The organism is Actinobaculum sp. 352 (genome assembly GCF_003957265.1).
In the GTDB taxonomy this organism is placed as follows: domain Bacteria; phylum Actinomycetota; class Actinomycetes; order Actinomycetales; family Actinomycetaceae; genus Asp313.
The window spans coordinates 1-57,671 of record NZ_RQSN01000010.1; the positions used below are offsets into that span (position 1 = coordinate 1).

General features: G+C 60.5%; 51 protein-coding genes, 1 tRNA gene, 2 pseudogenes and 1 riboswitch (1 of these 55 running past the window's edge). Of the genes and pseudogenes, 22 read left to right on the plus strand and 32 right to left on the minus strand.

Features of this window, described 5'->3' with window-relative positions:
• Both EKN07_RS10175 and EKN07_RS10180 read right to left on the minus strand, forming a co-directional pair.
• A pseudogene (locus EKN07_RS10175) lies at positions 1–491 on the minus strand (hypothetical protein); the annotation flags it as partial.
• Between the two features lie 95 nt (positions 492–586).
• A tRNA-Gly gene (locus EKN07_RS10180) sits at positions 587–657 on the minus strand.
• 84 nt (positions 658–741) lie between these two features.
• Here EKN07_RS10180 and dcd point away from each other — a divergent pair.
• The 3 genes from dcd (at position 742) to EKN07_RS10195 (ending at position 2,346) form a co-directional block, all read left to right on the plus strand.
• Positions 742–1,335, plus strand: coding sequence for a dCTP deaminase (dcd, locus tag EKN07_RS10185; RefSeq protein ID WP_126146326.1), 594 nt, complete (start codon positions 742–744; stop codon positions 1,333–1,335).
• Between the two features lie 216 nt (positions 1,336–1,551).
• Positions 1,552–1,848: a hypothetical protein gene (locus EKN07_RS10190; protein WP_125482525.1), complete on the plus strand. Its 297-nt coding sequence runs from the start codon at positions 1,552–1,554 to the stop codon at positions 1,846–1,848.
• A 213-nt stretch (positions 1,849–2,061) separates the two neighbouring features.
• Positions 2,062–2,346 carry a DUF4235 domain-containing protein gene (locus EKN07_RS10195; protein ID WP_108716412.1) on the plus strand — a complete coding sequence of 95 codons (285 nt, stop codon included), beginning with the start codon at positions 2,062–2,064 and terminating at the stop codon, positions 2,344–2,346.
• Between the two features lie 30 nt (positions 2,347–2,376).
• On the opposite strand, the gene EKN07_RS12885 is transcribed toward EKN07_RS10195, so the two are convergent.
• Positions 2,377–2,604 carry a hypothetical protein gene (locus tag EKN07_RS12885; RefSeq protein WP_206435715.1) on the minus strand — a complete coding sequence of 76 codons (228 nt, stop codon included), beginning with the start codon at positions 2,602–2,604 and terminating at the stop codon, positions 2,377–2,379.
• Between the two features lie 141 nt (positions 2,605–2,745).
• A riboswitch (TPP riboswitch) is annotated at positions 2,746–2,909 on the plus strand.
• Positions 2,910–2,953: 44 nt separating this feature from the next.
• Between EKN07_RS12885 and EKN07_RS10200 the strand changes: the two genes are divergently transcribed.
• The 4 genes from EKN07_RS10200 (at position 2,954) to EKN07_RS10215 (ending at position 7,988) form a co-directional block, all read left to right on the plus strand.
• Positions 2,954–4,006: a thiamine ABC transporter substrate-binding protein gene (locus EKN07_RS10200; protein ID WP_126146327.1), complete on the plus strand. Its 1,053-nt coding sequence runs from the start codon at positions 2,954–2,956 to the stop codon at positions 4,004–4,006.
• Between the two features lie 232 nt (positions 4,007–4,238).
• A complete protein-coding gene (locus EKN07_RS10205; protein WP_126146328.1) occupies positions 4,239–5,903 on the plus strand; it encodes an iron ABC transporter permease in 1,665 nt (554 codons plus the stop codon).
• A complete protein-coding gene (locus EKN07_RS10210; protein WP_108716409.1) occupies positions 5,893–6,759 on the plus strand; it encodes an ABC transporter ATP-binding protein in 867 nt (288 codons plus the stop codon). The genes EKN07_RS10205 and EKN07_RS10210 overlap by 11 nt, the downstream gene beginning before the upstream one ends.
• 263 nt (positions 6,760–7,022) lie before the next feature.
• The gene (locus EKN07_RS10215; protein WP_126146329.1) at positions 7,023–7,988 is read left to right on the plus strand and encodes a GNAT family N-acetyltransferase; all 966 of its coding nucleotides are present in this window, start codon (positions 7,023–7,025) and stop codon (positions 7,986–7,988) included.
• A 15-nt stretch (positions 7,989–8,003) separates the two neighbouring features.
• Here EKN07_RS10215 and EKN07_RS10220 read toward each other — a convergent pair whose 3' ends face one another.
• A complete protein-coding gene (locus EKN07_RS10220; protein ID WP_126146330.1) occupies positions 8,004–8,876 on the minus strand; it encodes a patatin family protein in 873 nt (290 codons plus the stop codon).
• A 107-nt stretch (positions 8,877–8,983) separates the two neighbouring features.
• Here EKN07_RS10220 and EKN07_RS12625 point away from each other — a divergent pair, with 107 nt between their 5' ends.
• The 5 genes from EKN07_RS12625 to EKN07_RS10245 all read left to right on the plus strand — a co-directional run bounded on the left by EKN07_RS12625 (position 8,984) and on the right by EKN07_RS10245 (position 14,257).
• Entirely contained in the window at positions 8,984–9,955 is a 972-nt protein-coding gene (locus tag EKN07_RS12625; RefSeq protein WP_108716407.1) for a formate dehydrogenase accessory sulfurtransferase FdhD, read from the plus strand.
• 323 nt (positions 9,956–10,278) lie between these two features.
• Positions 10,279–11,343 (plus strand): hypothetical protein, encoded by a 1,065-nt coding sequence (locus tag EKN07_RS10230; RefSeq protein ID WP_126146331.1) that lies wholly within the window; start codon positions 10,279–10,281, stop codon positions 11,341–11,343.
• A gap of 173 nt (positions 11,344–11,516) precedes the next feature.
• Positions 11,517–12,290 carry an ATP-binding cassette domain-containing protein gene (locus tag EKN07_RS10235; RefSeq protein ID WP_126146332.1) on the plus strand — a complete coding sequence of 258 codons (774 nt, stop codon included), beginning with the start codon at positions 11,517–11,519 and terminating at the stop codon, positions 12,288–12,290.
• The gene (locus EKN07_RS10240) at positions 12,287–13,549 is read left to right on the plus strand and encodes a hypothetical protein (protein ID WP_126146333.1); all 1,263 of its coding nucleotides are present in this window, start codon (positions 12,287–12,289) and stop codon (positions 13,547–13,549) included. The genes EKN07_RS10235 and EKN07_RS10240 overlap by 4 nt, the downstream gene beginning before the upstream one ends.
• Before the next feature lie 48 nt (positions 13,550–13,597).
• Entirely contained in the window at positions 13,598–14,257 is a 660-nt protein-coding gene (locus EKN07_RS10245; RefSeq protein ID WP_125482524.1) for a hypothetical protein, read from the plus strand.
• A 166-nt stretch (positions 14,258–14,423) separates the two neighbouring features.
• On the opposite strand, the gene EKN07_RS10250 is transcribed toward EKN07_RS10245, so the two are convergent.
• From EKN07_RS10250 to EKN07_RS10265, 4 genes are all read right to left on the minus strand, one after another.
• Entirely contained in the window at positions 14,424–14,987 is a 564-nt protein-coding gene (locus EKN07_RS10250) for an SMR family transporter (RefSeq protein ID WP_241228175.1), read from the minus strand.
• Positions 14,984–15,298: an SMR family transporter gene (locus EKN07_RS10255; RefSeq protein WP_126146334.1), complete on the minus strand. Its 315-nt coding sequence runs from the start codon at positions 15,296–15,298 to the stop codon at positions 14,984–14,986. Before EKN07_RS10255 ends, EKN07_RS10250 begins: the two co-directional genes overlap by 4 nt.
• 426 nt (positions 15,299–15,724) lie before the next feature.
• The gene (locus EKN07_RS10260) at positions 15,725–17,053 is read right to left on the minus strand and encodes a DUF4921 family protein (protein WP_126146335.1); all 1,329 of its coding nucleotides are present in this window, start codon (positions 17,051–17,053) and stop codon (positions 15,725–15,727) included.
• A 57-nt stretch (positions 17,054–17,110) separates the two neighbouring features.
• On the minus strand, positions 17,111–17,845 hold the full coding sequence (locus EKN07_RS10265; protein WP_206435717.1) for a general stress protein: 735 nt from the start codon (positions 17,843–17,845) through the stop codon (positions 17,111–17,113).
• 315 nt (positions 17,846–18,160) lie between these two features.
• Here EKN07_RS10265 and EKN07_RS10270 point away from each other — a divergent pair, with 315 nt between their 5' ends.
• A complete protein-coding gene (locus tag EKN07_RS10270; RefSeq protein WP_206435718.1) occupies positions 18,161–19,330 on the plus strand; it encodes an MFS transporter in 1,170 nt (389 codons plus the stop codon).
• A 140-nt stretch (positions 19,331–19,470) separates the two neighbouring features.
• On the opposite strand, the gene EKN07_RS10275 is transcribed toward EKN07_RS10270, so the two are convergent.
• From EKN07_RS10275 to EKN07_RS10310, 8 genes are all read right to left on the minus strand, one after another.
• Entirely contained in the window at positions 19,471–21,675 is a 2,205-nt protein-coding gene (locus tag EKN07_RS10275) for an LPXTG cell wall anchor domain-containing protein (RefSeq protein ID WP_164546656.1), read from the minus strand.
• Between the two features lie 234 nt (positions 21,676–21,909).
• Positions 21,910–22,848, minus strand: coding sequence for an ROK family glucokinase (locus EKN07_RS10280; protein ID WP_108716745.1), 939 nt, complete (start codon positions 22,846–22,848; stop codon positions 21,910–21,912).
• Between the two features lie 176 nt (positions 22,849–23,024).
• Entirely contained in the window at positions 23,025–23,408 is a 384-nt protein-coding gene (locus tag EKN07_RS10285; RefSeq protein ID WP_108716397.1) for a DUF2218 domain-containing protein, read from the minus strand.
• 156 nt (positions 23,409–23,564) lie between these two features.
• On the minus strand, positions 23,565–25,025 hold the full coding sequence (locus EKN07_RS10290) for an FAD-dependent oxidoreductase (protein WP_164505528.1): 1,461 nt from the start codon (positions 25,023–25,025) through the stop codon (positions 23,565–23,567).
• A gap of 561 nt (positions 25,026–25,586) precedes the next feature.
• Positions 25,587–25,970, minus strand: coding sequence for a hypothetical protein (locus tag EKN07_RS10295; RefSeq protein WP_126146337.1), 384 nt, complete (start codon positions 25,968–25,970; stop codon positions 25,587–25,589).
• Between the two features lie 114 nt (positions 25,971–26,084).
• Positions 26,085–26,987, minus strand: coding sequence for a hypothetical protein (locus EKN07_RS10300; protein WP_126146338.1), 903 nt, complete (start codon positions 26,985–26,987; stop codon positions 26,085–26,087).
• Positions 26,988–27,137: 150 nt separating this feature from the next.
• Complete coding sequence (locus tag EKN07_RS10305; protein ID WP_108716393.1) at positions 27,138–27,965, minus strand: hypothetical protein; 828 nt, start codon at positions 27,963–27,965, stop codon at positions 27,138–27,140.
• A gap of 125 nt (positions 27,966–28,090) precedes the next feature.
• Complete coding sequence (locus EKN07_RS10310) at positions 28,091–28,969, minus strand: DUF6612 family protein (RefSeq protein ID WP_108716392.1); 879 nt, start codon at positions 28,967–28,969, stop codon at positions 28,091–28,093.
• Positions 28,970–29,419: 450 nt separating this feature from the next.
• Here EKN07_RS10310 and dnaK point away from each other — a divergent pair, with 450 nt between their 5' ends.
• The 5 genes from dnaK (at position 29,420) to EKN07_RS10335 (ending at position 34,086) form a co-directional block, all read left to right on the plus strand.
• On the plus strand, positions 29,420–31,297 hold the full coding sequence (gene dnaK, locus EKN07_RS10315; protein ID WP_108716391.1) for a molecular chaperone DnaK: 1,878 nt from the start codon (positions 29,420–29,422) through the stop codon (positions 31,295–31,297).
• Entirely contained in the window at positions 31,294–31,953 is a 660-nt protein-coding gene (locus tag EKN07_RS10320; RefSeq protein WP_126146339.1) for a nucleotide exchange factor GrpE, read from the plus strand. Before dnaK ends, EKN07_RS10320 begins: the two co-directional genes overlap by 4 nt.
• A gap of 103 nt (positions 31,954–32,056) precedes the next feature.
• A complete protein-coding gene (locus EKN07_RS10325; protein WP_126146340.1) occupies positions 32,057–33,076 on the plus strand; it encodes a J domain-containing protein in 1,020 nt (339 codons plus the stop codon).
• 6 nt (positions 33,077–33,082) lie between these two features.
• Complete coding sequence (locus EKN07_RS10330) at positions 33,083–33,580, plus strand: MerR family transcriptional regulator (protein WP_126146341.1); 498 nt, start codon at positions 33,083–33,085, stop codon at positions 33,578–33,580.
• Between the two features lie 104 nt (positions 33,581–33,684).
• Complete coding sequence (locus EKN07_RS10335; protein WP_108716387.1) at positions 33,685–34,086, plus strand: hypothetical protein; 402 nt, start codon at positions 33,685–33,687, stop codon at positions 34,084–34,086.
• A 113-nt stretch (positions 34,087–34,199) separates the two neighbouring features.
• On the opposite strand, the gene EKN07_RS10340 is transcribed toward EKN07_RS10335, so the two are convergent.
• The 8 genes from EKN07_RS10340 to EKN07_RS10375 form a co-directional block, all read right to left on the minus strand.
• Positions 34,200–34,874 (minus strand): response regulator transcription factor, encoded by a 675-nt coding sequence (locus tag EKN07_RS10340; RefSeq protein WP_126146342.1) that lies wholly within the window; start codon positions 34,872–34,874, stop codon positions 34,200–34,202.
• A gap of 11 nt (positions 34,875–34,885) precedes the next feature.
• The gene (locus EKN07_RS10345; protein WP_241228176.1) at positions 34,886–36,250 is read right to left on the minus strand and encodes a HAMP domain-containing sensor histidine kinase; all 1,365 of its coding nucleotides are present in this window, start codon (positions 36,248–36,250) and stop codon (positions 34,886–34,888) included.
• Positions 36,251–36,411: 161 nt separating this feature from the next.
• A complete protein-coding gene (locus tag EKN07_RS10350) occupies positions 36,412–37,485 on the minus strand; it encodes a phosphotransferase (RefSeq protein WP_126146344.1) in 1,074 nt (357 codons plus the stop codon).
• A complete protein-coding gene (locus tag EKN07_RS10355) occupies positions 37,482–38,654 on the minus strand; it encodes an aminoglycoside phosphotransferase family protein (RefSeq protein ID WP_126146345.1) in 1,173 nt (390 codons plus the stop codon). The genes EKN07_RS10350 and EKN07_RS10355 overlap by 4 nt, the downstream gene beginning before the upstream one ends.
• 2 nt (positions 38,655–38,656) lie before the next feature.
• The gene (locus tag EKN07_RS10360; protein ID WP_126146346.1) at positions 38,657–40,456 is read right to left on the minus strand and encodes an ABC transporter ATP-binding protein; all 1,800 of its coding nucleotides are present in this window, start codon (positions 40,454–40,456) and stop codon (positions 38,657–38,659) included.
• A complete protein-coding gene (locus tag EKN07_RS10365; RefSeq protein ID WP_240611269.1) occupies positions 40,456–41,859 on the minus strand; it encodes a glycosyltransferase family 4 protein in 1,404 nt (467 codons plus the stop codon). The genes EKN07_RS10360 and EKN07_RS10365 overlap by 1 nt, the downstream gene beginning before the upstream one ends.
• Positions 41,859–43,319 carry a glycosyltransferase family 4 protein gene (locus tag EKN07_RS10370; RefSeq protein ID WP_108716381.1) on the minus strand — a complete coding sequence of 487 codons (1,461 nt, stop codon included), beginning with the start codon at positions 43,317–43,319 and terminating at the stop codon, positions 41,859–41,861. The genes EKN07_RS10365 and EKN07_RS10370 overlap by 1 nt, the downstream gene beginning before the upstream one ends.
• Positions 43,316–44,497 carry a glycosyltransferase gene (locus EKN07_RS10375; protein WP_108716380.1) on the minus strand — a complete coding sequence of 394 codons (1,182 nt, stop codon included), beginning with the start codon at positions 44,495–44,497 and terminating at the stop codon, positions 43,316–43,318. Before EKN07_RS10375 ends, EKN07_RS10370 begins: the two co-directional genes overlap by 4 nt.
• Positions 44,498–45,141: 644 nt before the next feature.
• Here EKN07_RS10375 and aqpZ point away from each other — a divergent pair.
• A pseudogene (gene aqpZ, locus EKN07_RS10380) lies at positions 45,142–45,840 on the plus strand (aquaporin Z); the annotation flags it as partial.
• A 254-nt stretch (positions 45,841–46,094) separates the two neighbouring features.
• On the opposite strand, the gene EKN07_RS10385 reads toward aqpZ, so the two are convergent.
• The 3 genes from EKN07_RS10385 to EKN07_RS10395 form a co-directional block, all read right to left on the minus strand.
• A complete protein-coding gene (locus EKN07_RS10385; protein ID WP_108716379.1) occupies positions 46,095–47,156 on the minus strand; it encodes an NAD(P)-dependent alcohol dehydrogenase in 1,062 nt (353 codons plus the stop codon).
• Between the two features lie 978 nt (positions 47,157–48,134).
• A complete protein-coding gene (locus EKN07_RS10390; RefSeq protein WP_126146347.1) occupies positions 48,135–49,166 on the minus strand; it encodes a S66 peptidase family protein in 1,032 nt (343 codons plus the stop codon).
• 448 nt (positions 49,167–49,614) lie between these two features.
• Positions 49,615–50,685 carry a methyltransferase domain-containing protein gene (locus EKN07_RS10395; RefSeq protein ID WP_206435719.1) on the minus strand — a complete coding sequence of 357 codons (1,071 nt, stop codon included), beginning with the start codon at positions 50,683–50,685 and terminating at the stop codon, positions 49,615–49,617.
• A 331-nt stretch (positions 50,686–51,016) separates the two neighbouring features.
• On the opposite strand from EKN07_RS10395, the gene EKN07_RS10400 reads away from it, so the two are divergent.
• Genes EKN07_RS10400 through EKN07_RS10410 form a run of 3 tightly spaced genes read left to right on the plus strand, consistent with a single transcriptional unit; the run spans position 51,017 to position 53,654 of the window.
• A complete protein-coding gene (locus EKN07_RS10400) occupies positions 51,017–52,063 on the plus strand; it encodes an ADP-ribosylglycohydrolase family protein (protein ID WP_126146349.1) in 1,047 nt (348 codons plus the stop codon).
• The gene (locus EKN07_RS10405) at positions 52,060–52,692 is read left to right on the plus strand and encodes a DJ-1/PfpI family protein (protein WP_205647246.1); all 633 of its coding nucleotides are present in this window, start codon (positions 52,060–52,062) and stop codon (positions 52,690–52,692) included. The genes EKN07_RS10400 and EKN07_RS10405 overlap by 4 nt, the downstream gene beginning before the upstream one ends.
• Complete coding sequence (locus EKN07_RS10410; protein ID WP_126146350.1) at positions 52,680–53,654, plus strand: PfkB family carbohydrate kinase; 975 nt, start codon at positions 52,680–52,682, stop codon at positions 53,652–53,654. Before EKN07_RS10405 ends, EKN07_RS10410 begins: the two co-directional genes overlap by 13 nt.
• 76 nt (positions 53,655–53,730) lie before the next feature.
• On the opposite strand, the gene EKN07_RS10415 is transcribed toward EKN07_RS10410, so the two are convergent.
• The 5 genes from EKN07_RS10415 to EKN07_RS10435 all read right to left on the minus strand — a co-directional run.
• Positions 53,731–54,969 carry an alpha-amylase family protein gene (locus tag EKN07_RS10415; RefSeq protein ID WP_126146351.1) on the minus strand — a complete coding sequence of 413 codons (1,239 nt, stop codon included), beginning with the start codon at positions 54,967–54,969 and terminating at the stop codon, positions 53,731–53,733.
• 211 nt (positions 54,970–55,180) lie between these two features.
• Positions 55,181–55,510, minus strand: coding sequence for a hypothetical protein (locus tag EKN07_RS10420; RefSeq protein WP_126146352.1), 330 nt, complete (start codon positions 55,508–55,510; stop codon positions 55,181–55,183).
• Positions 55,511–55,775: 265 nt separating this feature from the next.
• Positions 55,776–56,360, minus strand: coding sequence for a hypothetical protein (locus EKN07_RS10425; protein ID WP_125482520.1), 585 nt, complete (start codon positions 56,358–56,360; stop codon positions 55,776–55,778).
• Between the two features lie 37 nt (positions 56,361–56,397).
• Positions 56,398–56,730, minus strand: a complete 333-nt coding sequence (locus EKN07_RS10430; protein ID WP_108716371.1) for a hypothetical protein — start codon at positions 56,728–56,730, stop codon at positions 56,398–56,400.
• On the minus strand, positions 56,727–57,671 hold the 3' portion of the coding sequence (locus tag EKN07_RS10435) for a hypothetical protein (protein WP_108716370.1). The gene runs 375 nt beyond the window's last position; only the last 945 of its 1,320 coding nucleotides appear in the window; the start codon falls outside the window, past its right edge; the stop codon is at positions 56,727–56,729. The genes EKN07_RS10430 and EKN07_RS10435 overlap by 4 nt, the downstream gene beginning before the upstream one ends.

The window sequence follows — 57,671 nt, forward strand, 5'->3', positions numbered from 1 at the left end:
TTTGCTGGGATGACGCCCTGTTGCACCTGCCAGTCAAGCACGGAGGACAGGAGTCCGTGCGCGTTCCGGATTGTCTTCGTCGCGTACGGCTTCCCGTTCCTGCTGGTTTGGTGGCGTTGCCACGCGACCCATTCTTCGACGTGTCGGCGGGTGAGGGCTTGGATGGGGAAGAAGCCGAGCCGGGGAAGCCAGTAGCGTTCCGCGACTCTCCGGTATTCCCAGCCGGTGCCATGGGCTGCGTGCGACTCTATGTGGGTGATGTAGTCATCAAGGGCTGCCTCCAGGGTGATGATCTGGGGTGTTGTGGTGGTGACCTCTCGGATTCGTCTGGCGTCGGCGCCGCCGACACGGTCAACTAGGTCAGCGAACTGGTAGGCGTCTTCGATGCTTTCGAATGATTCGTTGACGGGGTTGCTGTTGGGGCGGAGTCTGAAGCGGACCCGGAAGACGGGGGTGCCGTCGGATCGTATATGAGTGTGTATGTGCGCCATCGTCACCTCACTATGCCAAACCCAACTGTGTCACGGGCTGTGTCACGCAGCTAAAAGCCTACCACAGAAACGTTGCTATGACGCGGCAAAGTCAGAGCGGGCGACGGGAGTCGAACCCGCCTCTGAAGCTTGGGAAGCTTCCATTCTACCGATGAACTACGCCCGCAGAATGCTCTACTGATGGTACCGGTTGACCGGCCCGGGAGCAAAGCGGGCTGCAAAATGGCGCGCGTCGTGCCACAATCGGAACGTGCTTCTCTCTGATCGCGACATTCGCAGTTATGTAGATGCCGGCCGTATCTCGGTCGAGCCGTGGGACCCTGAGATGATCCAGCCGTCCTCGGTGGACATTCACCTCGACCGCTTTTTCAGACTTTTTGATAACCACAAGTATCCGGTTATCGACCCTGCCGCCGACCAGTCCGGTTTGACTCGTCTCATTGATGTCGATGCCGATGGAGAGTTTGTTCTGCATCCGGGTGAGTTTGTCCTCGGCTCCACTTTCGAAGTGGTGACCTTAGGCGACGACGTCGCCGCCCGGCTGGAGGGTAAGTCCTCCTTAGGTCGCCTTGGGTTGCTCACCCACTCCACCGCAGGGTTCATCGATCCGGGTTTCTCCGGCCATGTGACCTTGGAACTCTCGAATACGGCGACCATGCCCATCAAGCTTTATCCGGGTATGAAGGTCGGTCAGCTGTGCTTCTTCCGTCTTTCTTTCCCTGCGGAGAGCCCGTATGGGCACGGGGCATTGGGGTCCCGTTATCAGGGCCAGCGCGGGCCGACGGCGTCGCGCTCGCACCTCGGTTTCCATCGGGTCGACGTGGGAAACCGGCCGCTGGATTGAGAGACGGGCACCGAGGTGGGTGCCTTTCAGGCGTCGGTCCCCGGTCGGGCGCTGGTGTTGGGCCTGCATTTCCATTCCGGGCGGCCGACCTTGTTGGGTCGGTGTCAAAATCCCGTCCAAACGAAAGTCGGCCCATCGAGTCGACCTGCGAAATCCGCGAGATTCCGCCATTCTTTAAATTGAGAGATTCCACATTGTCATCGTTTGGACGGGATTTTGACACATGACAGTCAGAACCGCTATGTGGTTGACGGGTGCCAGGTGGCGGGTCTGTCTGGCGTGTGGGATGTGAGCGGCGAAGAGTTGGACGCCCGGCTCGCCGTATGGTCCACGCGGATACAACAACAAGAAGTGGGCACGTGGGCCGGGGTGCGGCGAGTTGGCATGTGGGCCGGGGTTCGGCACGACGAGGTTCACGGGGTGCACTCGCAGTTGGAGATGACGATCTGCCGGGTACGCGGTTTCGACGCCGAGGAAATGACAGCTGGGAGGGTCCTGATTCACGGCCGCTAGGCATCGATTCAGCGCTGCCCGAGCGTCGATTTAGTGCCGCCCGAGCGTCGATGCCGGAGGCGCTGCAGCTAGTGGGCCGGTGAAGAAGGTTCGTTCCCGGACGCAGTTCCACTAGACTCCTTCTAGGAAGTGAACGGCAGACCAGATCAAGGATGTCAACTTCTAGGATGTCAACGGCAGGCCAGCCACCTGGCTCGCCGAGAGAGGACCAAAATGGACATCGGGTGGAAAGTAGTCAGCGCCGGTGCGGGTATCGTTTCCGGCCTCGTCGCCAACAAGGCCGTTGATGTGCTGTGGAAGGGTGTCACTGGCAAACAAAGCCCGCGAGAAGACGACAATCTCATCGACCCGCTGCGAGACGTGCTGATCTTCTCCGTCATCTCGGCAGCGGTGGGCGCGGCGATCAACCAAGTCGTTATCCGCCGCACGGCGAAGTGGTATGGCATGGACCGCGCGTTGGCGGCCATAGGTAAAGGTGTGGCACAAGCGGAAGGCTGATGCCGTCACCCGAGCGGGGCGGGTCTGAGTTCACCCGGTCCATCCGCGATCAATACGGACTCGACCGTACTCACAGCAAGCCGCTGTTGATATCCCGTCTGCCCGTCGTTGACGTCCGATCTTGGCAAAGTTGATACCCGACCCGCCGTCGTTGATATCCGGCCTCGGCACGTTCGATATCCGACTTCGCTGTCGTCGGCATCCGAGTTCGGCATCGTCGATACCCAACTTGCCGTCGTTGATATCCGGCCTCGGCACGTTCGACGTCAGACTTCCGCATGGTCGACATTCGCCCCTCCGCTGAAAGCCGTCCCCGGCACGAGCGAAACCCGACCTCAGCGTGATCGTCTCAGGGCGTACCGACCGGAGGTCTCCGCCCACTCCGTTTTGCTACGATGGAAAACACGACAGGGGAGCGCCCGAAGGGTGTCCCGGAGGTTGCAGTCGAGGTGTCAGCGCCACGGCCGCAACCCGGGACCCGCAGGAGAGCGCTGAGAGTGCGAAAGCAGACCCTCGAACCTGATCCGGTTCATACCGGCGAAGGAAGTCGAGTCCTTCTCTCCCCACCGCAAAGGGTGTGGTGGGCCCTCCAGAGATGGAGGAGAACATGTCACGTTCCCACCGAGCGGTGCTCGCCGCTCTTACCACATTCACGTTAGCCCTCGGAGCCTGTTCTGCCGCCGACCAGCGGTCGAATAATTCCGGCACGGACGGCACTGCCCATAAAACCGTCACGATCCTCACGCATGATTCCTTCGCTCTACCAGATGAGCTCGTGCAGCGCTTCGAGGAGGAGTCCGGTTACACGCTGAAGACCACATCGCCCGGCGACGCCGGCGTCGTCGTCAACCAACTGATTCTCACCAAGGATCACCCGACAGTCGACGGCGTGTACGGTATCGATAACTACTCGGCCCACTCAGCTCTTAACGAGGGTGTGCTGGTCGCGTACACTTCCGATCACCTGCCTGACTCTGCAGAGCAGTACGTGCTGGACGATGCCCTCACGCCGATCGATATGGGTGACGTATGCGTGAACGTGGACCATCGCTGGTTCGCGGATCACGGCATGGAAGAGCCGGAAACCTTAGCCGATCTGGCGAGGCCGGAATACGCGAAACTGCTGGTGGTGGAGAATCCGGCGACGTCGTCGCCGGGTTTCGCCTTCCTCACCGCAACTATCGCCGACGCGGGGACCGACGGATACCTGGACTACTGGGCGCAGCTGCTGGAGGGTGGCGCAAAGGTCGACGACGGCTGGTCGGACGCCTACTACACCGACTTCTCCGGAGCAGACGGCCAAGGCGACTATCCGCTCGTGGTGTCATATGCGTCGTCGCCCGCGGAAACAGACGGAGCGACCGGATCGCTGGAGGCCACCTGTACCCGCCAGGTGGAATACGCGGGCGTGGTGGCAGGGGCGACCAACCCGGAAGGCGCGCAGGCATTCATCGATTTCATGCTTTCCGACGACGTGCAAGCCGCTCTGCCGGAGAGTATGTATATGTACCCGGTGAACTCCATGATCGACCTGCCGGAACAGTGGGCGGCGAACGCATCCCTGGCAGAGAGCCCGCTGCTGGTGGACCCGCAGGAGGTGGCCTCCCAGCGGGAGACTTGGATCAAGGACTGGACCGAGCTGTTCGAGAGTCGGTCGTAAAGGCCATGACGAAACCATGTGACGCAAGAGTGCAGGCTCGTACGGTGACGAAACCATGTGACGCAAGAGTGCAGGCTCGTACGGTTCGGCGTTTGCACTACCGAAGCGGCTCACCGTGGCAGGGCGCTACGGCTTGCCGACTGCGGGAAGGCAGTGCGCGCCAGCTGCGGGGCTTCAGCGCTGGATTGGGGCCTGGATATAGCGCCGGACACCAGTTAGGCCGTAACGCCTGATGTCGGCGAGAATCCTGACGCGCATCTTCTGGGCGCTGGCCGCGCTGGTACCGCTGGCTTTCCTGGCGGTTTTCTTCGCGTGGCCGGTGCTCGCCATGCTCGCAAGGGGATTCTTTGCCGACGGCTCCCTGAACTTCTCAGCCTTCGCCGAGGTGCTGGGCAGCGGCCGCACGTGGCGCATCGCCTGGCAGACGATATGGATGGCGCTCGCGGGCACCGCAGGATCCGTGGTGCTCGGGATTCCGGCCGCCTATGTGTTATACTGCTGCCGTTTTCCGGGCAGGCGCCTGCTGCGGGCAATTGCCACCGTCCCCTTCGTACTGCCCACCGTGGTAGTTGGTGCGGCTTTCCGCGCTCTGCTGGGTAAGGGCGGTCTTTATTCCTTTGCGGGTTTGGATGGCACGCCGAATGCTGTGGTCTTGGCCCTGGTCTTCTTCAATCTTTCGGTAGTGATCCGCACCGTGGGCACCATGTGGCTGAGCCTGGATCCGCGCACCGCCGAGGCCGCCCGCACGCTCGGAGCGCGGCCCTGGCGCGTCTTGCGCACCGTGACCCTGCCGACGCTTGGGCCGTCAATCGCCGCTTCCGGTGGATTGGTATTCCTTTTCTGCGCGACGGCGTATGGCGTCGTGCAGACGTTGGGCCGCCCGGGCTACGGCACACTAGAAACGGAAATCTGGGTACAGACCTCCACCTATCTGGATCTGCGCACGGCGGCGGTATTCTCCTGCCTGCAACTCACCGTCGTCGTATTGTCCTTGCTCATCTCGCGCCGTATGAGCCGAGGAACGGATGTCGCCTTGCGGCTGCGCTCCGGATCGGAGCACCGGTTGCGTCGGCCCGACCTGCCCGCCCTAGTCGTCACACTCGTGGTGATCGCGGCGCTGCTCGTGGCACCCATGGCCTCCCTCGTGGTGCGATCCTTGCGGCGGGACGGTCAGTGGAGTGTGGAGAACTATCGCCTGCTCTCCACCTCTGGTTCCGGCTTCACCGGTGGGGCCACGGTGCTTGACGCGCTGAGCCACTCAGTGCGGATCGCCGTGGACGCCACCTGTATTGCGCTGGCAGTGGGGATTCCACTTGCACTGGTGCTTTCGCGGCGGGTGAGGTCCCGCAGGCTGGCACGCGCGCAGGCACTACTGGACAGTGCCGTCATGCTGCCGCTGGGAGTTTCGGCCGTCACCGTCGGTTTCGGTTTCTTCATTTCCTTGCAGGGGCCACCGCTGAACCTGGCGGGCAACGGCATGCTGGTGCCGCTTGCGCAGGCTGTTGTTGCCCTTCCCCTTGTGGTGAGGGTGCTTGTGCCGGTGCTTCGGGCCATTGACCCACGCCTGCGCGAGGCGGCGGCAACGCTGGGCGCCGGACCCGGCCGGGTCCTTGCCACCGTTGATTTTCCCTTTATGATTCGAGGTTTGGGGCTTGCCACGGGCTTTGCCTTCGCGATATCTCTGGGCGAGTTCGGGGCCACCAGTTTCCTGGCATCGGCCGATTACATGACCTTGCCGGTACTTATTGCACGGCTGCTGGGCCGGGCGGGCGCGAATAACTACGGTATGGCGATGGCCGCCTCGGTTATCCTCGCCGTGGTCACCGCCGGTGTGATGGCATTATGCGAGAATCTGCGGCCACGCGGGATAGAAAGGAGAAGCGCTCATGGATTCTGAGCGAGGCGGTACGCCGCCCACGCCCGTTAAGGAGGGGCGATCCGCGCCACCGGTCCGTTATGGGTTGGAGTTGCACGACGTCGTCGTGACGTATCCGGACGGCTTTGAAGCAATTCATGGAGTTAGCCTCTCCGTCGACGACGGCGAGATCATCGCGCTACTCGGCGCCTCCGGCTCGGGCAAGTCATCGCTGTTGCGTGCGATTGCCGGGCTGGAAAGGGTGACCTCCGGTCAGGTGTTGATGGCGGGCCGTGAGGTAACTCGCCTACCTGCCCATTTGCGCGGATGCGGCATGGTTTTTCAAGACGGGCAGCTCTTTCCCCATCGCAATGTCCGCCGCAATATTGCCTACGGGTTGGAGAGGCCTCGGTCTTCAGGGGCAGAGGAGGAGGCGGACTTGCCTGCCTCCGGTCGGGAAACCACCAGACCGGACGGCCAGCCTACTTGTGAAGCTGATTATCGCGCTGCGGGGTGGTTGCGGCGGCGTCGCCTCAGGCGTTGCTCCATCAACGCGGAAGTGGATCGACTCTTGGAACTGGTCGGCTTGGCCGGATACGGCGAGCGTGCCGTCACGACGCTGTCGGGAGGGCAGGCACAACGTGTAGCCCTCGCGCGATCACTTGCCCCACGCCCTGCGGTCCTGCTACTGGATGAGCCACTTTCCGCATTGGACCGCGCATTGCGCGAGGAACTCTCCGCCGAACTGCGGCGGATCCTGACGGCGTCGGGAACATGCGCGGTGTACGTGACGCACGACCACGAGGAGGCCTTCACCGTGGCGGACCGTGTGGCGCTGATAGACGACGGTCGTATCACCCGGGTGGGAACAGTGGCGCAAATCCGAGGCGAGCTCTGACATACGTAAAGCAAGGAGTCTGCTGGCCGGGGCACGAACCGGTTTCATTGAGGGCGAGGTGGGCCGCCAGGCCTCTACTGCCAGTCGGCGCACGCGAACCGGGAAATACACACACGAGCAGCGAGGAAGAGAGCCCGCCGCAGGTAGTCGGAAAGACCTAGATTTGATGACCATCGTCTCACCTGGTGCGCTGTTAGCCGCACGCCCGATTATTCTGCGGAATACCATTGGCGCCCAAGACTTAGGTCCCCTAGAGTTAGACTATGTTGGTCCGGGAGATCACCGCAGCTGAAGTCGCCACATGGGCGCCGCGCGCGGTTGATCATATGACGCGAATTCGCGAGGCGTCCGGCGCATTGCGCTGCGAGGTCGCCGAGCTTTTCTCTGCCCGGATTCTCAAGACCTTTCGTGTGGGGGTTCCCCGCGGATCGCGTATCTTTGTCAATGACAATTGCACGCAGTGGCTGTGGGTGAAAGAGCGCCCGAAACTCGCCGTCGTCGACGCGAAAATCGATACCGACCCACACGGTCAATGGCGGGAGGCCCTGTGTACCGTCCTCGACGGACGGGAAGCCGAAGTCAGTTTCTTTCCCGGCGACCAGAGTGCTGCCGCGCTTTTCGATGCGCTGCCGCACCGGGAAGTGCTGCGGCATATGTCCGTGTCTCTACCACGGCTCGGTTTCGTCCCTGCAGAGGGGGCGGAGGCAATCCACCTGCGCACGATGGGCGCGGGTGAACTCGGCACCTTCCTCGACGCGGTGTGCGAATCACTGGGGCGGCATGAGGCAAATGTGAACCCCGGCAGTGACGCCCGTGAACTCGCCGCGAAGAACCTGGCCGAGTGCGAGCGTCTGCTCTCCGACGGCGTTTCCACGCCGGGGCACGAAGTATGTGCGATCTGTACAGATACGCGCACAATCGGCGGCATATGGGCGGAAATCGACGGGCATTGCGCTTTCCTATGGAATCTGTACGTGTACCGCCCCTATCGCGGGCACGGGCATTCACGCGCCGCGCTTGTTGCACTGGCTGAGCGGCTCAAGGCTGAAGGCGTGCGGCATATCAATCTGCGTGTTGTGGCGGATAATTTCGCGGCGCAGGCCATATACGACTCGGTCGGCTTTGCGCTCACCGAGCGAACCGTGATGCTGGAACCTGCGCGTATGAGTGCCGACGACGCAGGCAGCAGCGATAGCGTCGCAGTGCCGGGCGATGTCGCAGTGGGCTGAGCTGGGTCCGGTTTGTTAGGCGAGCCAGTCGAGCCATTCCGGCAACTGCCGCTGCGCCTGCTCCCATCCGGCGTCGTAATTTGCGCGTAGCTTTTCCACGTTCCGCTCGTGATTGGTGACGGACATTGCCTCCGGAAAGTACAGATAGGCCTGCCCACGGCGCTCCAGTTCCAGGAGCTTGTCCCGGCTCCGGTTGTAATTGCGCCAGCGCGTCATTAGAGCATCCGCCACGCGCGGATACTGGTGGAAGTATCGACGGTAGAACTGTGGGTTACGCGGGGGATGCTTGCGATAGCTTCGCGGGCGGGTCAGAACGACGAAGAAACGTTCATACCCATCCGCCATCGCCGCGTCCAGAGGAATCCCACCCGAGGGGCCGAGCGCGCCGTCGACGTACAGCTCGTCGTCGATTTCGACCGGCGGCATGAGGCCGGGCATGGTCGACGAGGCCCGCACCTTCCGCATGAGATCGGGCTTATCGGCGATGTCGTCCTTTGACCAGTACACCTCGCGGCCATCGGAGACCCGGAAGGCGCCGATGCGCACGGCGGCCGTGTTGTTATGGAAAGCGTCGTAGTTGTACGGGAGCGCCTGGCCCTCGTTGCCGGTCTCCTCGTAAATGTAATGCGCGTTGAAAAAGCCTTCGCCGCGCAGAAACGTGCCAAGGGAGCCGAAGTTGGGGTCGTCGGCGAAGTCTACGAAGCATTCCTCGGCCCGCTTGGCCTCCCCAGCCAGATAGTTGGCGGTGTGAGAGGAGCCGGCGGAAATGCCTGATACGTGTGGAAACTGCAGGCCCTGCTCAATGAGGGTGACGACCACCGGTGCGGTGCCGCTGGCACGCATGCCGCCCCCTTCGAAAATGAGGGCTGTCTCCTCCAAACGGGACATGGCTGATCTTCCTTTCGCAGACTTTCAGTGTAGTTCACGTGAGGCCGATGGCAAGAAGGTGTGATTGACGAGCCTGTTAAGCCGTCCTCATCGTCTAGGCTGAACATGTGAGTCAGTCCCCCACCGGGCGCCGACGCGGCGCCGTCGTCGATCCACTTTATCCCGGCCGTACGCGCGAAATACGTGTTCCGTTCGAAGAGCCGCTTGAGCTCCGGGCAGACGGAAGGTGCCTGGTGCGGCTGCTGCGCACCCCAGGGCATGATCTTGAATTGGTGCACGGCTATCTGCTGGGGGAGGGCCTTATATCGGGGCGCGATGACGTTCGTAGCGCGCGCTACTGCGAGGGAAGGAGCATCTCGGAGGGCGCCGGGTGCGCCGAGAACAGTTACAACGTCGTCTCGGTAACGGTCAATGACGCAGCGACATTGGCGGCTGCGGGTTCGGTTACCGCCGACGTGGGAGTTAGCTCCTCTCAGTGGAAGGTGCCGGGGCCGGCTACATCACCGCAAGGGCGGGTGAAGCGTGCTGGAGAGAGTTCCGTTCTTCAGAGCATCGCGTCGGGGGACGGGCGTGAATCCCCTGCTGGGCCGGATGCGCTTGACGACGTCGCAGCACGATCAGGCGGGTTCGACGACGTCGTCGCGCCGGTGGCGATCAGGGAGGACGTGACCATTGTGGAGGCGGCACTGTTGCGCCGCATCGTCGCCAAACTCGCGCAGGAGCGCGTCTACTCGGCGGCATCGCTGACACTGCCGGGAATCTCCACGGTACGGACCGATATACATCTGGGGCAGGCGGTCGACAAGGCGGTGGGATGGGCCGTGCTCGCAGGTCTTATGCCACTGGAAGGTGCCGTACTGGGAGTGAGTGGCATTCCGGATATTCACGTGATGACCCGGGCAGTTCGAGCAGGGCTACCTATTGTGGTGGGTATGCACCCGCCTAGTTCGTCTGCCATCGACATGGCGGCGGAATACGGCGTGACTTTGGCTGTGGTGCAGGACGCCGCACCGGAGCCGGATGTGGTGGTGTTGACCGTCGCGGACCGGGTTGAAGAGGGCCCTGTAGAAGGGGAATAAGAGAGCCTTGAGGGAGGGGACTAGGCCGCCGCGATTACTACTGGGAGTTGTGGCCGAACGGCTGGTGTGGGGATACAGGGAGCTGTGGTAGAAAGACCGGTGTGGGGAGCGCTCCCCATTGTTTCGGCTGTCATATCGGAAGCGAATATGACAGGATAGCCATATTATCCGCCAACAGTTGCTACCACTCGGTTGGATACTTACCGGTACCCGTCCGGGATGGCGTTGGCACTGCATTTGCAGTGGCAGGCCTGCCGCGCGAGTCGGGCAGCAGCCCGTGGCGGATGGACAGCGCAAAACTAGAACGAGGTGAAGGAGCTGACGTGGGTGGACTCATCGTATTCTTGTTTATTGTCTTCGTGGCGATCATCGGGGTCACAACGCGGGCCTTGGAGAATAACAAGGTTGATCGAATCCGGGAAGCGAGCACGCGGCTGGGACTCGAGTATGTTGGTACCGACCGCGATCTTGGCAGATACCTCGGAAATGAATGCAACGTCGATAGACGCGCAACGGCGAAGTATGTTGTAACGCGCAGGGGCAGGACATATGGGGTGCTCCAGTGGACAACTGGATCTGGCAACAATCAAACGACACATCGGCGGCCGTTCTTCACCGTGGCAATTGACCCGCTTTTTCCCAGGACGCGTATCAAGCCGGAGGGATTCTTCAACTTCAAGCACAATGACATTGAAACGGCGAGCGAGAAGTTCAATGTCGACTGGGATATTCGCTCGGATTCCGAGCCCTTTGCCCTCAGTTTTCTGGTTCCCGCGGTACGCGACTGGATGTATAGCGCCCCCTTCCGGGAGCTGCATCTGCTACCCGGCTTGATCGTGGGTCTTGGCGGGGATGACTACGAGGTTGAGGAGTTCGGTCACCTCGAGCGGCGCATGGTTGAGCTGTGCCAACTAGTGCCGCCACATGTGTGGGGAGATTACCCGCGTCCGCTCATTGACGACGTCGCGCCGGGCGAGCCGATACCCTATCCGGACGATTTTGGAGGCTATGACACGACGTATTACGAGACTGGCAGCATGGATTCCCCGCCGGTCCCCAGCCCTGATCAGCTTGGGCAGGCCACGGCGTATGCCAATGAAGTCAACGGTGTGCCCACTAATCCGGTGGATATCAATGATGCTGATGGCGTGCCGGGGATATCCGACGTGCCCGGGATATACAGCGGTTCCAGCCAGACGACCGCGCAGCCCGTTCCTGATGCGGCCGAGACCTTTCCGACGCCGAGTTCGCCCTCGGTTGGGCAAGGCAGCGCGTGGGAATCCGGGCAGGGGAATGCTTGGGCGGCCGAAACGCCGAAGAGGAAGTGGCGTGGCTCGAAGCGAGGTGAAGGTAGCTGCCGTGAAGCCGGTTCGGCGTGGGCGAATTGAGACCCAGTGCCGTGCGCGACTGGGGTCAGGTGCTTAGCGACGCAACCGCTTGTGTAACAAGGCTTCTCGGATCATATTTGCTACGATGATCGGTGCGAGGAGAGTGCCTTTCAAGCGGACCCGTCGTGGCGTCCGCACCCTGCGGGCAATCACTGGGGATTGGAGTGTGACCGATGGTGAAGCCGGACCCGATGGTCGCCTTGGCGAGTGTTAGCTTCAACTATGGACGTCGGCAGATCCTGCACGATATCGATCTCGCCGCATCGCGTGGGGTGACGGGAATCGTTGGTCCGAACGGTGCCGGAAAAACTACCCTGCTCTCGGTGATATCGACGCTGCGGCGGGCGCGTTCGGGTAGCGTTACGATATGCGGTCATGATGTCAGCACACGGAGTGGTATGCAGGCGGCGCGTGATCGGCTGGGTGTGCTGCCGCAGAGTTTCCGCCTTGTACCGCATATGCGGGTGGCAGACACGATTGCTTATGCGGCATGGTCGCATGGGGTGCCATCTTCCGAGGCAAGAGAACGGGCCGGTGAAGCGGCCGAACTGCTCGAGATTTCCGATCTGATGGAACAACGGGTGGGTAGACTCTCCGGCGGCCAGCGGCAACGGGTAGGAATTGCGGCAACCATCGCACATCGTCCCGAGGTTCTGGTGCTCGATGAACCAACGGTGGGGTTGGACCCGGAAATCCGCATGGGCTTGCGTAGCGCTCTCAAGGAGATCGGGCGCGACACATGCGTGATCCTCTCGACTCACCTGATTGAAGACGTAGCGATTCTTTGTGATCACATGGCAGTGATATCAAACGGCCGCGTCAAGTACACCGGATCTCCCAGGGACCTGGAATCACAGGTCAATGTGGAATTCGCGGGAGAGCAAGGTGTTATGGGGTCACCCCTAGAACTGGCATACTTAACTATCTTGAGTAAAGGCGCCGTATGAGACGAAGTAACTTGGGTGTCATAGTCACTGGCGTTGTGCTGGCCATCGGCGGCGTGCTGGTGCTGGGTATCCAGCACCTCGGTGGGTTGTATGTGTCTCCGGCCATCCTTTCGGTGGTGCCGCTGGCAAGTCTGCTGTATACGGCTCCCGCCTTGGCCGGGCTCGCCTGCCTGACTGCCTACTGGTATTGCGATAGGAACTCTCCACTTGCCTCGCCCGTGGCTACTCGGGCTGCTGGCGGGCAGGCGTTGCGCGAGTTCGGGCGTTTCGCGGTGCCGGTGCTGCTGAGTTTTACTGCCGCTGCTTTGATTGTGCCACCGATACTCGCTACCCGGGCTACCGGCGGAGAACTTGACTGGGTTCGTATGGCGACGGCTCCGGTCGGGCTTCTTCTTGTCAAGGCACTCGGCTTCTTCTTAGGTCTGGCAATCGCACGGTGGTGGGCAATTCTGCTTTCCATCGTGCTTGGCGCTGCGATGGCTTTTGCTCCACAACTATTGATGAGTGGATTGAGTGGAAGGAACGGCTTTTCCGGTGAAATGGCGCCGTTGGCATTCTCCGTGATAGGTGGTCAGTTGACCCAGCGCGGTGCGGTGAGTCCGGCGTGGTGGGGAATGGAAGCCTTGGTTCTTGCGGCCGGATTGCTTGGTGTCATGGCTATATTTACATGGCAGCGTATGGCGGCCGGGTATGGCAGACTTCCGGCAATAACAAGCCTCGGCGGTTGCGTGGTTGCCCTTGCGGTGTTGGTGCTGTGGGGATCGCGTTGTCCGCGAGTCACCGCATTCTATGAGGTGGACGAGGTTGTATGCTCCTCGACGACGGCTGGCACAGAGGTATGTCTTGCTGCCGAGGAAGCGCCCTTACTGTCAGAGGCAGTGGAGGATGTTAACGCAGTCGAGGAACAACTACAGACCGGAGGGGGAGAGGGATTCTCCAGTTATTTGCCGGTCGATATGCCGTCTCATGGCTACCACTTTTCTCCGGGGGAGCAAGAACAGACGCGATTTGAGATTGCGGCTTCCTACACGGGGCTCAATCAGTGTAAACCGGGTGCGTCGCTGGACTTTTCACATGCACTAACTCTGTGGGCAATGCAAGACCAGGAGACAATCGACAATCTAGCGGAAGACATGTACACGGAGAATATATATATACGCATGCTTTTCTCCGCGCCCGATAGTGAGGTTGTCGGTTTGTACCACGAGCACCGCGACGAGATTCTGAACTGCGAGTATGCTCCGCAACTGGAGCAATGAGAGGGGAAGCTGGGGTGGCGGCTAGCCCAAGCCAACGAAAGTACTGCAATGCATAGACTACGAGCACCAGTATGGCGTGTGGGCAGGCGTGTTATCGCCCCGCTCGTCGCAGTTCTTCTCGCTGCCCTGCTGCTGATGAAGTTCCCCGATGAGGTGTACTTCTTCGGGGAAGGCTCTCAGATTGTAGGGCGCCCCATTCCCATGCGGGAACTCGCCTGCTGGCTGCTTGCCTGGGCAATTGTTGCCGCAGCGGCGCCGCGCTTTCCGCTCTGGGAGGCGCTGGGCAAAAGGAGCCTGACGTGGAGAGCGCTTGCTGCTGCGGCTGCGGCACTGGTGTTGCCGGTGGGCCTATACCTGCTCGTGAAGATTCCAGCCGAACTCATGACGCCGGGTATGCCCGACCCGGTGGTTATCGTCGGCAACGTACTGGCTGTCGCCGCGCTCGCCGTCATATGCGTCTGTTTGGCAGGATTCGCTTGGGGATCGGTTCTGCTCCTGGTGTTGGTAGCGCTAATTCTGCATGCGCAAGCACAAAACATTGCACTCTGGGCGCTTCCCTTTACGTGGACCTTTGTGCGCAATGAATCAACAGGGGCTGGCTTCGACGGAAGTGTCAGATGGGTGTGGATGGCGGTGCTGATTGTGGCGGCACTGGCAGTTGCCTGGTTCACTCGCATGGTACCGCCGTGGCGGAAGGGACGTCTGTAGGGCACCTTCTGATCGTGTCTCCGCGGGATGCGCGGGGCACCGCTATGCTCGGCGGTAGGGCGTGTTCGGCCCTGTTGCGTTGAGCGGCTCTGTTGCGTTGAGCGAGCATGTTCGGCTCCACTGCGTTGATACTGCGCGGCCATGCAAGGTGTGCGCTACCGGCGCGTTACTCGGCCCCGCGCTCTTCCGGGATGGCGTGCAGCCCGACGACGCAGGCCACCAGCAGCGCTAGCAACGCGATCCGCAGGGCGGAAACCGGTTCGCTGCCGCGAACCATTCCCCAGATGACTGCCAGTGACGCACCAATACCCGTCCACACCGAATACGCCACCGCCGTCGGCAGGCGCTGCATCGCCAGCGCCAGGCCAATCGTTGACCCGAGCAACGCCGCCAGGAACACCAATAGGGGCAGTCCAAAACCAGAGAGCTGGCCGAGCGCATGAGCCCACACGGCCTCAAGTACACCGGCTCCTATTAGCAGTACCCATGCGCCGCCGCGGCCGCGCTGGCGAGTTCGGTTCTTCCCGTCTCCTGCCCCTCCGGCGCCTCCTTCCGCGGTGTCGCCCGCGCCCCCGGCGTCGCTGTTCGCGGAGTCAGTTTGCCGAATGCCACGGTCGGCAGGCTCGCTCGTCTGTGCCCCGGAGACGTCGTCGGACTCTTTGCCGGTGTCTGCGGTGCCGCAACTGCTGGTTCCGTCGTCGTGCATTCGTCCGCTAGCCTCCACCGTCACGCCGTCACCTTCAATCCGACGACGGCGACGATGATCCCGGCGATACAGCAGGCCTTTGTTACCGAGACTCGCTCGGTGCGGGTGATGAACGCCCAGATGGTCGTCAGGCCGGCGCCCACGGCCGTCCACACGGCGTATCCTGTGCCCGCAGGGATTGTGCGCAGCGCGATGCCCAGGCCGGCCACGGATAGCGTGCTGGCGACCAGGAACAGGAGAGCGGGCCGCAGGCGGCGTAATCCATCAGAGCGCCCCAGCGCATGCGCCCACACGGCTTCCAACGTTCCTGAGCCGACAAGTATCAGCCAGTCCATTCGTCTCTCCTCGCTACTTCCGCGTTTTCACCAGAATCCCTGTTTTCACCACGGCATGACCTTGAATCTGCCTCTACCGCTCCCCAGATGGGCCCGACCGAGAAGCCGCCAAACAGGTCGCCGGATGATCCTCGGTCCGCCTAGGCCACTCCTGTTCGAGGTGTGCCCGTTGGGATGGCTCCACGGCCGGACGCGCCACCGCGGGCTACCCCGATGTGGGCTATTCCGACGCGGGATGCTCGAACGCGGACCGCCCGATTCCGGGTCACACCAGGCCGAAGCGCACCTACTCGAAGTATCCCGGCCCATCTTCCACCAGGCCGAGTCGCCCTCACTCGGGCCGTCCAAGCGCGTATCCCACCTGATCGAGCCACCGCGCCTCGGATGCGATAGCAGAAATCACGCCCGGAGCACCGGCCATTGGTATTACTGCAGATTCGGGTTGTAGCGCAGCGAATTGACCCGGCAGGAGCATTCGGTGGCGATATTGATCCCGGAAGCAAGTTTTCCCTCTGCGCGCAGTTCCAGCAGGCGGGGGACCACGCGGTCGCGTAGCGACCAAGGATCAATGGTATTGACGTAGATCTTCGTGCCGCCCTCGAAACCGGCCAAGGTGGAGGTGCGCCACTTGATGAGAATTCGCCACGGAATAGGCACGTCCACATCCATCGGGCGGCTGTACCACTCCTCATTGGTCGGGATGTGGGTGCCGGTGGCCGCGTGCATGGCGTGAACCAGATCCGATACATCCCGCACTTCGGCGGCACCGTGGTCCCAGGGCTGGCAGGCCGCCGAACGGCTCCACACCTCCAGCGTCGGATAGCGATGCCCGAAGCCGGCAATGGCAACCGCGTGCCGATTCTCCGCAATCACCAAGTTCTGGGAGGCCGCGTAATCGGGGCCCGCCTCGTTGAAGTAGTTCGGGTTGGCGCGCGCCTTCGGCACTTCGACGCGTGAATTTACTGACCGCTCATCAATGGCGACCAGCTGCTTATGCAAATGATCGAATGAGGCACCCGCCGGCTTCAGCCAGTTCTGGAACACTTGCACATACTTCGCGTAGCGGTTCTTCTCGTACAGGTCACGCATGGCATCAATGGTCAGACGCATGTACCACTGGTGCTCCTGAGGGGTGAGCGTGCCTGCAGAGGCCAACTGAGACGTATCCGTGGCGCCGTCGACGAAATGCCGCCGTGCCACGATCAGATCATGTCCGCCGCCGAAGAATGACGCGGCCATCGCCGTGCGCTCGTTCTCCGGCAGAGCATCCCAGGCGATTTCGGACATGCCGGATGCGAAGGCCTTCTGGCGCAGCACCGACATTACGTGAGCGCGGCCCGCTGGGTCTGCAAGATAGCGGTCCATCCGTTCATGGCAGGCAACCGGCATTCGATAGTCATAGTTTTGCCGCCAATAGTCGAAGGGAACGATTTCAAAGAGGTTTGGAATGCGGCGGAACTCCCACGGTTCGGCCAGATCGTCAACCGGAATGTCCCGCACGATTCGCGCGTCGTCGCCATCGCGTACGATGCGTGCTTTCTCCGGCGGGGTTTCAAGAATCCGGTCCCAGCAGAAAGCGCAATTGTGACCGACTTCCTCTACCGGTTGCGGATTCTGAGGTGCTTGATCCAGCGGCCGGTTCGCGCGGCCCGGCACGGTCCATACCTCGGTGCCTGAGAACGGGTTGAGTTGTTTGATCGTACCGTCGGGCAGGCGCGTCAGCGGCGGTGTGAAATCTTCGATGCGTTGCGGCATAGTTCCAGATTAGTCAGAGTGACGGCTTCGTGGTACTCAGTTGGCGGATGTTGAATGTCAGGTGTTTGGCAATCCGTCAGACGACTGAGAATCTGACGGGGCAGTGGGAGGCTGGGTAGCCGGAGGAACAGTAGGCGCGGGTGCTTGCCGTGGCACTGCCGCAGGGGGTGCCGCCGGTGTGGCTGAGGGCGCAGCAGGGGGAGAAACCTGCGCTGCGGGCGTCGGATAGGCGGTTGAAGGCGCCACTGCCACCGGAGAAGAAGGAGTCTGTACCCCGGCTGTGGAGGTCGGAGTTACCGGAGCCGGTGTGGAACTCTCCGCGATTCCAGCCTGCCGCAGAACTGCCAAGGCGTTGTTGAGCATTTCGGCGCGTACCTGCACCTCATAGGCGGAAGCCTGCAGTCCGCTCACGGAACGGAAATCGCGGCGGCCTCGTGTCATCCAATGTGACACGGCACCGAGTATTGCGCCGAAGAAGGCTCCCACAAGCAGACCGAATAGCAGGAGTGAGAAAAGGTTGGCCACCGGGCTGAAGATCATGAAGAACAAGCTGATGAAAAGGCCCATTGATGCGCCAGAAAGCGCACCCGAGCCGCCCGCCAGGAGAACCGTTTGCCTCCCCATCACCTGTTCAACACTTTCGAGATTTATGCCGACAATTCGCGTGTTGGCAACGGGAAAACGGGCATCGGAGAGGATGTCAACGATGCTCTCCGCGTCCCGGTAGGAACGGACTTCACGAAGAACCCGGTAATCGATGGGATTTCCTTGTGAAACGGCATTGAGTCTCATGTTTCACATAATAGGTCGGAATGCTGAGAGATAGATGAATGACGCGAGGGAGAATCGCAGGTCAGCGGTGTGACCGAGGGGAGGGATAATCGCAGGTCAGCGATGTGACCGGAGCGAGCTGCGTAAATGTGGCGATGCGGTACGAGTCGGGTGATCGCACGAACATCCTGAAGGTGGACGCCCCGGCCCAGTGCCGACTCCTCCACTATTCCGCGGGTGCCCAGTAAGGCAGAGGGTGTGGATCGGAGAGGGTTGGTCAGTGCGGGCGCAGCGGTGGGAATTCCCGTCTGATCGCTTCTCCCGTACCATAGGCCTGTGCGATTGCCACGTGAGATCTGGGTAATGGTGGGAGCAGCGCTGCTGGTGGCGCTCGGCTACGGGGTCGTATCGCCTGTCCTGCCACGTTTCGCAATCAGTTTTGACGTGTCTGTTACGGCGGCGAATGTGGTGGTGTCTGTTTTCGCCTTCTTCCGCCTTGTATTCGCCCCCACTGCCGGTCGGCTTATCGGTGCGCTTGGCGAACGGCCAATGTATATCTCGGGAATGCTCGTGGTGGCGGCCAGTTCTTTTGCCAGCGCCTTTGCCCACAGCTATTGGCAGCTCCTGATTTACCGTGGAGTGGGCGGTATTGGCTCAGTGACCTTCACGGTTGCGGCCACTAGCCTCATTATCAAGAACGCTCCGCGCGGTGCCCAGGGGAGGGCCTCGGCCGCCTACGGTGGCGGATTCCTGCTGGGAGGAATCGCCGGACCGGCCATCGGTTCGCTTTTGGCACCGCTGGGAATGCGCGCCCCGTTCATCATTTATGTGGTAACACTGGTGCTCGCTGCATTACTTGTGGCAATCCTGACGCCGCGCCAGCAACTGAGCGATACCGGCAAGGGCGACGTCGCACAGCGCGAGCGCGCCGATCTAAGCACAACACTGGCGCTCCCTCTTTATCGCCGTTTGCTCTTCGCCAGTTTTGCCAATGGCTGGACGAACCTTGGTGTCCGGGTCAGTCTGGTTCCCCTCCTGGCTGCCGCGCTCGCGGGTGCTCCGGAGTGGCTGCCGGGAGCTGCGCTTACCGTTTACGCCGCTGGAAACGCGATCTCCCTGCTTATGGCGGGACGTATTGCGGATCGACGAGGACGTGCCGCCGCCATCTCCTTTGGACTGGTTGTATCGGGGTTGTTCTCCGTCATGCTGGGCTGGCTGCCATGGCAGGCTATGCTGGTCTGCTGTGTTTTCGCCGGGCTTGGCGCCGGTTTCATCCAACCGGGCATGCAAGGGCAAATGGCCGACATTTTGGATGGTCGGGAAGGTGGACGCGTGATCGCAGCCTTCCAGATGGCTGGCGACGTCGGTCAGATCGCCGGTCCGGTGGTGGCCGGATGGCTTGTCGACATTTCAGGGTACGGCCTGGCGTTCGCCTTCGCCGGTTCATTGCTGCTTCTCGCTTCCGGGCCGTGGTTGCGGATGAACTTTTCCTCGCGCGGAGCGTGAACTTCTGATAGGGCCTGTACCTCCCCTCGTATAGACAACGGTGGGGAACACGCCATATTGACGTGTTCCCCACCGTCGGTTCACTCGTGGAGGCTTTTGCTCCTCGCGCTCAGTCGTGCTGCGAGTGATCTATGGGTGCGTTAGGCTTTCGCACTACGACGTCGCAGCACGACTCCGGCACTTCCCAGTAGTACGAGGGTGACTGCCACTGCGGCAATACCCGTCACATTCGCGCCGGTCTTCGGAAGTCGTGCCGTCTTCGGAAGCGCTGGGGCGGCCTGGCTTGTTGTCAGCGTCTCCTCTGCCTCACCACAGGTACCCTGCGAGATCACGTTGCCGTTGCGGTCGTACGTTGTTTCCACATAGCCATAGGTGGCCTGCTTGCCAGATGGTGTGGTGTACAACTCCGTCTTATACTCGCCCGCTACGCCGTCGTGATCGAGACGGCTCGTCCAGACCGGAGTGTCACAGGTCGGCGCGGAGTCCTTGGCCCACGTGTACAACTGGACCTCCGTATATGATCCCTGCGGGAACGATCCCGTCAGCGTCACAGTATCCGCGATCTTATCGCCGGGCTGCAATGTGCCACCCTTTTCGGAGAAGGCCTTAGTTGTCACCGTACCGAAGGTGGGGGAGACCTGCTCGTCCTTGTCCATATCCGACGTCGTGATCGCTACCGTACGCGAATCACCCGCGTAAGTTGAGACGACGACGTAGGTGCCGACGCCTAGATCCCAATCGATCTGGAAGTCGGTGGCACTAATCGTGTATTCGCCGTTCTTCGCGGGAGTCTCGACCGTTGCGAGAGGAGTCAGCCCTTCGGTAACGCCTTCCTTCAACTCAGTGTGCTTGGGAACGAAGTACAACGAATGAGAGATCGCCTGCGCATCCGCCTTCCAGCCTTCGATGCCGGCGAAAGAGGTGTGGTCTTCGGGCATACCCGTTACCGTGATGACATCTTTGATGCCGGCCTTGCCATTACCCAGGTCTTCCTGTGTTGCCTTCGAGGTGATATTCGGTGTCCACGGCGCCACGGTGGTTTCGGAGAGCTCGAAGAATTCGGATGCGTACTCGTTGATGTATGCGGCGTGCTCACCTTGAGCGGCCTTGTCCACATGCGCCTGGAAGAAGTAGAAGCCCTCCTCCGGGGCATGAATCGATCCCTCCGTATCCTGAGTGCCGGGGCCATTGAAGGCTAGCTGATAGGAGCCCAGTTTCTTGCTGGCGAATGCCGTGCCATCGGTAGTGGGTGCGGTGGGGCTGGCAAAGGGGCCGTACACATCGACCGTTGCAATAACAGGAACGGGGGTATCGGTGCCGGGTACATTCATCCAGTTGTCGGCGGATGCAGTAACCGTGTCAACCAATGCATCGCCCTTGTTGATCTTGGCAGACTTAACCGTCGTGGCAATCTGTGGGGAGAACTCAACGGTGGATCGCACGGAAGCCTTGCCGTTCAGCGACTCCTTTTTGTTCAGAATAATGAAGTTCTGTGCACGCTGATTCTGAGTGGTGGCATTTCCGATCACACCGGTTGAGATCCATGCCTGCGACGTCGGCAGATCCTTGACTGTGAGTTCGACGGCGACCTCACCGCTCGCGGTGGCGCGGATGGACTCGGATTTGGCCGAGCCGGAGGTTGTTCCGGTCACAGTCGTGCCACCGGTACTGTCGAACACTGCCGGCCCGGTGATTTCTAGGGTGTAGGTGTATCCAGAGAGCCAGTTGCCTGCCGCAGATTTTGCGCCGATATTGCCGATGGAGCCCGTAACACCATCAGGAAGGTCGAGGGTGGGTTGTACGGTGTAAGGACCACCGTACTGCTCAGCCCGGCTTGCTAGTTCTGCGGAGTTCTTCGCCGGAGACTTCAACTTGTCAGCATTGGTTGAAGCGTACGTGCCGTGCTCTGCCTGCTCGTACACACTCCCTTCGTACATTCCGGCTGCACGAATGATGGCGATCTGTGCTGTTGCAGCAGATTCGTCGGTGCTGATGTCAGCGGTGGAAGCGATGTAGGCCATCTGTCCGAGTTGCGTGGCATCGGAGATGGTCGCGCTCCTGTTTCCTCCTAGTGAGCGGACATCGAGTGAGTTCACCGGTGCTGCGGGGTTCATATGCCCCTGAGTTACGGAGTTACTTGTAACAGATGCGGTACCGCCGTCTGCGGCACACATGTAGGAGTTTCCTTCCGGACCAACTTCGACGCCGGTGTGGAGCGACGAGCCGGTGAAATATCCGGCGCCTGATTTCCATCCGGGTGCTGCTGCATTTGCAGCAGGCAGAACCGAGAGGGTGAGAAGGCTGATGCTCGCGATCGAAACAATCCCCTTCAATTTGCGTAACAAGATACTGTTCCTTTCCTTCGGGTCTGTGAGCGTGTGCAGCAGACCCAGTCCGTCGGTGGTCGCAAACCCGCTGGGATGATAGGCCACCTGTACGTGACAATAGAGGCTGGAACATGGCGGCACAATGGGGAGAAACGCCCATCCAGTACCCATTTGAAAAGTTGCAATACCGGCGCGTTTAGCGTAGGCTCAATTTTTTCTATCTAATGGGTGTAGTAGAAGTGGTTACCGCTCTTACAATCGGCCGAGGTCAGCTGCGCCGATGATTCCTGCCGCAGAGCCGAGCGTGGCGATCATGATCTGGGGAGTGCGCCGATAGGCGCGAGCAGTGAGCAGCTCCTCAAACGATTCTCTCGTGGGCGTCAGCAGTAGATCGCCCGCCTCGCATACGCCACCAGCAAGAACAAAAACCTCGGGGTCCAGTACTGCCGCGAGGTCGGCCAGCCCGCGGCCCATCCAATACCCGACGTTGTTGAAACAAGCGAGCGCACAGGGGTCTCCCTCTTGCGCGGCCTGCGTCACCATTTGCCCGGTAATGGCCTCGGCGGATCCACCGGCGAGCTCCAGCAAACGTGCGGCGTAGTTAGGTTTCTCGTGGGCTACCTGCCGTGCGTCACGCACCAGTGCGCTGCCGGAGGAGTACGCCTCCCAGCAGCCTATGAGCCCGCAGTTGCAACGGTGGCCGGTTGGTTCGAGGCAGATATGCCCAATTTCGGCGGCGAAGCCCGAGGCGCCGCGTATGAGTTGGCCATCGATAATAATGCCTCCGCCGATGCCGGTGCCAACGGTCACAACCGCAACGGACTGGGCGCCGACGGCCACACCGAAACGATATTCGGCCCACGCCGCCGCACTCGCATCATTCTCCACGACGACGCGTTTACCAGTTGCGTCTGCTACCCGCTGTGCGAGAGGGAAATTCCGCCAGGGAAGATTTGGGGAGAAGACAACTTCCCTGCGGTCTGCGGTGACGAAGCCCGCAGCGCCGATGCCGACCTTGGTGATGCTGGCAGCTTCTGGAAGTTCAGCGATGCAGTCGACGATTGTTTGCACGACGGCGTCGGCGTCATGCGCTGGGGTTGGCTTGCGTAATGACGCAATGATCTGCCCGTCACTCACCAGCCCGGCGGCGATTTTAGTACCGCCAACATCTACACCGATTGTCATGCTCATATGCATATCTTGGCATACTCTCCGAAGCCGCGGCGAGATGCCTGGTTTGCGACGTGGATCTTTCTCCAATTGGCGTTTCGGCGGTGCTCGGCGCGGTGCCGCCCTGTTCTCGGACTCTGCGCATCGAGTGCGGATTGCGCTGGGCAAGGTGCCGCATGACCACTCTCGGTGTATGTCTAGATGGCGGGACCGGCGCCCCCTCGCGCACGCATGCGAGCGCGAAAGGCTTCAACTTCGGCCGGATCAAACGGTCCCTGAGAGCTCCCGGCTGAGCCATCGTCGCGCTGCCAGGAGACGCGCAGAGAATCCCCCGCACCGAAGCGCGCGACGTGAATGCCTACAACTTCTTCAAAATGAGCGACGTCCTTGGCGGGAGCCTCCATGTTCATGATCAGTGCCTCCGCGGTGGCCTGCAGATGCACGGTGACGGGCTTATCGGGAAAGGCGAGGACGCCGGAGTCCCCATCCCAACTGGTCGTGATGCGGCGAGCCATATGGGATACGAGTTGTTTACCGTAGCGCTGTGCTCGGTAGGTGGTAACAGTAGCGATAGACTTCATGTAAGGAACTCCTAACTTAGGAATATCGTGCCTCGGTCGGGAGGTGAACGGAAGCGATGTCCACATATGAGACAGGAAGGGGCCGGTCCGATGAAATATCACAGGACCGGCCCAAGGTGGCGCGTCTCACAACGGCGTCGTCATGGGAAGCGAATGCTAGTTCTCCGCTGACTTGATGACCTCTCCGGCATGATCGGCAGCCACCCAACCAGAGGTGTACGAGAAGCCGCTCACCGTTCCGGGAACGTCAAGCGGGTACGAATCGCCCCACAGGCCCGCCGCCTCGGAGCCGACACAATAGAGCCCGGGAATGGGCTCGTGAGTGTCAGCAGCAATGACCTGAAGGTTTCCGTTGACGGCGATCCCTCCCAGAGAGATCAGGTTTCCGGGAGTCATCGTGACCGCATAGAACGGCGGCTCAACTACCTCGCGCAGGTACCTCGGATTTGTGTAGTAATCCGAGTCCGCGCCCGCCTTGCAGTGTTGGTTGTAACGGGCGATGGTGGCCAGGAAGGTCTCCCGATCAAATCCGATCTGGTCGGCGAGTTCTTCCAAGGTGTCCGCCATGTAGGCGGTGTCCGTCTCCACATCCTGCTTCAACTCCGCGTCCAAGTGGCTCAAAGCTGCGTGATACGGAATGAAGGTGCCAAGCGAGATGTCACTACCAGCGGTTTCCAGATGGCGCTTTGTGGCGGTGTCAAAGATCGTGTATGTAACCGCGTCAGGAGCTTGCGCAATGATATTCGCCGCATCGGCAAAGTTCATTGCAACGGTCTCATCGGTGAACCGCGAGCCGAACTTGTTCACCCACAGATAGGGTTGCGATCCGGCGCCGCTGATATGCGAGGTGATCTCCCGATCCTTGGCCACGGGCATCAGAGCCATCGCTCCGGTTAAGTCGCGCAGGCCGCCGATCTCCTCGACCATCCGAAGATCGTCACCGGTGTTTCCCGGCGTGCCCAGCTCGACGATCTTGCGGCCGTTCTCGCCGAAACGAGAGAAGGCGACGACGGCGTCGGGATCCGATGAATAACCTCCACCGGCAAGGATCACAGCCTTGGCTCCTATGCGAATGGTTTCGCCGTTGGAATCGAGTGCCTCGACGCCGACGACTTTTCCATCCTCCACGATGAGATGCTGCGAGGCTGTGTTGGTGAAGATTTCGGCGCCGTGCAGTTGCGCCTGCTTCTCCAGCAGCCTAATGATCTCTACGCCTTCGCCTTCGGCCCAGTGCATCGTTTTCAGTTCGGTGTCCTGTTCGAGGGCGTAGACAGTGACGTCCTCCCAGACCGCTCCCATGGCGGCGAGTTTGCGAATGGTCTCCGCCGAGTTGTGGACGAACATGCTGATCACATCCGCGTTTCCACGGAAACTGCTCAGCGCCATGTAGCGGTGGAAGCCCTGCTCCTGCGTTACGGTGATACCGCGCTTGGCCTGCTCCTCTGAATCGAAGGCCGCTGAGCCTTCGACAAACTGGCCGTGCCCGCCAATGCGGTCGAGCTTTTCAAGCAAAGCGACGCTATTGCCGTTGGTCGCGGCTTCTGCTGCGGCAAACATTCCGGCAGCACCGGCACCGGAAACTACAATGTCGTATTCGACATCGAATGTTGCGGACATGTGGTCCTCCTTTATTTCGGTCATCTTTGACTGAATTTGTTCGTGGTGCCCAGTCAATCTGCCCAGTGCCCAGGCCCTGTGCTGGCAACCCTGCCACTTCTTCCACCCCCGTCGGCGGCGTTGCCGGAGTGCCTTCGGTGGTAGTTGATTGTGCGTTACGCTGCCCGCTGGGCTCGCCATGAGCAGGCTGGGCAAGAGTCTGATCGGATATGTGGCCGACCAACGGATGGCCGATTGGCGGGCACCCTGAATGACATTGATGACGGCGGTGATGAGCCAATGCTGTCACCTGCCGTATGGTGTGGCCGTCGAGCGACGTTGTTCTCGCCGCGTCGGCGCGGCTCGGGCAACAGTCTCATGTGGCGGCTGATTTGTATTTTACCCAAGGTGGGTAGGCGTGGCAAGGGTCACGATAGAGGATTGGTGATGGCACCATCGGCGGAGGTTCTAATCCAAGTGGACGTAGTCGTGGCGTCGTCGCCGCGCCATCGGAGTTGCCCGATTTGCGGTGCTCCGGGCGGTCTGCATGGTGCGTCAGGCACGGCGGCTGGTCATCGTATTTCAGGTGTCTTCCGCGAGCTCATCCGGGAGGTCGAAAGCAGACGGTAGGTACTGGCGTTCCAAGGTTATCGAGACTTCAACGGTCGCCGACCCACCATCAGAAGCCGGAACAGGTTCACTGTCTGAAGTGATCACGCAGGAGAACTCTAGTCCGAGGTTAAAGATCTGGTGGGAGCTTGGGCCGGCATGTATGGTCACTTTCGCGTATCCAGCAATATCTCCTCCGGCACCGAGTGAATCGCGGAGTTGATTGGCAGGAACGAAGCCGACGATACTTTCTTCTTGCGTATGAGGTGATTCGGTGGCGACGGTTGGCAGAGCCATCCCCGTTTGTGGTGCGCTTGCCTCCTGACCGCTGCAACCTGCGAGCAGCTGGCCAGCCATGAGCGCACATACGAGGAGAGTGAGGTGAATTCGCGAGTGGCGGGTCATGGGGCTCAAGCCGTAGTTGGGTGACGCTGATGTATATCCAGACTAGCCGAGCAGGGCGCAGGCTGATCAGTTGTCTCCGGAGTCGGCTGGGTCTCCCGCCGCATCCAGAACCGCGGCGGGGATTTCGAGGTCAACGTCAGGGTCGCGCTCTGCCGTTGCCCTAATGGTTGTTTTGAGGCTGTCGTTTCGGTTGATCACGTGATCGGTTGTTTCGGTGTCTAGTTCTATTGTCCACTCGTACAGCTCGAAGGACTCTGCATCAACCGAAAGCGTCAGAGTACCGGGAGAATCTGATTCTGCCGTGACATTACCGTCAAAATAGCTACTGAAAGACTCGGGGGTCACTTTTCCGGTGATGGTGTAAGAATCCTCGCCGTCGCGGGCGACTTCCGCATCGGCGAGCATAGCAACCCAACTGTAGGCGACGCCGGTGTCCAGCACAGCGTCATTCAGCGATTGGGGGCTAATGGAGGCGATCTCGTTGGCGGACACGGTGGACGAACTCCACGTACCAGAATCAAAGGAATAGACTGTCGCGGTCTCACCGTCGTACTTGAAGTAACTGGTGGTTTCGGTTGGCTGCGCTTGCCCATCGGCTTCGCTTGCTTTGATTTCCAGTGTCTGAGTGCTGCTATCGACGCGGATATCAATGACACTATCGATAGATCGCGGTTCTTCGCCCACAGCTGTTGTTACCTCGCGGGAGATTTCTAGGTGAAGATTGCGATCCTGCGTGAGATGGGTGAAGAAGGACTCCCTGTTCTGGGAGGCCACCTCTTTTGCCTTCGCGACGATTTCTTCGTCTGTTAACTCGCTGTTGATCTCACTGAGCGTAGTGGTCGGACCATCAGTGGTTGTTGAAGTGCTGGTAGTCGCTTCTTCTTGAGCGCTGTTGCCGCATCCGGAAACAATCAACCCGGCGACGGCGAATGCGGCCAAGGCGCGATATGGGGTGCGTCGGTGTTTCAAAAGGGTCTCCTTAGCCGTAAGTTCTTGATTGTCGCCGTGTTGTCGGCTCCGTCGGTCTTTCGGGGCCAGCCCGAGCCGGGCCGCGGTGGACGGGCGCGCTTCGTCCGAGTGTCGCGCATTGCCAGGAAAGCGTTGAACGTGCTGCGGGAATTACTTGTCGTCAGAGCTCGTGCCGCGTGCCGTACCAGCAGCTTCCAGAACCGCAGCGGGGATTTCGAGGTCGACATTCGCATCGCGTTGTGCGACCCATCCAACTTCGATGGTCATATGCGCGCTCTCTCCTTCTGTGCTTACATCGATTGACACGTCAAGCGTTAGCTCGAAGACTTGGTACGACGAGGCATCCGCTGTAACCGTGAGCTCTGCGGATCCGCCGTCGATATCGAGGTCGCCAGACTCCCTAAAAAGTTCGGCAAGGACGTCCGGCGAAATCTTCCCGCTGATGGTATAAGAGTCCTTATCTGAGGTGACGGTTACGTCCTGAAGGTTGAAGAGGTAGTCAAGTAGATCTGCCGGATCTACATCCTGCCCACTGAGATTGAGACTATCCAGGGAGACGACCTGCGATTGCCAGCTTCCGTACTCGTCCGAGTACAGCGTCATACTGTCTCCGTCAATCTGGCCGTACATAACGGTATGCGCAGAATTCGACCTGGCGCCCTGCATCTTGGAGTCGACCGTCATATGAAGGAGCTGCGTATCCGCGTCGCCGAGAATTGTGGCGTCAACGCTAAGACTCGTCTCGCTGTCATTGGCCGGATTGACGACGAGCTTCGTGTTCATCTCGAGCTCCGCGTCCTCATCAAGCTCGGTGTAGTTGAGTGCGGAGCGTTCTTGTGCGGTTTCTTTGACGCGGTCAAAGATTTCTTGTTCGCTCTCCGTTAGGGGCGGAGTACTTGAACCGCAGGCTGCAAGGGCAAATGCGCCTACGAGTGCCAGTACCACTGACACGAGGCGGGAAGAATGTGTGTGTTGCATGGGGTGCTCCGTATTACTAGCTGAGTGGCGGGGAGCGGGGCCCGGCAAAACCGAGCCCCGCGAGGTGGAAATCCGCTGCCCAGGTGCGTTCGTCGCCTCGAAAGGCAACGAACGCGCGGCCCGGATCAGTTGTCGCTAGAGCTTGAGTCGCCCGCACCCGCGGTGCCGGCCGCTTCCAGCGCCTCGGCGGGGATTTCGACGGTTTCGTCGGCATCGCGCTCGGAGGTCATGTTCATATTCATCACGATGTTCCCTGATGAACCGTTGTCTTCGATATTCATATCCATTTCGAGCGTCAACTCGTATATCTCGAAGGTTTCGGCGTCAACAGAGATTGTCAGCGTACCGACGGACTCGGCGTCCGTCTCGTAGTCAAACATCGTCTTCACCAGGGAGGGATCGAGATCGGTAGTGAGGGTGTATGAATCCTCGCCTCGTGTCACCGTCGCCTTGTCGATGCCATCGACGAGGGTTGTGATGGTCGCAAGGTTAGTGGTTCCTTCACCTGCTTGGCTGATCTCATCGGCACTGACGGCCGTGGTCTGCCAGACCCCGCCGTTGTTTATGTATGCAGTGAGAGTGTCTCCCTCGTACTGGAAGTAGCTGGTCGTGTCAACCTGCTGATCGCTGCCAAGATTTCCCTTGACACTCATCTCCATCGTTTGATTGTCGTTATCCGCACGAGCATCCAGGGTGACAGTCATTGACTGTGATGGTATTCCTTCCCCTGTCATTTGCGCAGATGACTCCATGTGGACATTGAGGTCCCGGGTGATCGAGTTGAAGGAGAGCTGCTCGCTCTGTTCGGCAGTTTCCTTGACCTTGGCGATGATTTCTTCATCGGTGAGGTCATCATTTGCGGCATTGTTCGCAGATACGGTGGCATCTTCGGAAGTGCCAGCGGTCGTCTCCTTGCTGTTCGAGTTGTTACCGCAGCCCGATAGTGCGAGTGCGCCTGCTAATGCGACGGCACCGAGCGATGTGAGAAAACGTGTGTGAGTCATATTCACTCCAATTGATTCGTGTGACTGTACGTTCTCACGCTAACGCTGATCGCGAGAGTTGGCTATGGGTATCATTCCCCACGCCTTCAGCGCGACATTCTCTGAATCCGCGCGTATACTACGCCCCACCTGCTCTCAGTGGAGTCATGGCTTCATGCGCTCCGCTGTCGGAACGATCACCAAATCCGACTCGATGTGACGGTCCTCATGTATCTGCGTCAATGTGGATGGAATATATGGGCGAGAACAAAAGTTGAGCTTAGTAGACTCAAGAATGGCCCAGTCGGTTGGACACAAGTCCGCCGGTGGTTCAGACTTGAAGGGTGCAACCGCCGAGGTTACTTATGCAGCCTTCGGCCGGACGACCCGCGAATACAACGTTAAGGGCGCTTAGACTTGCCGGTTTAAGCGCCAGCGGGCGCGGCGAGCGCCCCGGATAGGAGAGAAGATATGGCACGTGCAGTCGGTATCGACCTTGGCACAACGAATTCCTGCGTCACCGTCCTGGAGGGTGGCGAACCCACTGTTATCGCAAACGCGGAAGGGGCGCGAACCACGCCCTCCGTCGTCGGCTTTTCGAAGACGGGCGAAGTGCTAGTTGGCGAAGTAGCCAAGCGGCAGGCGGTGACAAACGTTGATCGGACGATCTCCTCCGTCAAGCGCCACATGGGTACTGACTGGAAGGTGGATATCGACGGAACAACCTATACACCGCAGCAAATCTCGGCCTTCATTCTTCAGAAGCTGAAGAAGGATGCGGAAGCATACCTGGGCGACACGGTGACCGACGCGGTTATCACCGTTCCTGCCTACTTCAACGATGCGCAACGGCAGGCCACCAAGGACGCCGGAGCTATCGCCGGTCTAAATGTACAGCGTATTGTCAATGAGCCGACCGCTGCCGCTCTGGCCTACGGCCTGGAGAAGGGTAAGGAAGATGAGTTGATCCTCGTTTTCGATCTGGGTGGCGGTACCTTTGATGTCTCCCTGCTGGAAGTGGGTAAGGACGACGACGGCTTTTCCACCATCCAGGTGCGTGCCACCTCCGGTGATAACCGTCTCGGTGGTGACGACTGGGACCAGCGCATTGTTGATTGGCTTGTGGAGCAGGTCAAGGCCTCCTCCGGCGCCGACCTGTCCAAGGATAAGATCGCGCTGCAGCGCCTGCGTGAGGCCGCCGAGAAGGCGAAGAAGGAACTCTCTTCCGCCACGACGACCTCGATCTCGCTGCCGTATATCTCCATGTCGGATTCCGGTCCGATTCATGTGGATGAGACGCTTTCCCGTGCGAAGTTCGAGGAAATGACGAAGGATCTGCTGGAGCGTACAAAGCAGCCTTTCGCCAATGTCATCCGTGACGCCGGTATCAAGGTCTCGGAGATTGACCACGTGGTGTTGGTGGGAGGTTCTACCCGCATGCCGGCCGTATCAGATGTGGTCAAGGATCTGACCGGAGGCCGGGAACCGAACAAGGGTGTGAACCCCGATGAGGTCGTCGCCGTCGGTGCCGCTCTGCAGTCTGGTGTTATCACCGGCGACCGCAAGGATGTACTCCTCATCGACGTGACCCCGCTATCCCTCGGCATCGAGACCAAGGGCGGCATTATGACTAAGTTGATCGAGCGGAACACCGCGATCCCGACGAAGCGCTCGGAGACCTTCTCCACCGCAGAGGACAACCAGCCATCGGTATCCATCCAGGTGTTCCAGGGGGAACGCGAGTTCACCCGTGACAACAAGCCGCTGGGCACCTTCGACTTGACCGGCATCGCCCCGGCGCCGCGCGGTATTCCGCAGATCGAGGTTACCTTCGATATCGACGCCAACGGAATCGTGCACGTATCGGCGCGTGACAAGGCGACCGGCAAGGAGCAGTCGATGACCATCACCGGCGGCTCAGCCCTTCCGAAGGATGAGATTGACCGCATGGTCAAGGAGGCCGAGGCGCATGCCGCCGATGACGCCAAGCGCAAGGAGGACGCGGAGACGCGTAACCAGGCGGAGCAGACGGTGTACTCCATCGACCAGCTCCTCAAGGACAACGCGGACAAACTTCCGGACAGTGTCTCCACCGAGGTCAAGGAGGCTACAGACAAGGTACGTGAGGCACTCAAGGGTGACGACACGGATGCCGTACGGACCGCGCTGAATGAGCTCAACGAGAAGTCGCAGGCTATCGGTCAGGCATTGTACGCACAGACCCAGGCCGAGCAGTCCGGTGGATTTACCGATGCCGGTCAAGCGGGGCAGACCGCCGGCGCCGAGCAATCCTCGGATGAGGAGGTTGTGGACGCGGAAATCGTTGACGACGAGGATAACAACAAGTGACTGTGAATAACGGCAATGATGAGCGGACGCCCGAGGAATGGGAGCCGGTAGATGGTTCACCGCCGGACGATGCTTCTCAGGGCGCGGAGGAAGCTCGCGCTGTGGATGGGCAGAAGCCCCTTGCAGAGGAAGCTACTGCCGAGCGCGCCGGTGAAACCACCGGCTCCGCCGCCGCGGCCGAGTCTGCCGAGGAACTAACAGACCCACTCTCCGAAGCCATGGCGACGATCTCTTCGCTGGAGGAGCAGCTTGCCCGTGCGCGCGCTGACCACTACAACCTGCAGCAGGAGTACCACGGCTATGTTCGACGCTCCAAGCAAGAGGGAGTGCAGCGCCGGGAAGAAGGCATCTCCGCCGTGATTGAGACCCTGCTGCCGGTGCTGGACGATATCGAACTCGCACGCCAACACGGTGACCTGAGCGGTCCAACCGGGTTGATTGCGGAGAAGGTTGAACAGAGCCTGCTAACGAATTATGGGGTTGAGCGCTTCGGAGCCGTCGGCGACGAGTTCGATCCGCAAATTCACGAGGCGCTGATGCATGAGACATCCGCGGAAGCGACCAGTGAAACCGTGGGGACTTTGATTCAACCGGGCTACCGCTTGGGTGACAAGGTACTGCGAGCAGCACGTGTGGGAGTGGTTTCCCCGCAGTGACAATATCCTGATTGTGGCGGGCCCAACGGGGTCCGCCACAATGGACATGAATGATGCACCGCCGGGCACGCCGAGCGGTGGACTACCAAGGAGGTGAGGTGTAATGGCAGCGAGTCAGGACTGGATTCAGAAGGATTTCTATAAGGCCCTCGGGGTGTCGAAAACCGCCTCCGCCGAGGAGATTAAGAAGGCGTACCGCAAGCTTGCCCGCCAGTATCACCCGGACCGCAACCCGGGTGACAGAGCAGCCGAAGAACGCTTCAAGGAGATCGGCGAGGCTTACCAGGTCCTCTCCAATGAAGAGGACCGGAAGCAGTACGATGCCATCCGTGCCTTCGGCAGTGGCGGGCCGCGATTTGCCGCCGGTGGTTCCGGGAGCGCCGCGAACGGTGGATTCGAGGATGTTTTCTCCTCCATGTTCGGCCCGGGCTCCAATGTTCGTTTCTCCTCGGGAAATGCCGGAGGTGTTGGGCTTGACGACATGTTGTCATCAATGTTCGGAGGAACGGCACGAGGCCGCTCGACTACCGGCCGGTCCCGAGGTTTTGGTTTTGGATCCAGCCGTCGGCCTGAACGCGGCAGCGATCTCCGCTCGGAAATCTCCATTACACTGCGCCAAGCCGTGGCCGGGACGACGGTCAAGGTGCAGACTGCGCGTGGCAATTCCGTGACAGCCCGGATCCCCGCCGGGGTTCTTGATGGTCAACAGATCCGTATTGCGGGCAAGGGCGGCGAGGGCCGAAATGGTGGGGAGAATGGTGACATTATCATCACGGTCCATGTGGAGAAGCACCCGGTTTACGAGGTGCGTGGCAAGGACGTGTATGTCAATGTGCCGGTTTCCTTCGCGGAGGCTGCTCTCGGCGCCACGGTGGAGGTCCCGACATTGGACGGAAAGAACGTGCAAGTGAAGATTCCGGCTGGATCGTCTACGGATAAGTTGCTGCGCGTCAAACGTAAGGGGCTTCCGCAGGGGCACGGTAACGGCGATATGTACGTGCGGCTCAAGGTGGCGGTGCCCAAATCGCTCTCTGACGAGGCACGCCGGGCAGTGCAGGTATTCGCGGCCGCCACACGTGATGCCGATCCGCGGGCGGAGTTCAAGAACCTAGCGAGGAGCTGATGACTCATGGCTAGTCGAGATGCCGCGATCCTTACCGTGTCCGTTGCGGCGCAGCTGGCAGGAATGCACCCGCAGACACTCCGGCAGTATGATCGCCTAGGCCTGGTTCCCGCCCGCCGTACCCGTGGCGGTGGCCGGCGCTATTCGCTGGCCGACGTCGACCGGCTCATTGAGATACAGCGCCTTTCCCAGGAGGAGGGCATCAACCTCGCCGGAATTTCACGCATTATCGATCTGGAAAACGATGCTGCCAAACTCAGGAGGCAAGTGGCGCGGCTACAAAAGCAGGTCGCGCAACGCGATGAACTCCTGGAGCGGTACCGGATGCTGGAACACCGGGTGTTCGCTGCCGCTGCCGACGGCGACGTCGTCGTCGTATCCCATCAAGAGGAGTTGCGACAGCGCCTACGGCAGTACAGTTCCGGTGCTGAGCTTGTGCTTTGGCGTCCACGCTTGCCCGCGCGGCGGCGGGAACAGGACAATGACGACCAAGTAGCTTCATAAGAGTTTTCTCATCTGCTGCCGACGCGCATCTCATCCGTGCCTGCTGTACTTAATTGTACAAGGCGACAATGCTCGCGTGTGGTAGAGAAAGAGAGGGCAGACGCATGGGACTCGAAAGGCGACGCCTGAGCGTCATCTTGACCGGAATTGCTGTCCTTGGAGCGGCTGTGGGGTGGGGGCTGTATGCCATGGCCAATGACTCAAGTCCGACGGTACGAGAACCGGAAGTCGTCGTGACGACTCCGGCATCACCGTCAGCCAGTACGGAACCTGCCTCCGCTCCGAGCACGGAGACTACAACAGATGCCCCTACGGACTCGCTGAGCGAGGAACCGGCGGGTGCAACAACGCAGAACCCTGCACAGAGCCCGGCTCAGAACCCAGCTCCGGTAGTGACGAATAATCAACCCGTTGTTGTGAAGCCGGCGGCACCCGTGGCAGTCGATGACGACGATGATGACGACGTTGATGACATCGACGACGATGATGACATCGACGACGACTGAGTTGCGGTAGGGCCAGGCTTCCGTGGTAGCCGGATTGGCCGAGCGATTGCTTGTCGATCAAAGGGCTCCGGGAGCCTGGTGGCCGCAGCGGGCGTAGTGGTGATCGGTAGGCGTCAGCGCAATCGGTAACCCATACCCCGAACCGTCTCGAAGCGTTCCTTGCCGAGCTTGTTGCGCAAATACGAGACGTACACATCCACCACATTGGAGCCGGGGTCGAAATCAATGCCCCACACGGCGCTCAGGAGCTGTTCGCGGCTGAGTACCTGTTGCGGATGACGAAGGAACATTTCCGCGAGGGTAAATTCGCGCGCGGACAGGTCAACCCATTGGCCATCCACCTGGGCGCGGCGCGTCAAGAAATCCAGAACCAGGCCGTTGTGGCTGAGGCTGGTGCCTCCAGGCTCCTGATAGATGCCCTGTGCTGGTTCGCTTCGCAGACGCACACGAATGCGAGCGAGGAGTTCTTCAAAGGAGAAGGGCTTGGGCATGTAGTCGTCGGCTCCGCCTTCGAGGCCTGCCACACGGTCGGTGACCGATGAGCGTGCGGTCAGCATAATCACCGGTGCGGTGACCCCCTGGCCGCGTATACGTTCAAGGACTTCAAAGCCATCGATATCAGGTAGGCCAACATCCAGGATGATGAGGTCGAACTCTCCTTGGGTTGCTAGAAGGGCAGCCTCCTCGCCGGACGCCGTTGATTCGGAGGTGAAACCTGCTGCCTTGAGACCCTTGGCGATGAATGAGGCGATTCGGACCTCGTCTTCCACGATCAGAATAGTGCTCAATTTAATCCTCCTCAGATTGTTGTGATCGGCAGCCGCAGGGTGAACAAGGATCCCTCTCCCAGAGTGGAGGCGATGTGCAGGCTGCCGCCGTGAGCGGTGACAATAGTCTCAACAATACTCAGTCCCAGGCCGGAACCGGGAACCGTTCGCCCGGCCGTGTCGACACGGCCGAAACGTTGCCGTACACGTTCGATATCTTTCGGGGCGATTCCAATTCCCTGGTCACGTACCCACAGATGTACCTCATTGCCATGAACGGCAGAGCCCAGGGCTACCGGGCTGCCGGGATTGGAGTATTTGACTGCGTTTGCGGCGAGCTGGAGCCATGCTTGGGTGATACGAATGGGATCGGCCGAGGCCTCGATGTTTGCGGTGCTTTCCAAGCTCCACGGACGTTCGTCTAACGCGCGGGCCTTCTCGAAGACTTGTTCCGTCAATTCGGCAATCTGGCAGGGGACAGTCTGTACGAAGTCCGTTGTTGATGCACGCGCGAGTTCGAGGAGGTCGTTAACGAGGACGCCCATACGGTCGAGTTCATCGAGGACTAGCGCCCGGGTTTGTCGAACATCTTCCTCATCGTGCGGATCAACAAGTTCGAGATGCCCGCGGACCACGGTGATTGGCGTGCGTAACTCGTGTCCGACGTCGTCCAACAGTTCCCGCTGGCCTTCGACGGAGCGTTCAATACGGTCCAGCATACGATTCATGGTGACGGCAAGCGCCGCCAAGTCATCGCGGCCGCGCACTGGCACGCGAGTCTTCAGGTCGCGCTCATCGATGGACTGTGCCGCTTTACGAAGATCCTCAATGGGCCGGAGCAGTCGATCCGCTGCGAGCCAGGCGAGGACGGCGATCAGTGCCAGTGTGATGAGTGCCGTAACGCCGTAGAGCAGCATCGTGTTGCGGAACTCGCGCAGTGACACCCCGAGATCGATAACGTGCAGAAGAGCCCCGTGGTCGGCGCCAACGCTGATCGGTGCCACTAAGACGATGTACTCGGCGGACCGAGTGCGTATCGGTTCGATGATGGCAGTATTGCCGGAAACATAGGTGGCGACGGCGGAAAGTAGTTCCTGATCGTCCTCAGGTCGTAGTTCGACATCCGGCGAGGCGACCCAGGCGATGGTCGTTCCGACGAAGCCGAGTTCTCCCTCAGCTTCGCCCATAATCGACCGGCTGAGGAATGTTTCCAGTGCCTGTGAAGCGTCCATGAACTGCTCGCCGGTGGCGGGATAGATGCCGCTGGCCGCCTGGCTGCGGAACTGGTTGAGAATCCGCTGTAGCTGTTCGGTGGCGTTGGCACGAATGTTGTGTTCCTGCAGGACGGTGACTACCGCTCCCGATGCCGCTAGCGCGATGCCTGCCAAGAGGACCATGGTCCACATGATCCTCACCCGGATGGAAGCAGAAGGCTCGGCGGCGCGCGCCTGCTCCGCCGACTCGACGTCGGCCTGAGCGGGCCCACTCGGTCGGTTCCTATGCCGCGTAAAACGCCTGATTGCTACTCCTTTCGGCAGGCCGAACTCGGGAGGTCTTGCTACCGGTGGTCATCGCGTAGATACCGGTCAATCCACTCGGGAAGCCACGCCTGTGCAGGTGGCCGAAATGCATGGACAAAAGCAAGACGTAGACGCGCGGAACGCAAATAAGCGTCAAAGCGCGCGGACGTCGCTGCGGAACGTGCCACTGCGTTATCGAGCATATCAAGCACTGCGGTCGCAAACGCGGGAGTATACGAATGGCTTGCTGCGGATGCTTGCGAGGGAGTGCTGCTGGAGAGTCTCGACGATCCGATATGTGGACGCGGTAGGTTACTACTGATTAGCGCTCCCAGTTCCACATGCGCGCGGAGATTTGCGAGGTCGAGCGCCGCCTCTGCGGCACAGGCCGTATCTACGTCAAGAATTCCGAGGGTGCTCCCGTCCCAGAGGATCTGACCATCGTGCAGGTCGCGATGGGAGAACACCAGCGAGTCGCCATGGTGCTGCAGTGCGTCACAGACCTGGGCGACGGCGCGTCCCAGCCGGGGAAGCTCGGGAAGCGCATGGAAGGCCTGTGCCCAACTGAACCAGCGATGCAACACCGCGGCCTCGTCACGGCCGGTATGGATGGTGAGGTCGGCGAGATCGGTATGAGCGGCCATGTTCGGCCACGTATCGCAGAACTGGTGCCAAGCCTTTCGGGCGTCGTCGCCGACGGTTCGCAGGCTGACACCGGGAAGGATAGTGAAGACTACATTGGCCGCAGAACTGCTGATGACGTTGGCGCCGCGCAATCCATAGCGAGAAAACACCTGTGCCGTCGCGCGCGTCTTCTCCGCAATGGACTGGGCGCGCCCCGGGCGTACCAGTTTGATCACCTTCCCAGGGCCGACGACGACGGCACGGCGGCCCATTCTGTGCACGACAAGCCGTCCGGGCAGACTCGGGGACAGCTCCGGCAGAGCGGGGTCGCTGGCGTAGGGGAGGAGTTCGACGCCGCCGTCGTGGCCGATACGTCCCGCGCGCAGGCGGTCGCTATCCCTGCGTTCGAAGATGACAGCCCCATCATCCCGCGGCCATGCGCGCTCGACGCCGCGCAGTGTGAATAGAGTCCCCAGAGCAGTCTTCACAGCAGCGCCTCGATACGCCCAATCCGGTCGGCCATGAGCTCCCGCCACGCGGGGTCTGCGCCGCGCAGGGGATCCGCCACTCGAGCCAGCAGCGACCGCAGAAGCATGGCGCGTAAGGCTTGCGCGGGTAGATCGCGCAGCGGGGAGCGCCGATGCTGTTGCCAGCCATCGCGGTATCCCAAAAGCAGGGCCTCCTCGGCGCCGTCGTCGGCAACCGCGAGATACGATCCGATATCGAGACTGGCCGGTGCCACACAGAGGCGATCAAAATCGGTGATCCAGAGAGCGCCGGAAGCTCGGTGCAGCAGAAACTGGTCGGGGGAGGCGTCCCCGTGTGCCAGAACCAGCGGTAGCTGGGGCGGGCGGGGTAGGCGTTGCGCGATACCTCGCAGGCGCTCGGCCAGTGGTTTGTCGAGGGCGTCCAATACGGCAGCATGCGTTGCTGCTTGCCTGGCGCCGGTATCGGAGTCCCATACCGGCAACGCGTCTCGCTGCGACTCGGGCAGGCGCCCGGAGATGGCATGCAAGGTCGCCAGGAGTCGACCGGCCCGATACGTAGCGTCGGCGTCGTCAACAGCGGATAAATCGGTATCTCCAACGAAACGTAGAACGCTGATATGCGGGTCCTCTCCGTCGTCCAGCCGAGGAGAAACGGCCAGATGTTCCGCCAGAAAGCCGTGCATCCACCGGTTCAGTTGTGTCGCCTGCGCACTGATGCGCACCACTTCTTCGCCGCGGTGTATAACGATTCGGCGCAACGGGTTATAACGCAGAATGTCGCCAGAGATCCCGCCTGGAAAAGAGCGGTTGATGTACTTGGCCAGGCGCGGATCGGTGGCGATCTCACCGGTTTCAAGCAGGATGTCGTCGGAGAATTGCTGGGTGCGTGCCGCACCCCCCAGGCGTTCAGCCCACTGTTGGGCCCGTTCGGCCTTCGGATGGCTGCCAGGCCAGAGGAAACGTGCCCACCCCACTGGGGTGCCGGTTGCTTCCTCCGCGAAGGAGGCGGCGACACTCACATTCGGTTTTATGCGTACACGTGTGGCGTGAACCTGCTCGCCGATCAACTCACTGAACCGATCTTGATCGAGGATGTGGGCGAGTATAGCCGCGGTGGTGTTGTTTGGTGTGCCAGAGCTGGCGGATGTGTTGCCTACTAGAGCGTTCATATCTATCCTCCAATATGGATCTGGTCGGCCTGGCGTCCACTGGCATTGATCCAGTCGCGGAATACTCTGTTATTGGCGAGCAGATCATTCGGCTTGCCGTCCAGGAGGACGTAGCCGCCTTCAATCCAGACGACGCGCGTGGCGCGCAGTGCCACCTCGGCGTCGTGAGTGACGGTAAGAGTGGTGCGACCACGGCTGAGACTATCAATCGCGTTGAGAACTAACTCGGCGGACTCCGGGTCAAGACCGGTTGTTGCCTCATCCAGGATGACGACTGGGGTGTCGCGTAGCAGGGCGCGCGCGATGGCGATACGTTGGCGCTGGCCGCCCGAGAGAGTGTCGCCGCGCTCGCCTACGATGGTCTCATACCCATCGGGTAACTCCATGATGAAGTCGTGCGCATGTGCGGCGCGTGCGGCTGCCTCCACTTCGGCGTCGCTGGCATCCTGGCGTCCAAGCCGGATATTGTGTTTGATGGAGCCGGTGAACAGTACCGCATCCTGGTGCAGCAGTGAGACACTGGAACGTAGCTTAGCCAGATCAAGATCCCGCAGCGAATAACCATCGAGTGTTACGCGGCCGATGACGGGGTCAATTGCGCGTACGAGCAGCGAGACAAGCGTTGATTTTCCAGCTCCCGACGGACCGATGATTGCCACGTGCTCGCCGGGAGATATCTTCAGGTCGAGACCATGGAGGACTTCGTGACCGTCGTATTCGGTAACGACGTTTTCAAAGGCAACTTGGCCCGTAATCCGACCTGGCCACAGAGGCCTTTCCGGCGAGACCACCTCGGACTTGGCATCCATAAGATCGGCAACGCGTTCTCCGGATGCACTGGCGCGGGCGATTCGACCGGTGTATTTCGCCATGTCACGCAGAGGTTTCATCGTTGTACGCAGATAAGTAGTGAACAGTACCAGCTCCCCCGGTGTCATTGCACCTTGAATGACCCGTATTCCGCCGCCCACCATGACGACGGCGGTTGCTAGGCCAACGATGACATCGGTGCCGCGTTCCAGCCGGGCGGCCAGACGCAGTGATTTGACGCCTTCGCTTAGCGCACGCTGGTTGGCTCCACCGAAATGCCCTTCCACCTCTGCTTCCAGACCGTATGCCTGCACGATCCGGATCGCGCTGAGTGCCTCCTGCGCAGTGTTGGCGAGTTGTCCTTCGCCCTTGCGCGTCCGGCGTGCGGCTGATGTGATTTTCTTCGACGAGCCGGATGATACGGGGATGAATAGCGCGATAGCGGCGACGACGGCCAGCGCTAGCAGCGGGTCCAGGACGAACATGATCACAAGCATCACAGCCAGCGTCGTCATATTGGCTAACAGGGGAAGACCCGCGGTGATTGCCACCTCCTGTAGGCGTGCGACATCACTGACAATGCGTTGCACGGTGTCCGCACTGCGATTATGGGCGTGGTACTGCTGTGAGAGGCCTTGGACATGATGGAATACGCGTGCCCGCAATGAGATGGCAGTACGCGATCCGGCCAGGGCAAAACTCGTGGTGGCCAGATAATTCGTCGCCGCTCGGAGGGTAACTATGGCAATAAGGAGAAGACCGCAGATCACCAGACTGGTTACCGTTGCTTGGCCCCCCGCATTCTCGGAACCGCGTGAAACGGCTATACCGTCAATAACGATCTTCAAGGGCCAGGGCTCCATGACGCGAAAAATCACTTCAAGGAGCAACGCCACCGTTCCAGCGCCGATAAGTCCCTTTTGATGTTTTGCCTCTGGGGCTACAAGGCGGAGGGTACGCAGAGCCGCGGCACGGCTAAATCGCTTCGCCATCAAGCGTCTCCTTTCTTCTGGTACGCATAGAGGATCGGACTAGCGTCTCCGCTCGCGTTGTTGCTGGTAGCCTGGGTGTTGCCGACGGGGCTGTTGCCGACGGCCGGTGGGGCGACCGCATCACTGTCTGTCTCATGCAGCCCGGCCAAACGCAGAATCCGATCAACTGCCACACTCCAACTGTGCTGGCGTTCGGCTCGTTGGCGGGCGAGACGACCGAGTCGGGCGCGCTCCTGCGGGTTAATCGCCAGGTAGTCCAGTGCCGCCGCGAGGGCGCGTGGGTCGGACGGTGGAACGAGTAAACCCACCCCGCGTAGAAGTTCCGGAAGCTGACCTACCGCAGAAGCGACCACAGGCAGACCGGCGGCCAGGTATTCGTGCACCTTCAGTGGGGAGAAGTAGTGGTCGGCGGCACGGCGTGGTTCCGGGTAAGGCGCCACGCCAATGGCTGTGCCAGCCAAGTGTTCCGGGATTCTTGCGGGAGAGACTGCCCCGCGGAAATCGGTGTCCACACGCAGCTGGCGTGCCAGCCGTTCCAGCCGATCACGTTCCGGCCCGTTCCCTATGATTCGCAGTCGCCAGGGTCCCTTCGCCACGTTCGCTGCCCGTAGCAGGTCGGCCACGCCGTGCCACGGCTTAAGGGTGCCGACGAAGGTGACGATTGCAGGACCTGATGCCTCTGGCTGAGGTCGGATCCTTTCGGTATTCACACCGTTGGGCACGGTATGTACACGAGTGCTTCCGGTGTGCGTATGAACCCAACGCTTTACCGGGTCAGACACGCAGATAACGGCCTGCGCCGCAGCGCATTGGCGCCGCAGCAGTTCCCATGCGGTGTCCTCGTCCTCCAGTTCACGGTGTGTACGTTGTTCGTCAATCAGGGGTGCGTTGACCTCCAGCACGCCAACAGGCGGGACGTCGTTGGATGGCAAGTCCCCGCCAACAGGCGGGACGTCGATGTCGAAGGGCGCACTCCCATCGACTGGCGGGACTCCCTCCTCGTCTCGCGGAGTTCCGTTGGCTGTGCGCTCCCCGCCCTCATGGCGGTTCTTTCCCCACTCGCCGTCGCCACACAGGATGGCAAGCACGCTGGAGAACAGAGAGTACCGTTCAAGAATGAGATCAGGCATGCCGTTGGCGCGAATTCGCTCTGCGATCCGCGCGGAGGCACGCTGCTGGGCGTGCTCACGCTGTGCCGTGGTAGCGGTGTCTTCTAGGGCGTTCTCCTCCACCTGCAGATCGGCCAGATCGTCTGGGACCTCCCCGCCGCGCCGCAGCGCATACACGACGACGTCGTGCCCGCGCCGACGTAGTTCACGGACTACTTCCTGAATATGAACCGACGCCCCCTTGGTGCCGAAGACTTCGATGCCGGGGTCGACACACACGTAAGCTATCCGCATCAGTGTGACTCCTCTCCTGAGATCGTGGTGGCAAGCTCGGCCATGTCGTATGCGGGTGCCTGGCTGGCAGATACGCCACCGTGGGCGCTTGGTGTGCCGTTGGACGCAGCGGCTGTGCCGTCGTACACACCGGCTGTGCCGTCGTGCACACCGGCTGTGCCGCTGTGGGAATCGGCAATGTGGCTGGCCGCACTGGCCACATCAGCAGGAGCGCTAGAGGCGGCCGTCGTCGCTGGAACTTCGGGGAACTCCGGGGATTCCCAACCCGCTAGAACCCGTGCCTGCTTGCGACTGTCGAACTGCTCTTCAATCAGGCGTCGCGCCTGGTGAGTGAGCAGCTCAGTATCAACACGCCCGTGCGCCAAGTCCCGCAGGACTCCAGCCAGGGCGACGGTGTCTCCCGGCTCGAGCAGGATCCCGGTCTCGCCGTCGCGCACCACCTCGGGCAGGCCACTGACATTGGTGGCGATAACCGGCGTTCCGGTTGCCATGGCTTCGAGGATCACCGTGGGAAGGCCATCGATGTTCCCGTCTGTGGCGCGGATACATGGCGCGGCGAAGACGTCGGAATCCTCGAGCAATTGACGCACTTCATTCTGGGTTTTTGGTCCGAGAAGATGAACATGTTCGGCGATTCCAAGTTGTTCGATCTGTGTGGCAAGTTCGCCGTATAACTCGCCGTCACCGGCGATTCTAACGTCGAGTTTAGTTCCGGCTAGCAATGCCATATGCGCCGCCGTTATCAGGTCAGCGAATCCCTTCTTGGGTACAAGTCTGCCGACGGCGGCTACCTTCAGTGCGTTGTCATCTGACCGAACCAGGCGGGCTGTTTGCTGCCGGTAAGGGAAACGAGTGAGGTCAAGTGCGTTGTATTGCAGAGATATCTGAGCGCCTGTGCCGCGTAGAACCCCGCGTAGATACGCTTCGTTAAAGCGGCTGATCGCCACCACGCGATTGGCTCCGCTGCACACGGTGCGCAGCCACACCGGGTCAACCGACTCATGAAAAATGTCCTTGGCATGGGTGGTCAGGGTGTATGGAACTCCGCTGAGCCGCGAGGCGATCCAGGCGATTCGCCCAGCAAGGGAGGCAAAATGCGCATGCAGGTGGGTAATGCCGTCCTGCCGTACCTGCCGCGCCAACCAGGCGCCCTGTGCTACTTCATCGGCGGGCAATTCGGATAGCTTCGGGAACAACTCGGCGAAACGCCTGATTAACGAGGGTTCGTCGAGGGAATCGGTGATCTCCTGCCACATCTCCGAGGCCTTGTGCGGGCGCGGTACCCATGTTACCGGAGCATTAACCTTGGCTATCTCGGGGTGAAAACGTGCATCAGTGGTGGAGCGCAGCGCGTAAATGCTCAACTGCTCTCCCTGGGCTTCCCGCGCGAGCATCTCCGTGACAACAAAGGTTTCGGAGAAGCGCGGGTAGACCTTGAGAACATATGCGATGCGGCTCATCGTGTACCTCCTACAAGAGAGTCGGACAGCAACAGGTCGGCTGCGTAGCGTGCAACATGTGCCAGTCCGTTACGTTTAATAGATGATCGGTCAATCTTTCGGGTCACGGCGTCGCGTGCCCAACGGGACAGAGCCTGGGCGGTGATTTCCTCGGAACGCATCATGTCGGCTGCCCCGATGCGGTTGAGGGCGGTGGCGCGAATGAGTTGTTCGAGTCGCGGCGTTTCGCGCGGAACAATAAGAGCTGGGGTCGTCGTTGCCAGTGTCTCGCATACCGTGTTGTAGCCACCCATGGAAATCACGGCCGCGGCACGGGCTATGTGCGTGCTTATCCCCGGTAAGGTCTTGTGGACTTCCGTTCCCACGGGCGCGAGCGCGCGAACTTCGGCGAAGTCGACGTCGTCTAGTTGCGGTCCGGCGACGACGACGTGCCGGTGTCCGGGTGGGGGTGTCAGACTGACAGCGGTTCGGAGCAGGTGATACCCATCGGAACCTCCTCCCACCGTAGTGAAGACGTAGGGTTGGGGTATCTCTTGCGCCTCCCGGTCGCTGATGCTACGCCCGGAGGCGAGATAGCCCGTGTAATGGGCGCGATCAGCTAGAGTGGGCGGGACTTCACGAGTACTGATGGAGTCATGGACTGCCGGATCGCCATAGATCCAGACATGGTCAATGATTTCTCCTAGTAACTGCGGGTCGCCGCGTTCCTCCCACTCTGCCTGTGCTACGTCGGGTGTATCGAGAATATCGCGTAGCCCAAGTACGACATGTGACTCGGGGTGCATGGTGCGCAGGCGAAGGAGCGGAGCACGCAGCTCGTGCCACACCCCGAAGATGTGGCGGTCGATAATCGTTATGTCCGGCGCGAAGTTCAGTAGCGCTGCATCGAGCAGTTCCGAACGAAGTGCAATGAGTTCCTTCGTTGGACCGCGCAGATGGCGCGGCTCGTATCCATGCCGCCCTTTTGCCACGCCGGGGATAGTGACCCAGTCGAATCCCTCCGGTAGGGGAAAGCCTAACTCGGGCGAAAGCCCAGAGATGATAAGACCCGTCAGATCGCGCCCGGTTATGGTCGGCACATCGCGTACGAGTTGATGTGCGATAGCGAGATTCCGCCGGAGGTGGCCCAGGCCTTGCGAATCATGGCTGTAAAGCACAACCTTGTGTGGATCACGCATTGGTCTTCCTCTCTTTCGTGTACGTTTCTAGGTTTACAAGCGGCGGAAAGAGGGGCATGAGCACCGGATGAGAGAATTCTCAGAATGTAACAACAGTGCAAGAAATGCAAGATTTGTGAAACATAGCGAGAGTAGTTGCGAGAGGATGGCGGCGAAAGAAGTAGAGACTACAGTTCACCTCGGGTGCTGCGCTTGAACGAATCGATGGCTACCCGCGAGCGATGATGCAACGCGTCGCCGGGGCCCGGAGAATCAACGTCGCATACCGCGAGGGAGTTGTGGGCAAGGATTACCCCTTAGCAGACGGCGTGGGTGGTGACCGCCATCGGTGTATTTGGTGTGTGCATGGCCTGCCTGGGGTTCTGGGGATTCGCCGCTTGTGAGGCTGGGAGTGTTTGGGCTGCAGGGACGGGGATGTATTTCAGTCTCGAGGGTGGCGGCCACTGATGACAACCGCCGACACTGGCTTGGGCGTGTGCCTTTGGTTGCGGTTTGGGCGTGTGCCGACTACTGCTCGGATGCATCCCAGCTGTCAGGCTGATCTACGCCTGCTATAGGGGTTATGTGAAAGGCTCAATATGGCATCGCGTCTTGTCCATCGCCTTGGTGTGGAGTTTCTCAGCACCTTCTGACTTGTCTTTGTCGGCTGTGGAACGGCGGTTTTCACGGGTGACAGGGTCGGCTACCTGGGCGTCGCTATCGCTTTCGGTCTCTCCGTCCTCACAATGGCATATGCAGTCGGATCTGTTTCGGGCGGCTATTTCAATCCAGCAGTCACATTCGGGCTCTCCGTCGGTAAGCGTTTTCCGTGGAAGGATGTGCTGCCCTACGTCTGCACGCAAATCGTTGCAGGCTTGATTGCTGGCGGCATTCTCTTCGGTATGGCGAAGGGACGCCCAGGATTCGACGTTGCGGTGGATGGCTTCGCAGCTAACGGCTATGCGGATCATTCGCCTTCTGGATACGGGTTGCTTGCAGCATTCCTTGCGGAGTTCATCCTTACTGCCGTTTTTCTCTTCGTCATCATGGGCACAACCGAGAAGCGCGCCCCCAGCGGCTTCGCCCCGCTGGCTATCGGGCTGACCCTGACGCTTATTCATCTGGTGTCAATTCCGATCACGAACACCTCGGTCAACCCTGCCCGGTCCATCGGCGTGGCCTTTGAAGCGGGGAACGCCGGTCAGCTTTGGCTGTTCATCGTCGCTCCTCTACTTGGTGCAGTGCTCGCGGGACTTACGCATGCGGTGATCGTCGGTGACGAGGTTGATATCGTGGCGACGGAAAGGCGCGCTGAGATAACGGCGCTATGCCACGGTTGGCGCGCGTGGGCATGGCGTGGTTAGCGCCAACGGGCATGACGTGGTTAGTGCCAACGGGCATGGCGCGAGGAGCGTCGCGATGCGCGTGACCGCGCTTTCTAGGCGTGAGTAGCCCAAGAAGTGTCGGATTTTTCAAGAAACTCCGCGAAAAACCCGACACTTCTCGACATTCCCTACACTTCTCGGGCCTAGCTGACCAGCCAAGCCGGGCCCAGCCAGCCAAGCCGGGCCCAGCCAGCCAACCAAGCGCTGCCGCACTCGGTTGGTGCCCGTCGGTCCTATTGTTCCAGCAGCACCACGGGCTTGATCAGATCGGCCGGCTTCTCCTTCATGAGGTCCAAGGCTTCCGGCAGGTGATCCCAGCCTTCGAAGACGTGACTGGCCAGCGGGCGAACATCGAGCTTCCCGTTGGCCACCAGCGCGCCAAGCTTCTCCATACGCAGCCTTCCGCCCGGCATCAAACCGCCGTTGATCTTCTTATGGCCCATGCCTACACCCCACTCGGCACGAGGGATCCTGACATATTCCCCGCTGCCGAGATAGTTCACGTTGCCGATGGTGCCGCCTGGCTTCAATGAACGAATTGCGGAATCGAAGGTGTCGACCGTTCCTCCAGCAACGATGACCTTATCAACGCCTTTTCCGTCGGTACGGGCAAGGACTTGATCCTCAATTGGTCCGTCCTTGTAGCTGATGAATTCATCCGCACCATATTTTTTGGCCACCTCGACGCAGCGGGGGCGGGTGCCGACGGCAATGATGCGGGAGGCGCCCCGCAGTGCCGATCCGGCCACGCTCATAAGACCCACTGGTCCGATACCAATCACGAGGACGGTGTCGCCGAATTGGACATCCGCCAGTTCGACGCCGTGCAGGCCGGTGGGAACCATGTCGGAGAGCATACAGGCGTCAATGAGGCTGATTCCCTCGGGCATATGTGCCAGGTTGCCGTCGGCGTCGTTCACGTGGAAATACTCGGAATCAAGGCCGTCCTTAATGTTGGAGAACTTCCACCCGGCCAGCATGCCACCGGAATGCATAGAGAAGCCGGCCTGCGCCTCCAGCGAGTTCCAGTCGGGGGTGATGGCTGGTACGAGGACGCGGTCACCGGGCTTGAAGTCCTTCACTTCGGAGCCGACTTCGACGACCTCGGCGCAGCCTTCGTGGCCGAGAACCAGGTTTTCGCGTGGTCCTACTGCGCCCTCCCATACCGTGTGCACATCGGAGGTACAAATGGCGACGGCGAGAGGCTTGCAGATCGCATCATTGGGGCCGCAAGTGGGGCGGTCCTTCTCGATCCAACCGACCTCGCCAATCTTGATCATGGCAAAAGCTTTCATGAGTCCTCCCTGTCTCTTGTCAAGCTTTCTTTGTCTAGTCTTTGTCTAGTCTTTTCTTGTCAGGTTTCTCTTGCAGAGCGAAGTTGGTATGCCGTCCGGGGCTCCCCGAGGCGTGAAACACTCCTCCTGATTGGGAGACCGGCGCAGCATGCCATACCGTCATTGTTCGAGATGAATGACGTTCAGGGCAAGAGGAAGAAGAGACCGACTGCCTGCCACGTAGAACACGAGGAATCCTCCGACAGCCGATCAGATACCAGCCTGACCACACGTTCCCGATACTCCTGCGAATACTTCCTTGGCCTACTCCTATCCTCTCAAAAGCAGCTAGGAACAAAACCCAGGACGCTTCAAAAGGCCCTTTGTGGGTGCTGGTGGGGTGTGGTCGTCGGGTGCGGTGTTGGATTGCCGACGACGGCGGGGCGCCCCCACCGGTCACTGCGCTGCTGTCGGGTGATGTGTTGCTCGGGCTATGGATCTGCTCCGAGTTATTCTTGTGATTCTGTGAAGAAGCCGGGCACCGGTGAAAAACCCGGAGCAGATCCATAGTCGTCGAATAGATATACGACCTGACTTGTGCCATTCGGCGTGCTGTGGTGTCGTGTGGTATGGGGTAGCAGGATTTCTAGGGTTTGTGGTGATGGCAATGGTTGCCCCCCCAGTTTGGGATCGACTACGAGGATTCCTCGGATTCGTGGGGCGATGGTTTGGCGTGGAGTTCAGCCACTTTGCCGCTAGGAGGATTCCTCGGATTCGTGGGGCGATGGGGTCGTGAATGGTGCCTGCTATGGGACCGGCTGCCACATCTGATGCTGCGTCTTACTGCATGCTAGAAGCACGATTGCCTGGTCTTACTGTTGTGTCAAGAGACCCGCGCGATTTCTGCTTTGTCGGCGTCGATAGGTACGCAGTTACGTACCACGGGCAGGTAGTCACTCATTCCATTCGGGGCGACGATGTAGGTACTCAGGAGAGTTGCTAGCGCTCCGCAAAGGTTATGACTTGCTCTTCCGCGTCGACCGTCGCATCTACGCCGAATGGGAGGATGCATCGCGGTTGGGCGTGCCCGATATTGATATTGCAGACAATCGGCAAGTCGGGAGTGTCAATCACTTCCACCAGCGCACTCTTGTATTCCTCGTCGTAGGTCCTATCCATGGGCTTACCGACCAGCACGCCCGAAACGACGTCGAAAACCCCGGCCTCTCGCAGGAAAGCCAAGGCTCTCCTGTATTTCGTCGGGGGCATCTTCTCCTCGCTGGATTCGAGAAGAAGAATTCTTCCTTCCCAGTCACCGGCTCCGGGGAACAGGTGGTACTTGCGGCAGAGCTCGGGCTCATCGGGATAGCGGTTGCCGTCGAAGATGTAGTACAGAGAGTCAATGCATCCACCCAGTATTTTGCCGGAGAAGGTTGCGCGCCCCTGCAGTAATTCGAACCCGCTATCCGCGTGCGATGGCGCCTGTGTGCCAATCTGGTCGGGCCCGAAACTTGCCCTTTCCTCGTACCACACGGTGCTTGGTCGGATTTCCCGGATGGTGCCGCTCGTTAGCAATTCTTCGAAGTATGTACGGCTGTAGGGGTACATCTCGGGTCCGAGTTCGCAGATATCGCTGATAAAACTCTGACCGTAGAACGAGCGCAAACCCACTTTGTGCAGCATGAGGTGGTTGATCGTCGTGTCGGAGAAGCCGAGAAAGACCTTGTCGCGCACCGCATCTTGCAGTTGATTATGGTCGAAGAGGTATGGCAGTAGGCGGTAGGTGTCATCACCACCGATGGCGCAGAGGATCATGTCGATCTCCGGATCGCGAAATGCCTGCAGGAGATCGGCTGCCCTTTTTTCTGGGTGATTCTTGACGTAGTCCAGCCCCTTGAGTGCGTGGGGCATGAACCTAACGGTGAGTCCGTAGGCGCGAAGCCTGCGCAGTCCGATCTCTACCTCGTGTGAGATGAAGTCTTCGCCCAAGATGCCGTTGGAGAGGCTGACAATTCCAACCGTTCTTAACATCTGGCTCTCCCATCGGGCGTGCTACGCGAGCATAAGTAGATTTTGGGAGAGGATACCACAGGGCCATTAGCCGCGCGAGGTGGGACGTCCGCGTGTACCAGGAGGGAGTGTTTTGGCCGAGCCACCACCCGTACAGTGGGGACGTCCGCGTGTACCAGGAGGGAGGACGGTGCTTGGTCCCAGGTTGATCCCATTAGCCGCGTGAGGGGGGACGTCATGTGAATCTCTATGTATTGGTGGTGCCAGATGGGCAGTGCCGGTGCCCGGAACGGCAACAGCGCAAGGGATGAAACAACACCGCGAGGGGCGAAAACATGGCGGAAACGCTCCGTAGCGTCAATATTCGAAGTGAGAGCATCACAGGAAGCGCTGGCTGGTGGGGAAGAAAGGGGTGCAGGCTGGCGGAGAAGAGCAGCTAGCACAAGGCGCTGGCCCAGAAAGGAAGATCCTAACTCCGTACCAGCAAAACAAGTGTCTCAACATGGTCGGTGTGCGGAAACATATCGAAAACACGGGCACGGATGGGAGTGAAGGCGGGCATGGCGCGGAGATCTCTCACGAGTGAATCCGGGTTACAACTCGAATACAGGACCGCGCCGGCGTTTGAGTCGTTCAGCCAGTGGGACAGTTGCCCGATTCCGCGTCGAGGTGGATTGACGATGACGAGCTCGGGAGCGGAGCCGGAGGGTGCTTGCGAAGCATCACCCTCCCTGAAGTCGACGTCGTCGCTCAACCCGGCGTCCGCGGCAGCAAGCTTCGCGCCATGGACGGCCGGGCCGGAAATCTCAACGCCGGTGACGCGCCGCCCGGGGCGTGCGCAGTACAGGGCAAAGCCGCCCACGCCGCAGAACATATCCCACACGGTGCGTGGAGCGAGGTCATCGGTCCACTTGCGGGCAGTTTCATACAGTCCCCGGGCAACGGCGGTATTCGTCTGGAAGAAGGACTGGGGCGGAAGGAACAAGGTGATGTCACCCAGCTTGAAGGGGAGTGCGTTGGCACTCCCAAGAACTATTTCCTCTTTTCCTTCCGGCACGGCCTTGCGTTCGGGAAGTAGATTGGCGGTGACCACCTCAAGATTCGGAAGTTGATCGCGCAGCCAGGGCAGGTGTTTCCGTATCCGGACAATCGGTTCAGTAGAACGCAAAACGAAGCGAATCATGAGTAGCCCGGCGGGAGCTCCAGTCACGATGATGTTCTTGAGTTCACCCCGTCCACTCGGCACGTGAAAAGGGGTGAGCTGCGCACGGCGTATGAAGGCGGATAGGACGGGGAAGGAATCCGCGACGGCAGCTTCGTAGAGTTCACAGCCGGTGAGATCGACGCCGGTGAAGGTTGGCGAAAGGATTCCCAGGGTCGGCTGCTGCACAGTGCCGCCGATCATGAGTTTCGCCTTATTGCGGAAGTGTGACTCGGCACTTTCGAATGGGGGCAGCCAGTTCAGGTTGGGCCACCGGGCGAGTGCGTCGCGCAATGCCGAGTCTTTGGCAGCGAGTTGTGCGGCGTAGGCCTCTCCCATTCGTGTGCATGAGTGGCATGAACCGCGATCAAAATAGGAACACTGCACGCAGTAAGGGTAGCGGATCGGGGCCCACGCTGAGCACCTTCGAGAACTGATCGGACAAGGCGTTGATGCTCGGTGTGGTGATTGCCTCGGAGGGCGATGAAACGGGACGCCGGGTCGCGTTACACGCGCCGGGCGGGATTATGCATGACGGGCTTGCGTCACGGGCGAGGGCTTGCGTCACGGGCGAGAGCTTGCGTTATACGCGCCGGGCTGCGTTATGCACGGCAAGGAACGATCAGGAAGAATGTGGAACAGTTGTGGTGGTAGCGATAGGGGATGTCATATGGTCACCGAAACTTCGAAGACGCAACGGAATGTCGTCGCCGAAACAGCCGCCGATAGAGCCCTCGCCGCGTTGCAGGGTCTTGCTCTCGGTGATGCCCTCGGTATGCCGACGCAATCGATGAGTCCGCGGGAGATCAGCGATGCCTACGGGCAAATCACCGGGTTGCGCGACGCCGTCGCCACGCAACCCATTGCGCCGGGGATGCCCGCCGGATCGGTGACCGACGATACCGAGCAGGCGTTACTGCTTGCCGATCTCTTGCTCTCAGGGCGTGGGCACATTGATTCCCGGGCCTACGCGGATACGCTGCTCGCCTGGGAGGATGATATGCGGGCGCGTGGTTCGCTGGATCTGCTTGGACCGTCCACCAAGGCCGCATTGGAGCAGGTTCGCGCGGGAGCCGATCCGAATGAGACCGGACGGTACGGTACCACGAATGGTGCAGCCATGCGCGTCACGCCGGTGGGCATCGCCTACTCGCTCGCTGATCGGGAGGCCTTCGCCGCTGCGGTGCACGAATCCTGCGTCGTTACACACGACACTCGGCAGGGATGGGAGGGAGCGGCTCTGGTCGCCGCCGCAGTCTCGGCTGGGATCGATGGTGCGGATGTGCCGGAGGCGATAGATATCGCGCTCGATGTGGTGGCATCACTGCCGGGCTACGGCTGGTGGGCACCGAATGCCTCGGTAGTCGCTCGGGCACAAGTGATGTTGCATGCCAGTTCCACCCTGCATGGCGCCGAATTGGCAGACTTCCTGCGCGACGTCGTCGGGACATCCGTTGAATCAACGGAGGCCATTCCGGCCGCATTGGTGCTGGCACGCGAGTACGCTGATGCGCCGCTGGAAGGCTTGTGCCGTGCCGCCGAACTAGGAGGCGATACGGATACCATCGGCGCAATGGCAGGTGCAATTCTTGGAGCCGGAACCGGCACCGGTGGGCTGCCGGCTGGCGAAGTGGGCGCCGTCGTCGCGCAATCGGAACTCGATCTGGTGGGTATTCGTGACGGGCTGATGGCGATTCGGAAGGCGGGCGTGCGGTGACGGAGGGGCAGGATATTCGGCACTCGTGGACGCACGCCGATGCCTCAGCGGCGGCTTCAGCGGGGCGTCGCACTGATATCAATATCGTGCTGTACGAAGGTTTCACGGCACTGGACGTGTTCGGACCGGTTGAAGTGCTGGGTGACGTCGAAGACTTTCGCCTGCGCTATGTTTCGCTTGCGGGCGGCATTGTTACCAACCGCCAGTTGATTCGCTTGGAAACAGAGGCGCTGGATACAGTGGCGCGCGGCCAGATTGTGTTGGTTCCGGGAGGCCTTGGCAGCCGGAAGATCATCAAAGATGCGCGCTTCATTGCCGCGTTGCGGCAGCTGGTGGACGAAGCAGACTACGTACTGTGTGTCTGCACGGGGTCGGCTCTGGTGGCGGAAACTGGTGTGCTCAACGGCCGAAAGGCGACTACGAATACGAGAGCCTTCCACTGGGTGGCGGATGGACATCCGGCGGTGGAGTGGGTTCGCGGTGTTCGCTGGGTGGCCGACGGAAAGTACTACACTTCGGCGGGTGTTTCCGCGGGTATTGACATGGCCTTGGGCTTTGTCGGTGATCGTTATGGGCTCGCGGCGGCGCGGGACATCGCTGAGCGAATGGAGTATCGATGGGTCGAGTGATTCATACCGGACAGGTTGTTATTGACTTGACGCTGCGGTTGAAGGCGTTGCCGGAACCGGGCGGTGACGTGTTTGCCGACGACGCCGGCATGCACGTGGGAGGCGGCTACAACGTGCTGTACGCCGCGCGGCAGCTCAAAGTGGAGACATTGTTTGCCGGGACTATGGGATCGGGTCCCTTCACCGAGGTTGCGGTTGAGGCGCTTGCCGCCATCGGCGCGCGGCATGTGGGTGCCTATGTGCCGGGTGACCTTGGCTACTGCGTGGCGATCACGGATGCGAACGCCGAGCGAACCTTTATCTCCACCCGGGGTGCCGAGACGCGCGACCCGCTTGCCGCCTTTGACGACCTCATATTCGAGGCAGAGGACGTGTTGTATATCAGCGGCTACTCCTTGGAGAACTCCGGGAATCGCAGGTCCTTGGAACGTTTGGTGGAACGGTTGACGGGAACTGTGCCCTGCCGCGTGGTTTTCGATGTGTCTCCGGTGGTCGGCGAGGCGCCGCTGGATGCCTTGGAGAAAATCGCCGACCTGCATGCGCTGTGGTCGGTGAACGAACGTGAAGCAGCTATTTTGGCAGAGCGTCTGGGGATTGCGGAGGCTGGGGCAGCGGCACGGAGCGGTGGTGATGCAGTGGCGGCTCCGGATGCAGCTCTGGCGCGGGCATTATCGGCCCAGTTGGGGGAAGTGCTAGTGCGGGTCGGCTCTTTGGGAACCTGGTACTGCGTCGACGGCGGGGAAGTGGTTCATGTTCCGGCGTTGCCCGTTCAGGCGGTGGATTCCAACGGTGCAGGTGATGCGCACTCGGGAGTGCTGTGCGCAGCTCTGGCACGTGGCATGGACCTGGCGGAGGCTCTGCGCTGGGCAAATGTGGCCGGTGCACTTTCCACCACCGCCTATGGCCCGGCTACCTGCCCGAGCGAGGAACGGATCCGCGAGGCAGTTGCGTTGCTGCGGTGAGCAAGGGTGACCGAGTCTGGTATCTGCTGCGCACGGCTCCTCAATGCGCAGAATGTGCACGTCGGGAGCACGAAACTCAGGCACCTGCCCAGTGGAAGAGGGATGCGCGAGCGGCATCCCACGGTGCTGCGGTTGCCTCGGGCAGGTCGACGTCGTCGACAATCCAGACTTCGGGGCGTGGGTCGAGTTGGACGCGCACCCGTAGGCCCCCGCTGGTGCCATCGGACGGATGGATCGTGTACTCGATCCACAGGTTATCTTTGCCGACTACCTCAACTCGACCGTTTGCGAGCCAGTGATGGCGCCGCCGTAAGCCGATGAGTTCCTGATAGAGCCGATACATCCACTGGCCGTGTGGGTAGAGCTCGGCGGGCGATGCGGGCAAGGGGGTGCGGATTTCGTCGTCGGCGTGGTAGCTTTCCAACTTGCGGCCTCGGAAACCCTGCTCGTCCCCGTAGTATACGGAGGGCATGCCGGGTAGAGTGAAGAGGATTGCTGCGGCTAATGCCGCTTTCTCCTCTCCTACCTCGGTAGCAATACGTGTGACGTCGTGATTGCCGATGAAGGTTTGCGGGATGAAGGTTTCTAGCAGTTCGTTGTGGCGCCGCAACGTCCATTCCAGTTCCCAGAAGTTGGCCTCTTTGAGTGAACTCCAGATTGCCTTCCACAGTTCGTACTGGGTGAGTGTGTCAAGAGTGCTTTCGCGTATGAACCCTGCGTAGTCACCGTGGATGACTTCCCCGAGGAATAACGCACGGGGGAATTCAGATCGCACTCGCTGCGTAACATCGCGCCAGAAGTCGGTAGGTACGGAATAGGCGACGTCGAGCCGCCAGCCGGCGATTCCGCGGCGAAGCCAGTGAAGCATGACGTCCGTGACCAGTGCGCGGATTGTTTCGCTGGAGTGGTCAAGAGTGACGAGTTCGCTGTGTCCCTCCCAGCCGGAGGAGTCAGAGACCAGTTCGTCCGCGCGTGGATGGGTGGCTGCCACATGGTTGAAAACGCCGTCGAGCATAAGAGATAGCCCCCGTTGCTGGCACGCGCTGACGAAGTGGTCGAAATCGGCGTCATCGCCCAGGCGCGGGTCAATCCGGAAGTGGTCGAGGGTGTCATACCCATGGGATATAGAGTCAAAGATTGGGCCGAGGAGGATGCCGGAGCAGCCGAGTTCGATGGCGTAGTCGAGCCACGCCTCCAAGTGTGCAAACCGGTGTGTGACTTCTGGGGCTGCTTCTGCTGGGCGATTCCGAATGGGGGCGCCGAGCGCACCGAGGGGGTATACGTGCCACCAGATACCGTCGGTTAGAAGAGTCATGTGACAACCAGCTCCATCCTTATTGACTGCGACTCAATAACACTTCGAGTGTAGCGCACTGTGGGCGAGGAGAAAAGACAAACGTGCGGATAGGGGGGAGGAAAGAATGACGTGCGGAACTGGTGGTCGGACGGTCAGGTGTTGGTGGGGTTTGGTTTATAGGATTCCTCTGGTTCGCTGGTGGGGGCGGCGAGTGTGCGTCTCATGGTTCTTATGGTTCGTCTGTTGGGTCGGGGCAGCGTGGTTCGTCCGTTGCTGGTGAGGGGATGTTGGGTGGGAGGGTTTGCCGGGTTGATATTTGTTTTAGGAGGCAGGGGTCGATCTCGAATCCGGGTTCGGGTTCGAAACAGAAACCGGCGGAACCGCCAGAGCCGATGAGTTCTGGATCGCGATCATCTTCTTCTGGGGTGATGGAGAGGAGAGTGAAGGTACCAACTCCGGGATGGGACACGGACTCCCCCACCTGGAGCGTCTTATTGATGCCGTCGGTCTTGCGGCCTCCGCTGATCGTCGCTTTTCTGATGCCGTTTTCAATACGCACGCCGGAGACCGTGTAGTTGGCGGTGTCAGGGGGGCGCCAAGTTGGAAGCGGGTCCGTTCTATCAGGCCGACGGGGATCCCGTTGGTGCAGGCGGCCTTGTCTGGTGGGATGGTGATGGGTGTGCGTGGGGTGGTTGGTGTGTGGTCCGGGGTGGTGGCCGAGCTAGTCGACGTGGTCTCCTGGCTGGCCTGCCAGCCGCAGGCGGCGAGCCCCAATAGGAGCCCGGTCAGGGTGGTAAGTGTCCGTCTGATGGTTCTCATGGTTCTTATGGTTCGTCGGTTGGGTCGGGGCAGCGTGGTTCGTCTGCGGCTGGTGAGGGGATATTCGGCGGGAGGGTCTCTCCGGTGAACATTTCCTTCACGAGGCAAGGGTCGATCTCAAATCCGGGTTCGGGCTCGAAACAGAAACTTGCCGAGCCGCCGAAACCAGTAGGTCGTGGGGTAGTGGTCCAGGGGTTGATGCCGACAAGGGTGAAGGTACCGACGCCGGGCTGGGTGACAGACTCCCCGACCTGAAGGTCTTGATTGATGCCGCTGGCGGTGTTGCCGCCGCTGATATTGGCTCTCCTGATGCCGTTTTCAATACGCACGCCAGAGACGGTGTAGCTCATGTCGTCTGGGGGGACGCTAAGCTGGGAGCGGGTTCCTTCGCTGATGCCGAAAGGTATGCCGTTGGTGCAGGCGGCCTTGTCCGGTGGGATTGTGATCGGTGTGGGTGGGGTGGTTGGTGTGCGGTCCGGGGTAGTGGTTGAGCTGGTGGGTGTGCTCGGGGTGGTCTCCTGGCTGGCCTGCCAGCCGCAGGCGGCTAGGCCCAGCAGGAGCCCGGCCAGGGCGGTCAGTGTGCGTCTCATGATTCGCCTCTTTCTTCAAGATGTGCTCCGCGACTAGTCAGCTGAGAAGTGCAGGGTTGATGGTGAATCCGGGTGCGGGTTCGAAGGCGAAGGTGGCAATCCCACCTCCCCCGGTGCGGCCGGGAGTGCGAATATGCACGCGAATATGCACCAAGGTGAAGGTCCCGACTCTGGGATGGGTAACCGACTCTCCGACCTGCAGGGTCTGGTCGATACGAGCGCGACCGTTCCCGCTCCGAATATGTGCTTGCTGGGTGCCGTGCTCAACCCGCACGCCGGATACGGTGTAGCTGGGCCCGTTCGGGGCAACGCCGAGATGAAGAAGAGTGTTCTCTTGAATGGGGATGAGAATGCCGGTGGGGTGCTTCATGGAATGGTTCCTATGTCGACCTGGCCGTAATACTGTTCAAATTCTGCCCAAGATAGGTGGAAGGTGCCGTCCGCATCGTCGCCGCTTGGAGTTCCATTTCGCCCCCAGGGATTGCGAAGCGTCACACCAGAGGCGTCGGCAGAGACGACGGTGTAGGCGTGCGAGCCGTACAGGTAGATCTCCTGTTGGCTTCCATCCGGTAAAGATGCAGTAACAAGCGCTTTGCCGTCGCTATCGAAAGTGCCGTCTGGAACGACGGTGGTCGAAGCGATGGCGGGACGGTGGCTTCTGCTAGCGTCGATAATCTCGGCGCGCTCGGCGGCCCCATAAGCGTTGCCTGAGCCGAGGATTGATGTAGCCTCCATGCCGGTGATATCTTTCAATACCTCGGGGCCGGAGGTGCCACTCATACCGGCTGGGCCGCCCAGGGTGCCGCCGGGGTGCAGTTGACCGTAGGCGGACTCGAAAATCGATGCAACACTGGTCTGGTAGCTGCGTCCTGTAGCACCCCTGGTGTAGATGTCGGTGACGAGCACTTGCTGCTCGGCGTCGGCGTCCGGGTTCAGGGGGTCGTCATAAATCGTCACCAGGTAGCCGTCCTGCTTTCCACTAGCGTCATAGTGCGGAGTAATGCAGGAGGCGAGCCATTCCCGCCCCTCCGGATACTGCATCACCGAGGCCAAGCTGGCCAGATAGGTGCAGTCTCCGATCATGTGTTGCTCGATTTCTTCCGGATCCATGTGTAGCAACTGGCCGTTGATTCGCTCAATGTCTTCTTGGCTCAAGGGCTCTTGTGAACCGACATCCACACCACTGGCGTTGTAGTTGACCGGCTCAATATCCAGTGAGTTGCGCAACTCGGCACCGCACTGCTCGGCCGCCTCCTCCAGCGAGGTGAGGTACCGATTGTAATCCTCCAGCAGAAAGGTGACTTGCGGAAG

Coding starts and splice junctions, on each gene's coding strand:
- EKN07_RS10195 (WP_108716412.1), top strand. CDS start 2,062: ATGGACATCGGGTGGAAAGTAGTCAGCGCCGGTGCGGGTATCGTTTCC.
- EKN07_RS10200 (WP_126146327.1), top strand. CDS start 2,954: ATGTCACGTTCCCACCGAGCGGTGCTCGCCGCTCTTACCACATTCACG.
- EKN07_RS10205 (WP_126146328.1), top strand. CDS start 4,239: ATGTCGGCGAGAATCCTGACGCGCATCTTCTGGGCGCTGGCCGCGCTG.
- EKN07_RS10210 (WP_108716409.1), top strand. CDS start 5,893: ATGGATTCTGAGCGAGGCGGTACGCCGCCCACGCCCGTTAAGGAGGGG.
- EKN07_RS10215 (WP_126146329.1), top strand. CDS start 7,023: ATGTTGGTCCGGGAGATCACCGCAGCTGAAGTCGCCACATGGGCGCCG.
- EKN07_RS10220 (WP_126146330.1), bottom strand. CDS start 8,876: ATGTCCCGTTTGGAGGAGACAGCCCTCATTTTCGAAGGGGGCGGCATG.
- EKN07_RS10235 (WP_126146332.1), top strand. CDS start 11,517: ATGGTGAAGCCGGACCCGATGGTCGCCTTGGCGAGTGTTAGCTTCAAC.
- EKN07_RS10240 (WP_126146333.1), top strand. CDS start 12,287: ATGAGACGAAGTAACTTGGGTGTCATAGTCACTGGCGTTGTGCTGGCC.
- EKN07_RS10245 (WP_125482524.1), top strand. CDS start 13,598: ATGCATAGACTACGAGCACCAGTATGGCGTGTGGGCAGGCGTGTTATC.
- EKN07_RS10255 (WP_126146334.1), bottom strand. CDS start 15,298: ATGGACTGGCTGATACTTGTCGGCTCAGGAACGTTGGAAGCCGTGTGG.
- EKN07_RS10260 (WP_126146335.1), bottom strand. CDS start 17,053: ATGCCGCAACGCATCGAAGATTTCACACCGCCGCTGACGCGCCTGCCC.
- EKN07_RS10265 (WP_206435717.1), bottom strand. CDS start 17,845: ATGAGACTCAATGCCGTTTCACAAGGAAATCCCATCGATTACCGGGTT.
- EKN07_RS10280 (WP_108716745.1), bottom strand. CDS start 22,848: ATGAGCATGACAATCGGTGTAGATGTTGGCGGTACTAAAATCGCCGCC.
- EKN07_RS10285 (WP_108716397.1), bottom strand. CDS start 23,408: ATGAAGTCTATCGCTACTGTTACCACCTACCGAGCACAGCGCTACGGT.
- EKN07_RS10290 (WP_164505528.1), bottom strand. CDS start 25,025: ATGTCCGCAACATTCGATGTCGAATACGACATTGTAGTTTCCGGTGCC.
- EKN07_RS10295 (WP_126146337.1), bottom strand. CDS start 25,970: ATGGCTGGCCAGCTGCTCGCAGGTTGCAGCGGTCAGGAGGCAAGCGCA.
- EKN07_RS10305 (WP_108716393.1), bottom strand. CDS start 27,965: ATGCAACACACACATTCTTCCCGCCTCGTGTCAGTGGTACTGGCACTC.
- EKN07_RS10310 (WP_108716392.1), bottom strand. CDS start 28,969: ATGACTCACACACGTTTTCTCACATCGCTCGGTGCCGTCGCATTAGCA.
- dnaK (WP_108716391.1), top strand. CDS start 29,420: ATGGCACGTGCAGTCGGTATCGACCTTGGCACAACGAATTCCTGCGTC.
- EKN07_RS10325 (WP_126146340.1), top strand. CDS start 32,057: ATGGCAGCGAGTCAGGACTGGATTCAGAAGGATTTCTATAAGGCCCTC.
- EKN07_RS10330 (WP_126146341.1), top strand. CDS start 33,083: ATGGCTAGTCGAGATGCCGCGATCCTTACCGTGTCCGTTGCGGCGCAG.
- EKN07_RS10335 (WP_108716387.1), top strand. CDS start 33,685: ATGGGACTCGAAAGGCGACGCCTGAGCGTCATCTTGACCGGAATTGCT.
- EKN07_RS10345 (WP_241228176.1), bottom strand. CDS start 36,250: ATGGTCCTCTTGGCAGGCATCGCGCTAGCGGCATCGGGAGCGGTAGTC.
- EKN07_RS10355 (WP_126146345.1), bottom strand. CDS start 38,654: ATGAACGCTCTAGTAGGCAACACATCCGCCAGCTCTGGCACACCAAAC.
- EKN07_RS10360 (WP_126146346.1), bottom strand. CDS start 40,456: ATGGCGAAGCGATTTAGCCGTGCCGCGGCTCTGCGTACCCTCCGCCTT.
- EKN07_RS10365 (WP_240611269.1), bottom strand. CDS start 41,859: ATGCGGATAGCTTACGTGTGTGTCGACCCCGGCATCGAAGTCTTCGGC.
- EKN07_RS10370 (WP_108716381.1), bottom strand. CDS start 43,319: ATGAGCCGCATCGCATATGTTCTCAAGGTCTACCCGCGCTTCTCCGAA.
- EKN07_RS10375 (WP_108716380.1), bottom strand. CDS start 44,497: ATGCGTGATCCACACAAGGTTGTGCTTTACAGCCATGATTCGCAAGGC.
- EKN07_RS10385 (WP_108716379.1), bottom strand. CDS start 47,156: ATGAAAGCTTTTGCCATGATCAAGATTGGCGAGGTCGGTTGGATCGAG.
- EKN07_RS10390 (WP_126146347.1), bottom strand. CDS start 49,166: ATGTTAAGAACGGTTGGAATTGTCAGCCTCTCCAACGGCATCTTGGGC.
- EKN07_RS10395 (WP_206435719.1), bottom strand. CDS start 50,685: ATGGGAGAGGCCTACGCCGCACAACTCGCTGCCAAAGACTCGGCATTG.
- EKN07_RS10400 (WP_126146349.1), top strand. CDS start 51,017: ATGGTCACCGAAACTTCGAAGACGCAACGGAATGTCGTCGCCGAAACA.
- EKN07_RS10410 (WP_126146350.1), top strand. CDS start 52,680: ATGGGTCGAGTGATTCATACCGGACAGGTTGTTATTGACTTGACGCTG.
- EKN07_RS10415 (WP_126146351.1), bottom strand. CDS start 54,969: ATGACTCTTCTAACCGACGGTATCTGGTGGCACGTATACCCCCTCGGT.
- EKN07_RS10425 (WP_125482520.1), bottom strand. CDS start 56,360: ATGAGACGCACACTGACCGCCCTGGCCGGGCTCCTGCTGGGCCTAGCC.
- EKN07_RS10430 (WP_108716371.1), bottom strand. CDS start 56,730: ATGAAGCACCCCACCGGCATTCTCATCCCCATTCAAGAGAACACTCTT.